The 57,671-nt window shown below is 42.5% G+C and carries 46 protein-coding genes and 1 pseudogene (2 of these 47 only partly in view); 34 read left to right on the top strand and 13 right to left on the bottom strand.

The window, feature by feature from the left end:
• Nucleotides 1-906, bottom strand: the 5' portion of a protein-coding gene (locus ACJAZP_RS02950) for a DUF4382 domain-containing protein (RefSeq protein WP_415229240.1). 66 nt of this gene lie to the left of the window's left edge; the window shows 906 of its 972 coding nt (coding positions 1-906); its start codon is at nucleotides 904-906; the stop codon falls past the left edge of the window.
• A gap of 358 nt (nucleotides 907-1,264) precedes the next feature.
• Between ACJAZP_RS02950 and ACJAZP_RS02945 the strand changes: the two genes are divergently transcribed.
• Nucleotides 1,265-2,173, top strand: a complete 909-nt coding sequence (locus ACJAZP_RS02945) for an ROK family protein (RefSeq protein WP_415229239.1) — start codon at nucleotides 1,265-1,267, stop codon at nucleotides 2,171-2,173.
• Between the two features lie 117 nt (nucleotides 2,174-2,290).
• Here the strand turns inward: ACJAZP_RS02945 and ACJAZP_RS02940 are convergent, their stop codons facing one another.
• The gene (locus ACJAZP_RS02940; RefSeq protein WP_415229238.1) at nucleotides 2,291-2,929 is read right to left on the bottom strand and encodes a LysE family translocator; all 639 of its coding nucleotides are present in this window, start codon (nucleotides 2,927-2,929) and stop codon (nucleotides 2,291-2,293) included.
• Nucleotides 2,930-3,182: 253 nt separating this feature from the next.
• On the opposite strand from ACJAZP_RS02940, the gene ACJAZP_RS02935 reads away from it, so the two are divergent.
• The 5 genes from ACJAZP_RS02935 to ACJAZP_RS02915 all read left to right on the top strand — a co-directional run bounded on the left by ACJAZP_RS02935 (nucleotide 3,183) and on the right by ACJAZP_RS02915 (nucleotide 10,202).
• Nucleotides 3,183-5,444 (top strand): patatin-like phospholipase family protein, encoded by a 2,262-nt coding sequence (locus ACJAZP_RS02935; RefSeq protein ID WP_415229237.1) that lies wholly within the window; start codon nucleotides 3,183-3,185, stop codon nucleotides 5,442-5,444.
• Nucleotides 5,445-5,676: 232 nt separating this feature from the next.
• Nucleotides 5,677-6,252: a D-sedoheptulose 7-phosphate isomerase gene (gene lpcA / locus ACJAZP_RS02930; RefSeq protein WP_415229236.1), complete on the top strand. Its 576-nt coding sequence runs from the start codon at nucleotides 5,677-5,679 to the stop codon at nucleotides 6,250-6,252.
• A gap of 23 nt (nucleotides 6,253-6,275) precedes the next feature.
• Nucleotides 6,276-7,043 carry a class II glutamine amidotransferase gene (locus tag ACJAZP_RS02925; RefSeq protein WP_415229235.1) on the top strand — a complete coding sequence of 256 codons (768 nt, stop codon included), beginning with the start codon at nucleotides 6,276-6,278 and terminating at the stop codon, nucleotides 7,041-7,043.
• Nucleotides 7,044-7,090: 47 nt separating this feature from the next.
• A complete protein-coding gene (locus ACJAZP_RS02920) occupies nucleotides 7,091-8,203 on the top strand; it encodes a DNA alkylation repair protein (protein ID WP_415229234.1) in 1,113 nt (370 codons plus the stop codon).
• Between the two features lie 661 nt (nucleotides 8,204-8,864).
• Nucleotides 8,865-10,202, top strand: a complete 1,338-nt coding sequence (locus ACJAZP_RS02915) for a dicarboxylate/amino acid:cation symporter (protein ID WP_415229233.1) — start codon at nucleotides 8,865-8,867, stop codon at nucleotides 10,200-10,202.
• 73 nt (nucleotides 10,203-10,275) lie between these two features.
• Here ACJAZP_RS02915 and cueR read toward each other — a convergent pair whose 3' ends face one another.
• On the bottom strand, nucleotides 10,276-10,668 hold the full coding sequence (gene cueR / locus ACJAZP_RS02910; RefSeq protein WP_415229232.1) for a Cu(I)-responsive transcriptional regulator: 393 nt from the start codon (nucleotides 10,666-10,668) through the stop codon (nucleotides 10,276-10,278).
• A 513-nt stretch (nucleotides 10,669-11,181) separates the two neighbouring features.
• Nucleotides 11,182-13,581 (bottom strand): heavy metal translocating P-type ATPase, encoded by a 2,400-nt coding sequence (locus ACJAZP_RS02905; protein ID WP_415229231.1) that lies wholly within the window; start codon nucleotides 13,579-13,581, stop codon nucleotides 11,182-11,184.
• A 1,118-nt stretch (nucleotides 13,582-14,699) separates the two neighbouring features.
• Between ACJAZP_RS02905 and ACJAZP_RS02900 the strand changes: the two genes are divergently transcribed.
• Nucleotides 14,700-14,915 (top strand): hypothetical protein, encoded by a 216-nt coding sequence (locus ACJAZP_RS02900; protein ID WP_415229230.1) that lies wholly within the window; start codon nucleotides 14,700-14,702, stop codon nucleotides 14,913-14,915.
• Between the two features lie 184 nt (nucleotides 14,916-15,099).
• On the top strand, nucleotides 15,100-16,200 hold the full coding sequence (dinB, locus tag ACJAZP_RS02895) for a DNA polymerase IV (RefSeq protein WP_415229229.1): 1,101 nt from the start codon (nucleotides 15,100-15,102) through the stop codon (nucleotides 16,198-16,200).
• A gap of 47 nt (nucleotides 16,201-16,247) precedes the next feature.
• On the opposite strand, the gene ACJAZP_RS02890 is transcribed toward dinB, so the two are convergent.
• The gene (locus ACJAZP_RS02890) at nucleotides 16,248-16,844 is read right to left on the bottom strand and encodes a MarC family protein (protein ID WP_415229228.1); all 597 of its coding nucleotides are present in this window, start codon (nucleotides 16,842-16,844) and stop codon (nucleotides 16,248-16,250) included.
• A 78-nt stretch (nucleotides 16,845-16,922) separates the two neighbouring features.
• Nucleotides 16,923-18,245, bottom strand: a complete 1,323-nt coding sequence (locus ACJAZP_RS02885) for a YjiH family protein (RefSeq protein ID WP_415229295.1) — start codon at nucleotides 18,243-18,245, stop codon at nucleotides 16,923-16,925.
• A gap of 916 nt (nucleotides 18,246-19,161) precedes the next feature.
• Between ACJAZP_RS02885 and cas6e the strand changes: the two genes are divergently transcribed.
• The 19 genes and pseudogenes from cas6e to ACJAZP_RS02790 all read left to right on the top strand — a co-directional run bounded on the left by cas6e (nucleotide 19,162) and on the right by ACJAZP_RS02790 (nucleotide 36,375).
• On the top strand, nucleotides 19,162-19,704 hold the full coding sequence (gene cas6e / locus ACJAZP_RS02880; RefSeq protein WP_415229227.1) for a type I-E CRISPR-associated protein Cas6/Cse3/CasE: 543 nt from the start codon (nucleotides 19,162-19,164) through the stop codon (nucleotides 19,702-19,704).
• A 9-nt stretch (nucleotides 19,705-19,713) separates the two neighbouring features.
• Complete coding sequence (locus tag ACJAZP_RS02875) at nucleotides 19,714-20,145, top strand: type I-E CRISPR-associated protein Cse2/CasB (protein WP_415229226.1); 432 nt, start codon at nucleotides 19,714-19,716, stop codon at nucleotides 20,143-20,145.
• Between the two features lie 32 nt (nucleotides 20,146-20,177).
• Nucleotides 20,178-21,191, top strand: coding sequence for a type I-E CRISPR-associated protein Cas7/Cse4/CasC (gene cas7e, locus ACJAZP_RS02870; RefSeq protein ID WP_415229225.1), 1,014 nt, complete (start codon nucleotides 20,178-20,180; stop codon nucleotides 21,189-21,191).
• Nucleotides 21,192-21,211: 20 nt separating this feature from the next.
• Entirely contained in the window at nucleotides 21,212-21,865 is a 654-nt protein-coding gene (gene cas5e / locus ACJAZP_RS02865; RefSeq protein WP_415229224.1) for a type I-E CRISPR-associated protein Cas5/CasD, read from the top strand.
• Nucleotides 21,852-23,351: a type I-E CRISPR-associated protein Cse1/CasA gene (gene casA / locus ACJAZP_RS02860; RefSeq protein WP_415229223.1), complete on the top strand. Its 1,500-nt coding sequence runs from the start codon at nucleotides 21,852-21,854 to the stop codon at nucleotides 23,349-23,351. Before cas5e ends, casA begins: the two co-directional genes overlap by 14 nt.
• A gap of 3 nt (nucleotides 23,352-23,354) precedes the next feature.
• On the top strand, nucleotides 23,355-23,618 hold the full coding sequence (locus tag ACJAZP_RS02855; RefSeq protein WP_415229222.1) for a hypothetical protein: 264 nt from the start codon (nucleotides 23,355-23,357) through the stop codon (nucleotides 23,616-23,618).
• Nucleotides 23,619-23,881: 263 nt separating this feature from the next.
• Nucleotides 23,882-24,073, top strand: a complete 192-nt coding sequence (locus tag ACJAZP_RS02850; RefSeq protein WP_415229221.1) for a hypothetical protein — start codon at nucleotides 23,882-23,884, stop codon at nucleotides 24,071-24,073.
• A gap of 180 nt (nucleotides 24,074-24,253) precedes the next feature.
• A pseudogene (gene cas2e, locus ACJAZP_RS02845) lies at nucleotides 24,254-24,544 on the top strand (type I-E CRISPR-associated endoribonuclease Cas2e).
• A gap of 446 nt (nucleotides 24,545-24,990) precedes the next feature.
• Nucleotides 24,991-25,563 (top strand): GNAT family acetyltransferase, encoded by a 573-nt coding sequence (locus tag ACJAZP_RS02840; RefSeq protein ID WP_415229220.1) that lies wholly within the window; start codon nucleotides 24,991-24,993, stop codon nucleotides 25,561-25,563.
• A gap of 102 nt (nucleotides 25,564-25,665) precedes the next feature.
• Nucleotides 25,666-26,283, top strand: coding sequence for a fumarylacetoacetate hydrolase family protein (locus ACJAZP_RS02835; RefSeq protein ID WP_415229219.1), 618 nt, complete (start codon nucleotides 25,666-25,668; stop codon nucleotides 26,281-26,283).
• 247 nt (nucleotides 26,284-26,530) lie between these two features.
• The gene (gene pheS / locus ACJAZP_RS02830; RefSeq protein WP_415229218.1) at nucleotides 26,531-27,511 is read left to right on the top strand and encodes a phenylalanine--tRNA ligase subunit alpha; all 981 of its coding nucleotides are present in this window, start codon (nucleotides 26,531-26,533) and stop codon (nucleotides 27,509-27,511) included.
• 11 nt (nucleotides 27,512-27,522) lie between these two features.
• Nucleotides 27,523-29,910, top strand: a complete 2,388-nt coding sequence (gene pheT, locus ACJAZP_RS02825; RefSeq protein ID WP_415229217.1) for a phenylalanine--tRNA ligase subunit beta — start codon at nucleotides 27,523-27,525, stop codon at nucleotides 29,908-29,910.
• 3 nt (nucleotides 29,911-29,913) lie between these two features.
• The gene (locus ACJAZP_RS02820; RefSeq protein ID WP_415229216.1) at nucleotides 29,914-30,216 is read left to right on the top strand and encodes an integration host factor subunit alpha; all 303 of its coding nucleotides are present in this window, start codon (nucleotides 29,914-29,916) and stop codon (nucleotides 30,214-30,216) included.
• Between the two features lie 528 nt (nucleotides 30,217-30,744).
• Nucleotides 30,745-31,470: a Sir2 family NAD+-dependent deacetylase gene (gene cobB, locus ACJAZP_RS02815; RefSeq protein WP_415229215.1), complete on the top strand. Its 726-nt coding sequence runs from the start codon at nucleotides 30,745-30,747 to the stop codon at nucleotides 31,468-31,470.
• Nucleotides 31,471-31,692: 222 nt separating this feature from the next.
• The gene (locus tag ACJAZP_RS02810) at nucleotides 31,693-32,466 is read left to right on the top strand and encodes a hypothetical protein (RefSeq protein ID WP_415229214.1); all 774 of its coding nucleotides are present in this window, start codon (nucleotides 31,693-31,695) and stop codon (nucleotides 32,464-32,466) included.
• 29 nt (nucleotides 32,467-32,495) lie between these two features.
• The gene (locus ACJAZP_RS02805; RefSeq protein WP_415229213.1) at nucleotides 32,496-33,149 is read left to right on the top strand and encodes a DUF2987 domain-containing protein; all 654 of its coding nucleotides are present in this window, start codon (nucleotides 32,496-32,498) and stop codon (nucleotides 33,147-33,149) included.
• Between the two features lie 4 nt (nucleotides 33,150-33,153).
• Entirely contained in the window at nucleotides 33,154-34,032 is an 879-nt protein-coding gene (locus ACJAZP_RS02800) for a phosphotransferase (protein ID WP_415229212.1), read from the top strand.
• A 137-nt stretch (nucleotides 34,033-34,169) separates the two neighbouring features.
• Nucleotides 34,170-34,847 (top strand): phosphoglycolate phosphatase, encoded by a 678-nt coding sequence (locus ACJAZP_RS02795; protein WP_415229211.1) that lies wholly within the window; start codon nucleotides 34,170-34,172, stop codon nucleotides 34,845-34,847.
• Between the two features lie 55 nt (nucleotides 34,848-34,902).
• On the top strand, nucleotides 34,903-36,375 hold the full coding sequence (locus tag ACJAZP_RS02790) for an FAD-dependent oxidoreductase (RefSeq protein WP_415229210.1): 1,473 nt from the start codon (nucleotides 34,903-34,905) through the stop codon (nucleotides 36,373-36,375).
• Between the two features lie 892 nt (nucleotides 36,376-37,267).
• On the opposite strand, the gene ACJAZP_RS02785 is transcribed toward ACJAZP_RS02790, so the two are convergent.
• On the bottom strand, nucleotides 37,268-38,662 hold the full coding sequence (locus ACJAZP_RS02785; RefSeq protein WP_415229209.1) for an anti-phage deoxyguanosine triphosphatase: 1,395 nt from the start codon (nucleotides 38,660-38,662) through the stop codon (nucleotides 37,268-37,270).
• Between the two features lie 231 nt (nucleotides 38,663-38,893).
• Here ACJAZP_RS02785 and ACJAZP_RS02780 point away from each other — a divergent pair, with 231 nt between their 5' ends.
• From ACJAZP_RS02780 to ACJAZP_RS02755, 6 genes are all read left to right on the top strand, one after another.
• Nucleotides 38,894-39,091: a DUF4250 domain-containing protein gene (locus ACJAZP_RS02780; RefSeq protein ID WP_415229208.1), complete on the top strand. Its 198-nt coding sequence runs from the start codon at nucleotides 38,894-38,896 to the stop codon at nucleotides 39,089-39,091.
• A 118-nt stretch (nucleotides 39,092-39,209) separates the two neighbouring features.
• A complete protein-coding gene (locus ACJAZP_RS02775) occupies nucleotides 39,210-39,689 on the top strand; it encodes a methylated-DNA--[protein]-cysteine S-methyltransferase (protein ID WP_415229207.1) in 480 nt (159 codons plus the stop codon).
• 420 nt (nucleotides 39,690-40,109) lie between these two features.
• Nucleotides 40,110-43,205, top strand: coding sequence for a beta-galactosidase (locus ACJAZP_RS02770; protein ID WP_415229206.1), 3,096 nt, complete (start codon nucleotides 40,110-40,112; stop codon nucleotides 43,203-43,205).
• Between the two features lie 1,188 nt (nucleotides 43,206-44,393).
• Nucleotides 44,394-44,630 (top strand): DUF3389 domain-containing protein, encoded by a 237-nt coding sequence (locus tag ACJAZP_RS02765; protein WP_415229205.1) that lies wholly within the window; start codon nucleotides 44,394-44,396, stop codon nucleotides 44,628-44,630.
• A gap of 240 nt (nucleotides 44,631-44,870) precedes the next feature.
• Nucleotides 44,871-46,049, top strand: coding sequence for a type III PLP-dependent enzyme (locus ACJAZP_RS02760; protein ID WP_415229204.1), 1,179 nt, complete (start codon nucleotides 44,871-44,873; stop codon nucleotides 46,047-46,049).
• A gap of 73 nt (nucleotides 46,050-46,122) precedes the next feature.
• On the top strand, nucleotides 46,123-47,646 hold the full coding sequence (locus tag ACJAZP_RS02755) for a GNAT family N-acetyltransferase (protein WP_415229203.1): 1,524 nt from the start codon (nucleotides 46,123-46,125) through the stop codon (nucleotides 47,644-47,646).
• 673 nt (nucleotides 47,647-48,319) lie between these two features.
• Here the strand turns inward: ACJAZP_RS02755 and ACJAZP_RS02750 are convergent.
• The 5 genes from ACJAZP_RS02750 to ACJAZP_RS02730 all read right to left on the bottom strand — a co-directional run bounded on the left by ACJAZP_RS02750 (nucleotide 48,320) and on the right by ACJAZP_RS02730 (nucleotide 56,224).
• Nucleotides 48,320-51,184, bottom strand: a complete 2,865-nt coding sequence (locus ACJAZP_RS02750; protein WP_415229202.1) for an FAD-binding and (Fe-S)-binding domain-containing protein — start codon at nucleotides 51,182-51,184, stop codon at nucleotides 48,320-48,322.
• Between the two features lie 272 nt (nucleotides 51,185-51,456).
• Nucleotides 51,457-52,107, bottom strand: coding sequence for a LutC/YkgG family protein (locus ACJAZP_RS02745; RefSeq protein WP_415229201.1), 651 nt, complete (start codon nucleotides 52,105-52,107; stop codon nucleotides 51,457-51,459).
• Nucleotides 52,104-53,564, bottom strand: a complete 1,461-nt coding sequence (locus ACJAZP_RS02740; RefSeq protein WP_415229200.1) for a LutB/LldF family L-lactate oxidation iron-sulfur protein — start codon at nucleotides 53,562-53,564, stop codon at nucleotides 52,104-52,106. The genes ACJAZP_RS02745 and ACJAZP_RS02740 overlap by 4 nt, the downstream gene beginning before the upstream one ends.
• A 107-nt stretch (nucleotides 53,565-53,671) precedes the next feature.
• Nucleotides 53,672-54,424 (bottom strand): (Fe-S)-binding protein, encoded by a 753-nt coding sequence (locus ACJAZP_RS02735; RefSeq protein WP_415229199.1) that lies wholly within the window; start codon nucleotides 54,422-54,424, stop codon nucleotides 53,672-53,674.
• Nucleotides 54,425-54,517: 93 nt separating this feature from the next.
• The gene (locus tag ACJAZP_RS02730; RefSeq protein WP_415229198.1) at nucleotides 54,518-56,224 is read right to left on the bottom strand and encodes an L-lactate permease; all 1,707 of its coding nucleotides are present in this window, start codon (nucleotides 56,222-56,224) and stop codon (nucleotides 54,518-54,520) included.
• Nucleotides 56,225-56,413: 189 nt separating this feature from the next.
• Here ACJAZP_RS02730 and ACJAZP_RS02725 point away from each other — a divergent pair, with 189 nt between their 5' ends.
• Nucleotides 56,414-57,316, top strand: coding sequence for a LysR family transcriptional regulator (locus tag ACJAZP_RS02725; protein WP_415229197.1), 903 nt, complete (start codon nucleotides 56,414-56,416; stop codon nucleotides 57,314-57,316).
• Between the two features lie 7 nt (nucleotides 57,317-57,323).
• Here ACJAZP_RS02725 and ACJAZP_RS02720 read toward each other — a convergent pair whose 3' ends face one another.
• Nucleotides 57,324-57,671 carry the 3' portion of a nitrous oxide reductase accessory protein NosL gene (locus ACJAZP_RS02720; protein ID WP_415229196.1) on the bottom strand. Its footprint extends 150 nt past the window's final position, so the window shows 348 of its 498 coding nt (coding positions 151-498); its start codon lies beyond the right edge, outside the window; its stop codon occupies nucleotides 57,324-57,326.

The following is a 57,671-nucleotide window of genomic DNA, read 5'->3' as shown; positions in this document are numbered from 1 at the left end:
GAAGAAAGTAGGGGCTGTTGTTGCGTCGTTAGCCAGTTCCGGATCATCATTCTGCGCTGTACAGGTATAACCTAAGCTATAGCTGCCGGCAACCACAAAACCGAACTCATAGCTATACCCGTTATTGGAATCGCCATCAATCGCATTGGCCCGAGCAGAAGCGATGGGTGCTATTGCTGGTTCGACTAGCGCATCATCTCTAAAATCAGACATGTTTTCCAACAATGTATCGCCTGGGTACAAATATACCGCGTGTCCAGAGTCTTCCCCACAGTTTATGCTCGTATCTATGCTGATTTCACCGGATATGCTGCCAACATCAGATAAGTTAATCAGTTCAATGCCCGTTGGTTTAAGAGTCCAATAATCTTTATTTCCTTTAGGACCCTGTAAGATTTTCAATAAATCAAATTCTGCTACAAAATTGTTACTGCCTGCCGCTATGGTGAATGTTTTGTTAATAAATAAGCGTCCTGTATCTGTTTCTTCAGCTCCAACGCCACCACAGGAACCATTGCTGACAGTTGTCAGTCCGGCAATACTTCCATCCATTGTCTGAACATATGAACTGCTATCATCTGCGGACTCATTTTTTTTGATGTAGATACACATCTGGTATTCACCCACCGGAATAGATTGCCCGCTGACTAATACGTCCATCTCTTTCCCTTGAAATTCGAGCAGGTCGACATTTTTTAATGCGCCGTCTTGTGAGACATCAAAAGAAATAGAGCCTTCACTGTTTTTAAGCACAACTTGTTTAAAAGCAATATTAACAACTTTTACGTCAGCCGGGTTATCAGATACGGCCAGATTGAATTCGCCCGTTTTTGTGTCTTCACTACTGCCGCATGCCGTCAGTAAAGTGCTTAAAGAGAGTGCGATTAGCGTTTTGTTGTATTTCATAATTCACCTTTTATTCAAATTACTTAGAAGTGACTGTAGGCTCTGTTTTAATTTATTAAAGTAAATGAAAACAGAAACAGTTAAAATATTAATAACAACGAATCTATTGATGGAGCAATTATATAACTCATGCAGGATACGGGGTAAAGTATAACCCGTTAACCTTAATGCGCCCAAAATACAGCTGCAAGCGCTTTAGAGAGAGATTAAGTTATCCGATCATTATGCTTAAATTGCATTCATTATATTGATTGTAGGATCATTTGTTTTATTCAGAATGAGTTGGCGGTTTAAATGAACAAAGCTCAGTCTGGCTACTTTTATGGACATAGACAACGGATACCGTTAAGGATTAAGCATGCGTTACGGCTTAGATATTGGAGGCACTAAGATTGAAATTGCGGTTTTTGACCGGGATTTTAAAGTGCTAGATGTTACTCGAATCAGCACTCCAAGTGAAAATTATCAGCGTTTTATGCAAAGCGTTTGCCGGCTGGTAAGGCAAAAAGATAAACAATATTCCTGTATCGGCAGTGTTGGTATCGGCCTGCCCGGCGTGCAGGAAACTCGGTCATCGAAGCAGATATCTTCAAATATACCCTGTTTAACCGGGCAGCATGTCGCCCGTGATTTAGCAACAGAGCTTAACAGAGCCGTGTATATTGATAATGACAGCCGCTGTCTTGCGCTTTGTGAGGCATTAACCGGCGCAGGTCAAGGTATGCCCAGAGTATTTGCCGCTGTGCTCGGAACCGGCGCGGGTGGCGGATTAGTGCTTGACGGTAAAGTCTACCGTGGTGCGAGCGGGGTTGCTGGCGAATGGGGGCATATGCCGATTGCAGCGCATTTAGTCAACCAATATGGGCTGTTTGTAAAACAGTGCAATTGCGGTCTTTATGGCTGTTTAGAGCATTACATTTCAGGTACCGGATTAAGCAATCTCTGCGAGCATTTTTTGAGGATACGGCTGCCTACCGAAGAATTTTTAAAACTGCTTGCAGAAAAAGATCCAAAAGCGTTGCATGTCTATCAAGTTTTTATTGATATTTTATGTAGCGGATTTGCAAGCCTGCAATTGACCTATGATGTTGATATTATTGTGCTTGGTGGCGGTTTATCAAATATAAAACGTCTCTACGCCGACCTTGATCAGCGCTTACCCGATTTTTTATTTAAAGGCATTCAGGCAGTGCCTATTGTCCCTGCGCGGTTTGGTGATAGCAGTGGTGTGCGCGGAGCGGCTTTATTGGGTGACAATTCATTTTAGATTAAACCGAATCATCCATTAATAATGTTATGCCCAGAAGAATCAGTACAGCGCCGGTTACACCTTTCATCCTGGTCATATAACAGATGTGCTTTTAATAAATTTTGGCAGAATTGATTAAACCACCGAATCATCCATTAATAATTTTATGCCTAGAAGGATCAGTACCGTGCCCGTGACACCCTCCATCCAGGACATAATAGAGGTGCTTTTTAATAAATTTTTGGCAGAGTTGATTGCCCCGGATAAGCTGCACTGCCAGACCATTGCAATTAAAAAATGAATACCCGCCAGGGTTAATGATTGCAGAAAAGGAGAGTAATCGGGTGAAATAAATTGTGGTAAAAAAGCCAGGTAAAAAATGGCTGTTTTGGGATTAAGTACGTTGGATAAAAAACCTTCACGAAGAGAGCGTTTAGGGTCAAAGGTAATACCCGCACTGCTGCTGATATTTAGTTTGCCTGTCCCTTTAAAGGTGGCTCTAAGGCTGCTTAAGCCCAGCCAGATTAAATATGCAGCTCCACACCACTTCATTATCTGAAACAGTTGTGCCGATTGTAGCAGAATAGCTGAAATACCCACGGCTGATAATGTCGCATGAACAAACAGCCCCAGGCAGATACCCAAGCTTGTAACACAACCGTCGATTCCCCCTGAGCGGCTAGCATTGCGAATAACCAGCGCAGTATCTAAACCCGGTGTTAAGGTGAGAATCGTGATGGCGATTAAAAAGGTTTCAAAATTTAATATATGCATGCGCTTGGCTCTTTAATTTTTAATCAACCTTTATACCAAGAATCTGTCCAGAATGTAAAGTTGTTAAATTTAAGTTCAGCAAAAAGCTGCTCCGATTAAGCGGCGCAATGACCCCTTTTTAATGGGGCATACTTGTAAAAGCAATTTGAGCGGAATGCTTTATACTAGGGAATTTATTTTTGTAATGTTGATAATTTTAGCTTATTAAGCGACTTTTCGGCATAGGTACATTTTACAATGGAACAAATATTCAATGCTTAAAAATCCGTCACAAGGACGCTTTGTCGTGCGTTATTTATTGCTGTTATCTTTTATTCTGCCCTTAACCGTTTTTGCACAGCCCGAGACTCAAACTCGGCCTAAAATAGGGCTGGTTTTAGGTGGAGGTGGTGCTAAGGGGGCCGCGCACATCGGTATTTTAAAAGTATTAGAGCGTAATAATGTGCCGATTGACTTTATTGCCGGCACCAGTATCGGCGCTTATATCGGGGGCCTGTATGCGCTGGGGTACAACGCCGATGAGATTGAAGAAATTATGCTCAATGTTGACTGGGACAGGGGGTTTTCAGATTTTATACCGCGCGAGAATTTGCAGTACGCAGACAAACAGTTACGTGATGAATATAATCTTACCCTGCGCCTGGGTTACAGCGATGGAACGCTTAAAACCGCCAGTGGTCTATTGCTCGGTCAATCCGCATTTCAACTGCTTAAGCTTTCAACCGGGGTGGTCAGCGAATTTGAAAGCTTTGATCAGTTACCTATCCCCTATCGCGCGGTAGCCACTGATATTGTCACGGCTGAGACAGTGGTGCTCAATCATGGCAGCCTTGTTCAGGCCATGAGGGCATCCTCAACGGTACCCGGTGTTGTTGAGCCGACCGTGATTGACGGGCGTTTACTGGTTGATGGTGCGATTGTTAATAATATGCCCGTTGATGTGGTTAAGTTAATGGGGGCTGATATTATTATTGCCGTTGATATCGGATCGCCTTTATTAAAGCAGGAAGATATTACCCTGCCTATTGATGTACTGGATCAGTTATCCAACATATTAACCATCAATACCACAACAAGACAAATAGACCTGCTCGATGACAAAGATCTGCTGATTCGACCAGCTATCGGCGAGTTAAGCACCAGCGATTTTTCGCAGATGTCCGCAGCCCTTAAATTAGGTGAACAATCCGCCCTTGAAAACATTAATAAAATACAATCCTTAAGCATAGATGATAAGCAATACGCGCAATACAAGCAGCAAAAACAAGCTAAAAAAGAGCAATGGATAAAAGCTGCATCACAGCCGATTGTTGATATTCAATATGAAAATGACTCTAATGTGGCAGTGGAGATTATTGAACGGCAGTTGGGCATCAGTGTGGGGGATGTGGTCAGTAAAGAAAAACTAGAAGATGCTATTTCTCGTGTATACGCATTGGATATCTTTAACGCGGTAAATGCGGAATTTATTGATACAACTGCCGGCCGTACTTTAGTGATAAAAACCAGAGCAAAGTCCTGGGGTCCTAATTATTTACACTTCGGTTTCAGCTGGCAGGGGGATTTTTCCAGTGATTCTCACGTGTCGATGGATCTCGCTTATATTCTGACCGATATAACCGACAACGGAGGGCAGTGGATAAATGAAGTTTCTTTAGGTTGGGAGTCAATGTTTGCGACTGAGTTTTATCAACCCTTAGACACCGAGCACGATTATTTTAGTCGTGCCCGAGTGCAATACCGGCAGGATAAATATGAAGAGAGCAGCAGTAGACCGGAATTAACCCATGATTACGGGCAGATTAAGCTTGGTTTGGGGAACTCTTATACGGATAACGGCATCTCGGAAATAGGGCTATTAGCTGAGATTGGAGAACTGACCTTTGAAAATAGTGACTATGATACGCTTGGTTACCATTCGCTGGGTGCTTACCTGTCATTTGGTTATGATAATCTCAACAGCATCAATTTCCCGACCCAGGGGAATAAGCTTTCGCTGGATTTTTATTTTCGTAACGATCAATATGCCGATCCATTTTTAGACAATACCGAAAATACCTCAGTGGAAATCAATTTTGATTGGCGTGGCGCGGTGGGAGTAGGAAAGCATACCTTCGTGGGGATAAGCTCTCTTGCCACGGTATTAAGTAAAGATGATTTTTCTATACGGGCTTCAGAGCTGGGAGGTTTTTTGAACCTTTCCGGTTATCATAAAGATGCATTTATTGGTGCGCATAAAGTATTCGCTGCGGCGGTTTATCAATATGATTTAGGACGGACAGTATTTGATAATGCAGGTTTACCGCTGTATCTGGGAGGGAGTTTGGAAATGGGGAATGTCTGGGGAGTAAATGAAAGCATTCAAATAGATGAGTTAATGACTTCCGGCAGTTTGTTTTTAGGGACAGATACGAGCTTTGGACCTGCCGTGTTTGGAGTGGGTTATGGTGTTGCTCTGGACAATGATGAGGGGAATGATCTTCGAGTGTTTTTCTCTTTAGGTAAAAACTGGTAAGTGACACTTAAATCAACCCGGATTGTAATCAGCGTAATCCGGTTTTTCACTTTATCTTGTATCTACTTAATTTTTGACCGTTTAATTTCACATTTACCCTATCAAGACGCTGTTATCACCGTGGCAACTGTGTGAAAATAAGCGTATTAGGTAAATTGACTTAGTTGCCAGTACACCCATTTTATATGACCCATTATTATTCCTAAATAAAAATAAAATAAGAAGAGAAATGATGAATCTATCAATTATCAAAGCCGAGCTGTTAGAAGCTGAAAAAGTATTACAGGCATTTTTAGCCGATCAGCAAAACTTAAAAAACATTGAAAAAGCGGCCAGCTTGCTCGCTGACTCCTTTAAAAATGACGGTAAAGTGCTTTCTTGTGGTAACGGTGGTTCACATTGTGACGCAATGCATTTTGCAGAAGAGTTGACCGGCCGATATCGTGAACATAGACCTGCCTATCCCGCTATTGCTATTTCCGATCCGAGTCATATCTCCTGCGTTGGCAATGATTACGGTTATGATGCAATTTTTGCACGTTATCTGGAGGGCGTCGGGCGTAAGGGTGATGTGTTGTTCTGCTTGTCAACCAGTGGCAATTCTAAAAACATATTAAACGCAATCGCAACGGCAAAATCCAAAGGTATTTCTGTTATTGCGCTAACCGGTAAAGATGGCGGCCAAATGGCGGGGCTGGCAGATGTTGAGATCCGTGTTCCTCATTTTGGATATGCTGATCGTATCCAAGAGGTGCATATCAAGATTATCCATATTTTGATTTATTTAATAGAAAAGAAAATGGCTTAAATAATAAAAAGTAGGATTTATAAATGTGTGAATTGTTAGGAATGAGCGCAAATGTGCCCACTGATATCTGTTTCAGTTTTAGCGGATTGATCAAGCGCGGTGGCGAAACGGGCCCGCATAAGGATGGTTGGGGAATCACTTTTTACGAAGGTAAAGGTTGCCGTAGTTTTAAAGATCCCAGTCCCAGTTGTAATTCTCCCGTGGCAAAATTAGTTAAAGAGTATCCGATCAAGAGCAAATCTGTGATCAGTCACATTCGTCAGGCGAACAGAGGCAGTGTCAGTTTAGAAAATACCCATCCTTTTATTCGTGAATTGTGGGGAAAAAACTGGACCTATGCCCATAATGGTCAGCTGACCGGTTATGAAGCGTTGCCGTTGGGACAGGATATGCCCGTTGGACAAACCGACAGTGAGCGTGTTTTTTGCTGGATTTTGGGTCAATTACGCCAGAGTTATTCCAGTGAGCCCGATGATATGCTGGAGATGTTCAAAAAAGTGGCGGGTTATGCCGATACCCTGCGTGAAATGGGCGTTTTTAATATGTTATTAAGTGACGGCGAATATGTGATGAGTTACTGCACCAATAACCTTTCCTGGATAACACGCCGTGCACCCTTTGGCAAAGCCCGTCTGATTGATGAAGATATGGTTGTCGACTTCAATGAAGAAACGTCAGCGACAGATGTGGTGACTGTCATTGCGACCCGTCCATTAACCAATAATGAGCAATGGACGAAAATGCAGGAAGGTGAATTCTGCGTATTCTATTATGGCGAACGTGTGCTTTGATGGTGACTGTTACTTTTTATTAACCATTAAAGAGATAAGGAAAAAAGATGGCTGAGCTGTTAAAAGATGTCTATAGCAAGGCCTTTATTATTGATCTTGCCGAGCAGGTTTTATACGTTTATCCAGAATTTTGCAGTACTGCTTTTCAAAAACTCATCTTTGATGCAGAGTGGAATGATAAAGCCTTGAAGGCACGGATGAGCACTATTACCCGCGCCCTGCATCGCTTTCTTCCCGCGTCTTTTGAGCAAAGCATTGTCATTTTGAAAAAAGTTGCTCCCCGGTTTAGCGGTTATGAAGCGCTGTTCTTTCCTGATTTTGTTGAAAAATATGGCCTGGAAGATTACCAAACATCGCTCCAGGCGCTGGAATATTTTACCCGCTACTCAAGCGCAGAATTTGCCGTCCGGCCCTTTCTTATTAAATACCCCGAAGCGATGATGGCACAGATGTTTATCTGGAGCCAATCAGGCAATGAACATGTGCGGCGCCTTGCATCCGAAGGCTGCCGGCCACGTTTGCCCTGGGCCTTTGCGTTATTCGAATTTAAAAAAGACCCGCAGCCGCTGTTAATCATTCTTGAACAATTAAAAGATGATGATAGCGAATATGTGCGTCGCAGTGTGGCCAACAACCTAAATGATATCAGTAAGGATCATCCGGACGTTGTCATAAAGGTTGCGCAAAACTGGTTACAGGAAAAAGCAGACGGTCTTAATAACAGTATTAACAACAGTATTTATAACAACAGACGGCGACTGGTTAAGCATGCCTGCCGGGGATTATTAAAGCAGGCGGATCCTACCGTCTTATCCTTATTTGGATTCCACCGGCCTGAAAATATAAAAATTATCGCTTTTAATGTCGATGATGTGGTCCTGATGGGAGAAAAATTAGGCTTTTCCTTCACCCTAAGCAGTCCACAAGTCTTAGGTAAACTACGTGTTGAATTTGCCATTGATTTCATCAAAAAAAATGGCAGCTCAGCAGCTAAAATTTTCCAAATATCAGAATCAACTATCACCACAAATTGTAAAAACATCGCTAAACAGTTTGATTTCAAAAAAATATCAACACGCAAATACTACCCCGGTTTACATCACCTGTCGGTTATTGTTAATGGCCAGCTAATATCCAAAAAGACCTTTTCTTTAAAATAAGATCGTCAGATTTATTTTTCAATCAACTTTTTCTTAGGTTATTCTCGATTTTATGAGTGATTTTCATACAATAATGGCGGTTGATTACGCTTTTTCACGACTTATTATGATCTGACCCCTTATATAGCCCTGTATTGCGGCCTCCTAAACTGCTATATTGCGTTCACTTAATTTGACCGTGAGGGTCACATTGTCTATCCCGGTACTTCTGGTGATCAAGGCTCCCCTCATACTAAGGGTGATTTTAAGTACACTAAAAAACGGCATACTTCTCTAAACTGAGCATATTTTTACCTTACTGTTTTTTTTATAAGTAAAAACCGCTTCAATTTTAATTTTGCAAGCAACCTTTTTTATCCGCTATCCCTAAAATATTCGCTGCTTTTTTATTGCTAATCTCCTGTTACGGATTATTAACAAATGAAAAATAAGCATAAAAAAGGGGGATGACGCGATTAATATCAGTAAAAGTTCCAATCACTGGACAATAGTTTTATTAACGGCTTTAAAGCTATTTTATAGCGCTAAATAAATGCGGTTATTACAATAATCTTATTTTCTGACACTTTGTAATGCGAGGGAATTAACATCTAATTCAGGCTTTAGTTTATAACACGGCGTACTTTTGTCGACCATAATAATTAATCTCAAAGGAGTTAACATGACACAAAAAAAACAAAAAATGTCGCTCACTAAACGTGTTCTACTGGGTATGTTTATTGGTATTATGACGGGATTTTTAATCCGTACATTTTTACATGACAACGCATTTTTTAATGAATATATTGTTAATGGTTTTTTTGAAGTGGGTGGGAAAATATTCATCGCTAGCTTGAAAATGTTAGTAGTACCGCTTATTTTTGTATCATTAGTTTGCGGAACCAGTTCCTTAAAAGATATTTCAACCCTGGGGCGTTTAGGCGGAAAAACCGTCGCTTTTTACCTGATGACCACCGCGATTGCTATTACTTTTGCAATTATTATGGGCAACATTTTTCAGCCCGGTGTGGGGATTGATCTTTCTTCCGCCACTAGCTTCGCATCATCAGAAGCGCCTTCATTAGGTTCGGTTATTGTTGGCATGTTTCCTAGCAACCCCATTAATGCAATGGCAGAAGGTAACACTTTACAAATTATTGTTTTTGCTATTTTGTTTGGTATCGCAGTCAGCGCTTCCGGTAAATCGGGTGCGCGTATTGCCGACTTTTTTGTTGATCTTAATGAAGTGATCATGAAGCTGGTTGTGATGTTAATGAATATTGCACCCTACGGTGTATTTTTCTTGATGGCGAAATTATTTACGGAAATCGGATTAGATTCGATTAGCAATTTATTAAGCTACTTTTTAGTGCTTTCTGCGACATTAATACTGCATGGTTTAATCACCTACGGCGTTTGTTTTAAAGTGTTTACCGGTCTTAATCCAATTCTCTTTTTAAAGAAAATGGAAACCGCCATTACCTTTGCTTTTTCAACGGCTTCATCAAATGCAACCATTCCGGTAACACTTGAAACTGCCACTAAGCGTTTAGGTATTTCCAATAAAATCGCATCATTTACCGTACCGCTGGGCGCCACCATTAACATGGATGGTACTGCAATCATGCAGGGGGTTGCGACGGTATTTATCGCACAAGCCTTTAACATTGATTTATCCTTAGCGGATTATGCTGCGGTGATCTTAACTGCCACACTAGCATCCGTTGGCACAGCCGGTGTACCCGGTGTTGGACTGATCATGCTGGCGATGGTACTTAATCAAGTGGGTCTGCCGGTTGAAGGTATTGCCATTATTATGGGTGTCGACAGATTGTTAGATATGATCCGTACCGCGGTTAATATCACCGGCGACTGTGTTGTTACCTGTATTGTCGCAAAATCTGAAGGGGAAATGGATGTTGATGTATTCAATGATCCTAATGCGGGCGATAAAGACGAAGAGTTGCGTCTCCATAAATTAGGACTAGAAGTAGAAGCCGAAAGAATAAAGAACGCATAAATTTTTTGCAAATAGCAGCCCCTTTAGCTATATAGCTAAAGGGGCTTTTTTTTGAGAATTTATTCTTTAACCTTTATTCATTAACAAAAGCATCAATGATCGCACATTGCGCGTTTTCATCACCATGACACTGCTTGGCAATGTCTTTTAGGCTATTTAATAAAAGTTGTTGCTGATCGATGCGGTGCTGTAACTCTTCTATTTTTTGCTCTGTGATTGCTTTTACATCTGCACTGTTGCGGCTTTTATTTTCAGATAACAGCAATAATGCTTTGCTCTCTTTTAAGTTAAAACCTGCTTCTTTGGTTTTTTTAATAAAATGTAAGCGTTTAATTAACGATTCCGAATAACAGCGGTAATCGTTTTCACTGCGTGGCGGCGGCGGGATCAATCCTATCTGTTCATAATGACGGATTGATTTGACCGATAATCCCGTTGCTTTTGCTGCCTGACCGATAGATAACATATTAAGTGTCCGCTACTGATTGAATATAGGTGATGTTTTTAATCATCCAGCCTGTCGATTGATTTGTTCGGTCATCCCGTTGCTTTTGCTGCCTGACCGATAGATAACATATTAAGTGCCCGCTATTGATTGAATATAGGTGATGTTTTTAATCATCCAGCCTGTCGATTGATTTGTTCGGTCAACCCGTTGCTTTTGCTGCTTGACCGATAGGTAACATATTAAGTGCCCGCTACTGATTGAATATAGGTGATGTTTTTAATCATCCAGCCTGTCGATTGATTTGTTCGGTCATCCCGTTGCTTTTGCTGCCTGACCGATAGATAACATATTAAGTGTCCGCTACTGATTGAATATAGATGATGTTTTTAATCATCCAGCCTGTCGATTGATTTGTTCGGTCAACCCGTTGCTTTTACTGCCTGACCGATAGATAACATATTAAGTGTCCGCTACTGATTGAATATAGGTGAAATTTTAATAATCCATCTGCTTTTCTGTTTAAGCGCTAGATTACTTAACTTGATGACTTTTAAAACGTTTTAACAGCAAAGAGTTGCTTAAAACGGTAATACTAGATAAAGCCATTGCACCGCCCGCGATAGCGGGATTTAAATAACCCAGCGCAGCTGCCGGAATAGCAACAGTGTTAAAAATAAATGCCCAAAATAGATTTTGCTGTATTTTACCCCAGGTGGCCTTTGAAATATCTATTGCTAAAGCCACTAAACGTGGATCATTGCGCATCAGAGTAATAGAAGCACTCTCTTTGGCCACATCACTGCCAGTACCCATCGCGATACTGACATCGGCCTGCGCCAGCGCCGGTGCGTCATTTACGCCGTCTCCCACCATAGCGACCTGTTTACTATTTTGTAAAAGGGTTAATTTTTCAAGTTTTTGCTCAGGTTTTAATTCGCCAAAACTTTTGTTCATTCGCAGTTGTTGACTGATATGCTCAACCACACTTTGTTTATCTCCACTTAACATTATCGTCTCTAGGCCGCGGCCCTGCAACTGTTGAATCGCTTCGGAGCTTTCCGGGCGAAGCGCATCTTCGACACTGACATAACCTAAAAATACACCATCGGCTGCGACATAAACGATACTGCCCGTGGTTGTTTTTTGTTTATCTAATAACCCCTCCGGTATTTTAACCGCAAAGTGATTCATCAAACTAATATTACCCGCGACTAAACCTTTTCCTGAAACGATTCCCTGAATACCCTGGCCACTGATTGCTTGTACCTCACTCGCCTCTAAAGGGCTGATAGCATTTTTCTCACAGTAGTTTTTAATGGCGTGTGCAATAGGGTGCTTACTGCCCGTTTGCAGGGCGCTTAGCATACTCAGCAGCGTAGTATTATTCTGAGTTGTGCTGTAAATGTCATTTATTACCCCTTTCCCCTGGGTTAATGTGCCGGTTTTATCAAAGATAATAGTTTGTAATTTATGGGCTTTTTGCAGCGTATCAATATCTTTAATTAAGATCCCTTTTTGTGCCGCAACGCCGGTACCTACAACCATGGCTGTTGGCGTCGCTAGCCCGAGTGCACAGGGACAGGCGATAACTAAGACGGCGACGGCGCTGATTAAGGCCTGTTGAAAATCACCCGTTAACAGATACCAAGCTAAAAATGTGATGGTCGCAATAAGTAGCACAACGGGCACAAAAATAGCGCTGATTTTATCAACCAGTTGCATAATAGGGGCCTTACTCATTTGTGCATTTTCAACTAAGGAAATAATTTTACTGAGACTGGTAGATTCTCCCACGGCTGTTGTTTTGATTAATAAAACCCCGTCACCGTTAATACTGCCCGCAATGACCGAATCATTATGCTGTTTTATAACGGGTTTGCTCTCACCGGTTAATAAAGATTCATCCAGGTAGCTTTGGCCTTCGATCACCAAACCATCAACGGCGACTTTTTCGCCTATCGCTATCTGCACTAAATCACCCAGTTGTACTTGATCAATATTCACATCAACAAAAATATTGCCTTTTTTGACCTTGGCTGTGTCGGGGCGTAATGCCATCAAAGCATTAATGGCACTGGTGGTACTTTGCTTAGCGCGATGCTCTAAATATTTACCCAGAGTAACCAGGGTGATGACCATGGCACTGGATTCAAAATAGAGAGGCTGATTTAAGCCGCCGAACAAAAGAAACAAACTGTAAAAATAGGCGGAACTGGTTCCCAGTACCACTAATACATCCATATTGGTGCTGTAGTTTTTGACACTTAACCAGGCTCCTTTATAAAAACGGGCGCCGATAATAAATTGCACCGGGGTCGCTAAAGCAAATTCTAACCACGGAGATAATAGGGAGATATGGTTGTTAAAAAACATCATTACCATGTTCACTAAAAATGGCAGGCTAAGCAAAATTGAGATGGTGATCGTTAGCAGCGCTTTTTTATCCGCAGCTTTTTGTTTGGCTATCTTTAATGCGTTTTCAGCTTTAAAGTTTTGTTTGCTTGAGATGCTCAAACTATAGGGGATTAATGATGAAAAAGTGTCAATATCAGCTTTTTTTAAGGCGCCCTTAATGGTTTGCACCTGCACTTTTTCAGTGGCCAAGTTAGCTTGTGCATTTAACACTAAGGTTTGCGCATTAAGCATCTTACTGGTTGTATTAGCGCAATTTGCGCAGTTCCAACCCTCTGCCGTTAAAAGAATAGTTTCAGTATCTGTTTGATAACCTTTCTGATCTAACACGCTCATAATTAAATTGAGGGTATTTTTATGGTCTATCTCGGGGTCAAAGCTTATCTGTGCAACTTCTAATGCAAAGTTGACTTCAGCTTGGATACCTTCTAGCGCATTTAATGCAGATCGCAATCCCGTTGCACAACCCGCACAGGTCATACCGTAAACGGGCAGTTTTAAGGTGGATGAATTGGTCATGACAGATCCTTGAGTTACCGATAAGATACACACAGTATAAGTATTACCCTAAGGGTAAGGTCAATGTTAATGATCAGTTTTTATTTCTTTTTCAAATATCAGAGCAGCTTGTTGATTGCGAGCCGATCAATAAGCAGAGGGATTCAAAAAATATCTGTTAATTTTATACCAAGATCAAAGGGCAGAGACCTATAAGCCAAATATTTTTATCATCCAAATCATAATTATGTAATACAAAACCCAGTACTTTTATGTTTATTTGTGCAGCTTAGAAAACATATAAAAGCATCTTTTAGGCTTTGAATTTATTTTACCTGTTACTCACTATTTTTGTTTTTTGGACAGTTAAAGCGTTATTAAAATAACATCTTACTTTTGTAACTAATTGTAACAATTTGTTACTTAACAAATACTTTCCTTTTCTGGGTTTTTTCGTGCTCAATAAAGCACACTCATGCCAGTGTTGTTACAGCCAGAACAACTAATTTCTTGTCTGAACCTTTTTCTATGTTGAAAAATATTAAATTAAGCGCTAATATCAGCTTGTATTATGCTTTTGTATGACTATTTAGTTGGTCGTAACGGTGACTAAAAACATAATAAATATTTTTTTTCTGGTTAATTATGGGAGAAGAGTTGATAAAAAATAGCATTTGCATGAAATTAAAGTCAAATATTTGGCATATGAAACTAATGTTTTTCAGCAGAAAAACATAAAAATATTTTAACATCGGCTGGAACGTGATCTATGTCACAATTAATAAGTTGCTTTAAAAACAGTGTGATAGGATTTTTAGAGGGAAAATATTGCTTTTAAGTTTAAATTGTGATTGGCGTAATTGACTAAATCATCTTGAAATTTAGCGTCTTCCAATCGCTTAATGACTAGTGTAATTTACTTAATATTATCGATGGAAGCGGTAAATTTATAAAAATTGACATGATGTCAGCTTAGTAAAAGCGAGTAATTGCAAACCTTTGCAATTTTGTTATATCAGCCACAGGAAGGTAATCTTCTCTGTAACGATCTTTTATTTTTTGAAGATACGTATGACGTAATCTTTATAAAGATGAGCAAGATTTGAATGTAACAAATATTATTAAATTAGGATAAAAAAATGCAAAATAATACAATAGAAGAGATTCAACTGTCTGCACATCACTTAGGTGATCCGCAAATTATCGAAACGCTAACTTCATTTGCTATTAAAAATACGTTAGAAGAGCATGAGTTAGAAGTAAGATCCTGCTTGAATGCGATACTTGAAGAGCGTCACGGTTCATCTGAGTTTAAACATATTGAATCGTTAATCGAAAAGAGAATAGTTGCTTAATAATCGTTGTTAGCAATCATCATTAAGCAGGGAGATGTTTTTTATATTTTGTAAAAAACAACTCCCTGCTTGTTCTTACTCTGAAACTTCTTTTCCCTGTTGCTGCTAACCCTTTCAATAAATAGCAGTTGCATTATAACTAAAAAAGTTCAAAATAAGCTGTCTATAAAAACAGGTGTTTATTTTGTCTGATACTCTCCTCCTTAAGCAACGCAAAATTATCCATATCGATATGGACTGTTTTTATGCGGCCGTGGAAATGCGTGATAATCCTCAATACCAAAATATTCCCTTAGCCATTGGCGGCAACAGTGAGCGTCGTGGTGTGCTGTCTACCTGTAACTATATCGCACGTGAGTTTGGCATTCATTCTGCCATGCCCAGTTTTAAGGCCAAAGAGTTGTGTCCTGAATTGGTTATTATTCCCGGCCGAATGTCCGTTTATGTCGATATCTCCAAACATATTAGATCCATCTTTTTTCGTTATACCGACCTGGTTGAGCCCCTTTCATTAGATGAAGCTTTTTTAGATGTCAGCGATTGCCGTTTATTTAAAGGCTCTGCGACCTATATTGCACAGGATATCCGCCGCGCTATTTTTGAAGAGTTAAATTTAACGGCCTCTGCCGGTATCGCGCCCTGCAAGTTTTTAGCAAAAATTGCTTCCGATGAAAACAAACCCAACGGGCAGTGTGTCATTACTCCCGATGAGGTACCTGAATTTGTTAAAGCCTTAACCCTTAAAAAAATACCCGGCGTGGGCAAGGTTGCCCAGCAAAAACTGGCGTTAAAGGGACTGTTCACTTGCCGGGATGTCCAGCAGTATCGGCCCGAGCAACTGCTCGGCGAATTCGGCAAGCTCGGGGAGTCCTTAATTAATTTTAGCCGGGGCATAGATAACCGCGCGGTTGAGCCTAATCGCGCGCGAAAATCATTGGCGGTTGAGCATACCTTTGAAAAAGATCTGCTTAATGAAGCGCAGTGTCTTGAAAAGTTAGCGTTATTTTATGATGAGCTGAACAGACGTCTGGAAAAAGTACTCAAAGAAAAAAAGATCAATAAAGTGGGGGTTAAAATTAAGTTTGGCGATTTCACCCAAAAAAGTGCGGAACGAAAGTCGGCTGAATTATCTTTGCCCATGTTAAAAATACTAATGCAGCATCTGTTAGCCCATCATCCCGAGAAAAGCGTGCGTTTATTAGGGATTTCAGTGGGGCTGGAAGCGCGCGGGGCAGATCATCAAAACAGTCTGCAACTGCGTTTTATTGAAGAGGGCTTTACTTAACTGAAAAGCTTTAAGGCTGGAATGCTCGAAAGCTCGAAGCATCTAGATTAAAAGCCGATATTCTTGATACCATCGTAAATAAACTGAATAGCAAGCGCTGCAAGGATGATTCCAAAAAACCGCTTTAAAATTTCATCCCCGGTCTTACCGATAATCTTCTTCAGATATTTAGACACCAGCATACAAAAAAGGGTGAGTGCTAGAATACTGATAATCGCAGATGAGACCGCAAGTTTGCCGGTTAATTCTGTGGTGTGCGAAAACAGCAGAATCGACAGCGTTAACGTACCTGGCCCGGAAATCATCGGAATAGACATAGGATAGACTGAAATATCATCACTGTTGCTAGCAGACATAATGCCCGTTGCTTTGGTCACCATATTAAAAGCCGTGTAAAAGAGCAGCAATCCACCCGATATGCGCAGTGAATTAATATTGATGCCCAATTGTGAAAAAAGGGCTTCCCCGTAATTACCAAACAGGATCAGGGTGACTCCGCTAATAAGCACCGCTTTGACCGCCATCACGGTGCGGTGTTTTTTCTCACAATCCCCCGTTAAGGAGTTAAAAATAAGGGCCGCTCCGATCGGATCGATAATCACAAAGAGTGCTGTTAATGCATGCAGATAAGCTGAACTATCCATTCTATTTTAATTTCCTGTACAGGTGACATACCCAAACTGCTTGCTGATGTTTGTATCTTTAAGCAATTTGGGAATAAGTTAAAAAATCAGGTGGGCAATGCCGGCGATCACGGGCAAAGTCACTAAGGTTCTTAAAATGAAAACCACAAACAGCTCAGCGACATTGATCGGAATCTTACTGCCCAGCATTAATGCACCAATTTCACTCATATAGATAAGCTGAGTAACGGACATGGCCGCAATAACAAAACGGGTCATATCAGATTTAATTGAAGCGGCAAGAATAGAGGGGATAAACATATCCGCAAAACCCACCACAATGGTTTTTGAGGCTTCGGCGGCTTCCGGAATATGCAGCAATTCCAGAAAAGGAATAAATGGATAACCTAAGTACTCAAAAATAGGCGTGTATTCAACAACCACCAGCGCCATTGTGCCAATTGCCATGATCACCGGAATAACACCAAATACCATATCAATGACATTTTTTAGGCCGTCGCTACAAGTTGCCTTAAAACCTGGCGTGTTTGCCGCTCGGTTTAAAGCATGCTCCAACGCCCATGAGAAAACATGATGGTTGGCAGGTGTTAACTCATTATCAGCACATAACTCGCTGCCATCGATATATCTGTCTTTCTTCCAGGAAAGCGGGGGTAATTTCGGCACAACAATCGCAGCAACTACACCGGCAGCACAAACAGCCAGATAAAAAGGCACAAACAGATGTTCAAGTCTGACCTGGGAAAGAACCACCAGAGAGAAGGTAATGGAAACCGCCGAGAAGGTTGTCCCGATAACCGCCGCTTCACGCTGAGTGTAAAAACGCGACTCATATTGTTTGCTGGTCAGTAAAATACCAACACTGCCATCACCCAACCACGATGCCATGCAATCAATTGCACTGCGGCCCGGAAGATTAAATACCGGACGCATTACTTTGGTTAACAACGTGCCAAACAGCTCAAGCAGCCCAAAGTTTAATAAAAGCGGCAGTAACATTCCGGCAAAAATAAACACACAAAATAGAATCGGCAGCAGATCGTTTAAAACCAGTGCACCGGTATTGCCGGAATGAATGGCTTCAGGGCCGACAGTAAAAAAAGTCATCACAATAAAGATGGCACCGAGTAGGCGGATCACCAGCCAGACGGGTGAAACATTCAATAAGCCTTTTAAAAAATCACTGTCTTGAATGAATTGAATCTTGAAAAATTTACTGAGCAGCGTCATAAAAGCGGTAAATAACACAACCCCTGTTACCAACGCTGTGATTGAATCACCGAGCAGACTCAGCAGTCCCTTAGCTACAATTGCAATGGGGATAGTAATATCACCCTGATAAGAAACTGGCGTCATAAACAATAAAAGGCCGATTAATGAAGGCACAATAAAAGTTAACATTGTCGACAGACTATGGGTTTTTCTGGCCGTTATTTCGGTCGTTACTTCTGGGATTACTTTGGTCGTCACATTTACCGCCCTAAAAATGTATATTAAATCTGAGTCGCTACAGGAATGAGAATATTCAGATAACAGGAAACGCGCAAGAGTACTTACTTTTAGTGGGGATGTATACCCAAATCACTTGCAGATGCTGGAATCAGCAATACCATGAATAAAAACCTATTAACCTTCTATTAACCACAAAGAACATCGGTTAGTGCCTTGCCCTTGAGAGATTTGTCCGAAAGCGCTCATTGCCTTGTAACACGGGTAACTTGTTCCAGGATCAGAGCAAAATGCTGAATCTGCACCTTAAAATACTTTGATTAACGGTTATTGAATATTTTCCTCTCTTTATTTAAGGCTTAGAACATCCTTTTTCAGGCAGCCTATCAATAAAAAAGCACAGACGATCTGCAGATTTATAGACTGAAGCACTAAAACCAATGGATTTTAAATGCTTAGTTAAAAAGAGATTTATTGATACTTTGTTGATTATTTGTTATTTTATTTTTCACTTTAACGTAGGTGTAAAATAATGGTGAAGTAATGGCGGCCCAAGAAAAAAACATTTCAAATAATTGTGCGTGCAAGCGATTCCAAGGCGCTGTTATTCCTCAGTTAAACAGCAGCACAAAAGAGTATTAAGGCTTATCGGCAAACAGACTTTGTGCGGAAAAAATTTTCTCAGCGATTTCTTTTGTGCATCTTATTGGCAGCCTTTCTGATCACCCTTTTATTGAGTAACAAACAGCAGCTATTAAATTACTGCCGTATTTTCAAAACACTTTAACGTGAGCAACAATAGCAATCAAACGCATCTTTTTAGGCCCAATGGCGATCGCACGTAACTATTAACAGCAGGGAGTTAACTATGTATTTATCACAGGTGATGCTCAACACGCATGACATTTATGAGCAGCATCAAGCTATTTGGAGTTTGTTTGCGAATGTAGCGGATCGTAAGCGTGATCATTTATTTCGAGTTGAAGTGGCGGATCGCAAGTCGTGTAAAGTTTTGCTGCAATCAAGCACCGAGCCTAAAAGCAGCGAACAAGCCAAGGTGTTAGCCAGTAAATCATTTTTAGCTGAGATTAAGCAAGCTGCATTTTATAAATTCAAACTGCTGGCTTACCCGACAAAGTGCTTGAGCCAGGGTAAAAAAGTAATAGAGATAAAAGATCCCAATGAACAGGTAGAGTGGTTACAGCGAAAGCTCAGCGGAGCTAATGTGACCGTGACGGCCATGGATAACGTTATGGTGTGCAGTAAAAAATCATACAATAGTCGCTTTGTCTGCTTTGAAGGCATTTTACAGGTAACCGATAGTGAGCAAATACAGCGTGCATTAGTGATGGGAATTGGCCGTAAAAAACATGCGGGAGCAGGTTTGTTATCACTTGCCCGCACACAATAAGGACAGAGTATGTATCAAATAATATATACAGCTTATCAGTTACTAAGTGATGGTGATAAGGCAGATTTAAAACGCTGTAATTTAAAAAAACTGGCCGACTCCCCAGCCTATTTTCGAGTATTAAAATTCAGCGGTGCGAAAGATACACTGCAAACACAGCGTATTTTGTATTTATTGGTTGGCCTTAAAATAAGTGATGATCAGCCAGGCGTGAATGTTGCCAATGCATTATTAAATGCGGGCGTAAAAGAAGCGCAAATCATTCAAATCACCCGTAGTGGTGATAACGGCATTGATTATTTGAAACGCCAGCTAGTACGCTGCGACAATATTAAGCTGGAAAGTATCGGCAAGTTAGCTCAATTTTGGGATGACAATACTCGCCGTAATCTATTAAAAAACTTCATTTTATCAGCCAACGATACACAAGCCGCCAGCTAACCATTATCAAATTAATTAAAAGGATATTTTCCATGACAACGTTTATTAATATTCATACTCTTATCTCCCATCCATCATCGATGATGAATAGAGATGACTCTGGCATGCAAAAAACCGCCGTTTTTGGTGGTAGTGTACGCAGCCGTATTTCCAGCCAATGTTTAAAGCGTGCTATTCGTCAAAGTGATATTTATAGTGAAGCCGTTGCGGAAAAGTCTATTCGTACCAATAAGTTTGATGAATTGTTAGCCCTATGCAAAGAAGCAATGCCTGAAACTGATGTCAAATTAATTGAAGATGTGTTGTTAAACATGGGTTCAAAAGTAACTAAAGATAAGAAAACCGGACTACGAAATTTCGATGCGGTACAACCTTTTGTAATTGGAGCCATTCGCGAAGCCATAAATATGGTGAATGAAGGAACTAAATTAAAAGATCTTAAAAAAATCGTGCAAATCCCGACCAGCGATGTGGCGTTGTCAGGTCGGATGGATGCCAGCTGTCCACAGCGAAATGTTGAAGCATCAATGAGTGTCGCGCACAGTTTAACCACGCACAGCGCGGATATTGAAGTGGATTGGTTTACCGCCTGTGATGATTTAGCAGAGCAAGGCTCCGGACATATAGGGACAATGGAATTCAGCTCGGGTGTGTTTTATCGTTATGCTTCAATCAATGTTAATTTATTGGCAAAAAATGTTAAATCCACCGTGAGTGAAGTGACGCCCATTATTAATACCATGATCCGTTGTTTTGCTCAGGTATCACCTAGCGCCAAGCAAAAAGTATTTGCAGCCTACAATCAGGCTGATTTTGTGATGGCCACACATTCCAATCAGCCGATTTCCCTTGCCAACGCCTTTAGAAAACCAATTGAAAATAATGGTGATGTGATGGAAAACTCCATAGCAGCATTAGTGAAACATTATGAAAGGCTAACCAATGCTTATGAGCTTGACTCACAGGCGATAGCACTTGATTTAACCGATAGTGCGCAAAGTAAACAGATCAATTTGGTTAACAAAATCAGTGAGATTCGTTTTTAAGTTTGCAAAGGATACGTGTGATGAAAACCTTGATATTAAAAACCGTAGGAATGTCGGCCTACGGCCTGCAAACTTTTGATGTGCAGCGCAGAGCAAATCACTTTCCAACGCGCTCGGCCGTTATGGGTATGCTAGGCGCTGCCATGGGGATAACCCGTGAAAATTTCAATCAGCTTTATACGCTCTCAAAGCAGCTGAAAATTGCGGTGCAGGTTAACCTAAGTGGTGAAAAAATGGTGGATTACCATACGGTGCAATATTTTCGCAGTCCACAGGGGAAAATTCAAAAGGGAGTGAAACCAACCTACCGGGAATACTGGTGCGACAGTGAGCACACCTTTGCCATCAGTGCGGAGAATAGCATCATTGCAACACTCACAAGTAAAGTAAAAGCGCCTGAATTTACTCTGTTTCAGGGGCGTAAATCTTGTCCGTTAACCCGGCCCTTGTTTGAAGCTGTGAGTGATCATGATAACCCCGCTAATGCGTTGAAACATTATGGCGGACAGGGGCAAATATTTAGTGATGTTGGTGGTGATAATCAAGTGGCTATCGTGCAGGTGCGCGACCTGATCACCGCAATACCACGCAAATACGCCATGCGGACAGTCTATGTTTGCGGCCAAATAGCAAAAGTACAAAATAATAAGGAGGAAATGAATGAACCTGCTTAAAGACGATTTCATTTCCACCACGCAAGGCAAAGTCTCCTTAAAAACAATTTTAACCGGAGAGCAGAACTACCAACTGCAATACTATTTTGATGAAATTCAGCTGGCAATGTTGCAACTGTTAAGTTCGCTCAGCACTGTCCTGCTACGGCCAACAATTGCAGATCTTAAAGGTTATCTAAAAAATGGATTAACACCTGAGCAATATGAATCGGCTCTGGACAAAGTGGAAAGTCAGTGGTTTGAAAATGATTGTTTTATGCAATCTAAACCACCCGCTAATGCCAAATGGCCTAGTGCGCCAATCACTAAGTTATTATCAGGCATTGAATGCGGAACATCAGCTAACGCGATGGGGCTTTTCTCGGAAATTGAAAAAACAGAAATAAGCTGTACTGATTGTGTTCATGTTCTGAATTATAACCTGCACATGAATATCAAAGGTGAATGCTTTGGCCCTTCTGGTGCGACTGGCATTCGAGGTGGCGGGGCAATTAGTACCTTAATTGCAGGTGAAAATTTAAAACAAACACTTTTGAACAATACAATTGCTAAAGATTACTTTAATGATTATGCACAACTTGACAGCAATGCCGAATCGAGACCGATGTGGGTAGCACCCTTATCAGGGATCGTTTATCAGGCATCAAAAATAGGTCTTGATCGTGGGTTATTTGCTTTGGCCTATCACATCGCTTTTAACGTTGAAAATAAACCTTGTCTTTGCGATATTTGCGGTACTGAATCGCTGCAATCGGTCAAAACCTTTAATCGAGAAAAATATAAAGGTAATTATGGTTCAACTAAAAATGGACGGGAGTCGGGGGCTAGCTGGTGGCCCCATCCTTATACACCGCGAACCATAAAAGAAGATGGAGCTTTTGCCGTGTGTGCCCGTGATCAAAACTGGCAAAGTTGGCAAGAACTGGGCAGTTATATCGTGGGTAAAGAAACCGATAAAGCGACGGTAGAGCCTGCTTATATTATTAAACAATTTCAATATATGAAAACCCCGCGTCAAAGCAATTTATTAGTTGGCGGTAATATTGCCGATCAAGGCGGGATTACGGGTCGCGTATATGATTTGTATTCCATGCCCTCATCGTTAAATAAACACTTGAGCAAAGTGACTCAAGTGCTGGATTCTGGGCTTGATCAAAAAAACCGCTTATCGCAGGCATTTAACAAAATGTTTGGGGCTGGCTATGACAAACATTTTGTCGGGGGAATTAAAGAAAATGCAATGTACCGCTTTAGCGCAAATGCGCAGCAAATTATTCAACGAACCCTGCTTGATGTTGAACGCAAAGAGGCCTCTGAATTAAGAAAAACAGCCGTCAGTGAACTTAAGCAAGAAGCGCAACGGATCTTTATGGGCGTTCAAAGAAAATATCAGCATGATCTTCCGCTCTTTAAAGCCCTAGTGAAAGGAGAGAGTACGTTATATAAGAAACAAGAATCTGATTTTCTATTGAAAGAAGAAGGCTGAAAGGTGACATTTATTCTCCTTAAACCCATTCCAATAAAAGCACGAACGTCGATCAGCTTTGTGGGAATGAGACAAATTGATGTAAAAGACGGCGCATTTGTGGTTATTGATAAAAATGGCGAGCGAATGCATATCACAGTCGGCACTATCGCATGCATTATGCTTGAGTCGGGTACTCGGGTTAGCCATGCCGCCATTAAACTTGCCAGTATTTGCGGCGGCGAAACGGGTATTAGGCTTTATTCAGCCGGGCAGTGCACGCAGTGATAAATTACTTTATCAGGCCAATTAGCATTAGATGCTGAATTGCGTTTAAAGATTGTTCGTAAAATGTTTGAACTGCGTTGTGGTGACCAACACCGCAACGCCGCAGTGTCGAACAATTACGGGGAATTGAGGGGCTAGGGTAAAAAAACCTACCAGTTACTCGCTAAGCAGTATGGGATTGAATGGCATGGGCGGCGCTATGATCGAAAAGACTGGGGTAAAGGGATACTATTAATCAATGTATCAGTGCCGCGATCTCTTATTTGAATGGCATTACGAAGGCGGCAATTTTAGCGGCAGGTTATGCCCCGGCGATTGGATTTTCACATACGGGTAAAGCCTTGAGTTTTGTCTATGATATTTCCGATATTATAAAATTTGAAACGGTTGTGCAGGTCGCCTTTCAGGTTGAAGCTAAAAAAACATACTCTCCGGATCGGAATGCACGCATTTGATGCAGGAAATCCTTTAGAAAAACCAAGATCTTAAAAAGGCTGATTCCATTGATAGAAGAAGTGTTAGACGCTAGAGAAATAAAACCGCCAGAGCCTTACGAGGATGCTCAGCCGTTAGGTATTCCTATGCCTGAGACGATAGGTGATGACGGTCATCGCACTTCTTAACCAGCAATAAATATGTCAATGGTCACAGTGGTAACAGAAACTGTTCGACCTCGTTTGCGGGGGAGATTAGCGGTTTGGTTGTTAGAAGTGTGAGCAGGTGTCTATGTGGGTGATGTTTCAGGGTGAGTGAGAAAAATAATCTGGTATCAGATTAATGAGCTTGCTGAAAATAGAAATATTGTCGTGGCATGGTCAATCAATACCGAATCAGGATTTTATTTTGTCACTTACGGTGAAAATTGCCGTATGTCAGTTGAGTTGGATGGGCTAAGATTGGTTAAATTCAAACCTGAAATCAAATAAATTAAAAAATTTGTTCTTTAAAAATCAGTGGTTATTGAAGTTCTCTATTCATCTTTACAAAACAATGATATATATAGCGTTCCCCGTGCTCACGGGGATGAACCGATATATCGATAGAGTTTATGGCTATTAAGCGTGTCTTCTCCGTGTCCACGGGGATGAACCGGTAAGATTGACGACCTTGTTGAAAATCGTGGAGTGTTCCCCGTGTCCACGGGGATGAACCGCTTTGTTGATAGCAGTATCATGGTTGATATTGGAGTTCCCCGTGCCCGCGGGGATGAACCGTGGAAATAGTAAAAGTGAATGAGCTCCACAAAGTGTTCCCCGTATTCACGGGGATAAATTGGGTTATTGTTTGAATTAAGGGCTTTTTAATCTGTTTTGGTTGAAAAGTATTTTTAGTATTATTTTCTGTACTTAATAATCAATTAAAGGTTTTAAAAATGGAATTTAAAATTGCAGAGTTAAGCGATATTCCGGGGATATTGGCACTGCATGCAAAATATCAGGTTGATACTATTAACGAACAGGATAAAAAAGACGGTTTTGTGACCACCGCGTTTACCCAACAGCAGTTAACGGATTTGATTAATCAAGAGCAGGGTTTATTTATCGCCAAAGAGGGGCAGCCCGTTGTTGCCTACGTGATGGCCGCTTCCTGGCAATTTTGGTCAAGATGGCCAATGTTTGCGCATATGATCAAAGATTTACCCAATTTAACCTATTTAGGGCAAACCTTAAGTGTGGATAATTCTTATCAATACGGCCCGGTTTGCATTGATAAAAGTTATCGCGGATCGGGCATGCTGGAGGATATTTTTGATTTTTCCCGTGTTGAAATGGCCAAACGTTATCCGATTTTAGTGACTTTTATTAATAAAATTAATCCGCGCTCTTTTGCGGCCCATACTAAAAAATTAAAACTTTCTGTGATTCAAGAGTTTGAGTATAACAATAATCACTATTATGAACTTGTCTACGATACCGCTAAACCGGTAAAAGCCCGTAGTTTCTAATCAGCAGCGGATCTTAATGCTCGGTTGTGCTGATTTAATCTTGTGAATATGACGTTGCGGGACTTAACCGCGGAATGATTTAACCTAAAAACAGGTGCTGGTATGAAACAAATAAAGATCGATGGTAAATTATGTTGCCCTTCTAAAGTGGTCTGTATTGGCCGTAATTATGTTGAGCATATTAAAGAGTTAAATAATGAGCTACCGACACAAGCGGTTATTTTTGTTAAGCCCAATTCTGCCATCTCTGAGCAAATAATCTGTAATGACCTTGAACCTATCCATTATGAAGCTGAAATTTCATTTATTATCAATGCCGGGAAAATAAGCGCCGTGGGTTTTGGCTTAGATCTGACTAAACGCGCTTTGCAGTCAACCTTAAAAACTCAGGGGCTACCCTGGGAACGCGCCAAAGCTTTTGATAATTCAGCGGTGTTTAGCGAATTTGTCAGTTTTAGCGACGCGCTGGAGACATTGTCGCTGCAGTTATTTATCAATGATAAATTAATCCAGTATGCAAATGTTGCTTTAATGATTCATAAACCCGAAGATATCATCACCGAAGTAAGTCGTTTTATGAGTTTTGAAGAGGGCGATGTATTGATGACCGGCACGCCTAAAGGTGTTGGCCAACTGTTTGAAAATGATCATTTTACCGGACGTGTTTTTCAGGGTGATACGCTGTTGATTGAACAGCATTGGACAGTCTGTGCTAAGTAAAAAACTTCAAAATCCCGGTGCCAGCTGTTAAAGTGCTTTAACTATAAGCAGCCTGGTTTTACCTGCACTCTCTTTTCTGCGCGAATCATGAGGAGTTGATTTATTTAGGTTAATTCCTATTTTACGGCTTTTCATTTGGTCTATGTACTAGCCAAATCTCTCTGATTTTAGTAAAGTCGACTGCTATTTTTCTTAACCTCCAATCAATACGATGGTTATTGCTTGCTTCACAGATGAGATTAAACGAATGCAACACCTTGATGAAATCGTTGCGAATGCGCAACAACAGATAGAGAAAGCCGCCGACGGCAACGAATTAGAACAAATTCGTCTACAGTATTTGGGTAAAAAAGGCTTAATGACTGAGCAGATGAAAGGCTTGGGTAAACTGCCTCCTGCAGAGAAACCCGCTGCCGGTCAAATGATTAATAAAGCAAAACAAGCTATTCAAGCTGTTTTGGTTGCACGCAAGCAGGCGATGGAAGCTGCGGTTTTAAATGCCCGGCTCGCGGAAGAAACTATTGATGTGACCTTACCCGGACGTGGTGCATTGTTGGGCACTGTTCACCCGGTGACACGCACCGTTGATCGTATTACTGAGTTTTTTGCTGAATTAGGTTTTGAAGTTAAAACCGGACCGGAAGTTGAAGATGCTTACCATAACTTTGATGCCTTAAACATTCCTGCACATCATCCTGCGCGGGCTGAACACGATACCTTCTATTTTAATCCTGAGCTGGTATTGCGCACGCAAACCTCTGGTGTGCAGATTCGCACCATGGAAAAAGAAAATCCACCTATTCGTATTATCTCTCCGGGACGTGTTTATCGTAACGATTACGACCAGACTCATACACCTATGTTCCATCAGGTTGAAGGTTTGATGATTGCCGAGAAGGTCAGCTTTACTCAGCTTAAAGGTATTCTGCATGCCTTCCTGCATAACTTTTTTGAACAGGATTTAGAGGTGCGTTTCCGTCCTTCTTATTTCCCCTTCACTGAACCTTCAGCTGAAGTGGATGTGTTAGGTAAAAATGGCTGGTTAGAAGTATTAGGCTGCGGCATGGTTCACCCGACGGTATTACGTTCAATGGGCGTGGATCCTGAAAAATATTCCGGTTTTGCATTCGGTATGGGGGTTGAGCGATTAACGATGTTACGTTACGGCGTAAATGATTTACGTTCTTTCTTTGAAAACGATCTTCGTTTCCTCAAGCAATTTAAGTAAGGGTTAGAATAATGAAATTTAGTGAAGCTTGGTTACGAGAATGGGTTAACCCTGAAATTACACGCGATGAATTAGTTCATCAAATTACCATGGCAGGGCTTGAAGTTGATGAAGTACTACCCGTTTCCGGTAAATTTACAAAAGTGCTGGTGGGTGAAGTGGTTGAATGCGGTCCACACCCCGATGCAGATAAATTACAAGTTACCAAAATCAATATCGGTGCAGAGCAGCTAATTGATATCGTTTGTGGTGCTAAAAATTGCCGTTTAGGATTAAAAGTCGCCGTTGCTGTTGTTGGCGCTGTATTACCCGGTGATTTTGAAATAAAACAAGCAGAACTGCGCGGCCAGCCATCAGCCGGCATGTTATGCAGTGAATCCGAACTGGGTATGGCAGAAAATTCAGAAGGTATTTTAGAATTACCTCAGGCTGCACCGGTAGGCACTTGTGTTCGTAAATTATTACATTTAGATGATATTACTATCGATGTTGATTTAACGGCTAACCGCGCAGATTGTTTAGGTATTGCAGGTCTTGCCCGCGAAGTTGGCGTGTTGAACAGTGTTAAAGTAAATGAGCCGACTTGGGAGAATGCTGCCGTCACGCTGACCGAGCAAGTGGCCATTAATTTACAAGCCCCCGAAGCATGCCCGCGTTATTTAGGACGGGTTATTCGCGGTATTAATCAACAGGCTAAAACCCCATTATGGATGGTTGAAAAACTACGCCGTTGTGGTGTGCGCAGTGTTGATGCCGTGGTTGATATTACCCAGTATGTATTACTTGAATTGGGTCATCCGATGCACGCCTTTGATTTAGATAAATTAGAAGGTGGCATTGAAGTACGTCTTGCACAGCAAAATGAAAAACTGACTTTGTTAGACGGTAAAGAAGTTAAACTCAATGCCAATACATTAGTGGTTGCCGATAGCCAAAAAGCGCTGGCAATAGCGGGTATTTTTGGCGGTTTAGATTCAGGTGTTTCCGAAGGTACAACCAATGTTTTTTTAGAAAGTGCTTTCTTTGCGCCGCTTGCAATTGCCGGACGCGCACGTTCTTATGGTCTGCATACCGATGCATCGCACCGTTACGAGCGTGGTGTTGATCCTATGCTGCAAACCAAAGCGATAGAGCGGGCAACACAACTGTTGGTGTCTATTTGTGGTGGTGAAGTGGGGCCTGTTACCGAGGCATTCAGTGAACAGCATATTCCTACTCAGGCCACGATCACTTTACGTGCTAATAAGTTGAACAGCTTGATCGGTATCTCTATTGAGCGCAATCGTGTTACCACCATTTTGACTCAGTTAGGTTGTGACGTTAAGGTCACTACTGAAGGTTGGGAAATTGTTGCACCAACCTACCGTTTTGATATGGAGATTGAAGAAGATCTTATCGAAGAGGTTGCACGGGTTTACGGTTACGATAATATTCCCAATGTCGCACCCTTAGCGCCCTTAACCATGACCACTCATAACGAAGCAAGATTAAAACTTTCTAAAGTCCGTGATGTATTAGTGGGCCGTGAATACCATGAAGCTATCACTTACAGCTTTGTTGACCCGGATAAACAGCTGAAACTGCATCCCGAAGCAGATGCATTAATTTTACCCAATCCAATTTCTAAAGATATGTCCGCCATGCGCGTGAGTTTATGGACGGGGTTATTAGAAAGTGTTTCTAAAAACCAGAAACGCCAACAAAATCGTGTGCGTTTATTTGAGACCGGTTTACGTTTCACAAAAGATGAAAATGCTGAAAATGGCATTCGTCAGGAAGAAATGTTATCAGCTGTCATTGTGGGTAATTTAAATGATGAACACTGGGATATATCAACCCGTCCGGTTGACTTTTTTGACCTGAAAGCGGACCTGCAGGCGTTATTTGATTTATGTGCTGACGCGCACAGTTTTGAGTTTAAAGCAGAGCAACATAGTGCGCTGCATCCCGGCCAGTCAGCCGGAATCTACCGTAATGGTAAAAATATTGGTTATATTGGTACTTTACATCCAAGCCTGACTAAACCCTTTGCACTCAACGGCACCCCGATTGTCTTTGAAATTGAACTGGCGCAGATTACTACCCGTAATTTGCCGTCTGCGGGTGATATTTCTAAGTTTCCGGCTAATAACCGTGACTTGGCATTTGTCGTAGATGAGCAATTAAGTGCAGGTAACGTACTAAAATTTATAGAAAAAATTGGCGGAACCCAATTAGTTGGCATAAACTTATTTGACGTATACCAAGGACAAGGCGTTGAAGAGGGTAAGAAAAGTTTAGCAATAGGCTTGATCTTACAAGATACAACACGCACCTTGGAAGAACAGGAGATTGCTGACAATGTAACAAAAATTGTTGAAGCGGTTTCTAAACAGTTTAATGCATCATTGAGAGATTAATTTATGGCACTGACTAAAGCTGAAATAGCGGCACATTTATCGGAAAACATAGGTTTAAGCAAACGCGAAGCAAAAGAGTTTGTTGAATCTTTTTTTGAAGAAATTAAAGAAACACTGGAAAACGGAGAAGCGGTAAAAATTTCGGGTTTTGGTGGCTTTGAATTAAAAGATAAAAGTGAGCGGCCAGGTCGTAATCCTAAAACTGGCGAAGATATTCCCATTGCTGCCCGTCGCGTTGTTACATTTCGAGCAGGACAAAAACTAAAAGAATTGGTAGAAGAAAATATGCCTCATACCGAGGAATAACTTTAGTCAGCTAAGGATAAAAAAGCCGCTTTGTGGCTTTTTTATCCTTGTTTCGACCTGAAATAAAACCCGTAAATTTTATATTTATTTTTGCCGGGTCAAAAAAGTCCTGCGTGCGGGTAAACTGCTTATTGATTTTATTGATCTGATTCTGTTATTCATCTCTTCCTCGTTATTTTTTGAATTAAAGCATAGGGTTAACGCTTGCTTTAATTTTTCATGACTTTAAATAGACCTTCTCATTGAATGAGTTCAAAATTATGAACTATCCTACAATTTGGTTTTCTCATTCAGGTACAATTGTTAATCGTTATTGAGTCCAGTTACGTTGAAAATTGTTCAATCATATTAACCCGTTTAATAATAAAATCTGTTTTAACGTGCAAGTTCAGTCGCACCTTTGCTATCACGTGCTATCAAGGTGTTAGTGGTGCACTGGCAAATATAAAAACAGATCTGTTGGTCTAAATATTAAAGGTCGGGTTGAGTTTTTCTAAATGAGCGGATAGCAAGCTAGTGAGGTGTTTTTTGTCATTCCATCAATATAAAAAAATAGTCGTGTTAACCGGTGCCGGCGTATCAGCTGAATCTGGTATTCAAACCTTTCGCGATACCAATGGTCTGTGGGAGAACCATAATTTAGAGGATGTCGCCACAGTAGAGGGTTATAAAAGAAATCCGCAACTGGTGCTCGAGTTTTATAATCAACGTCGTCGCGATTTCTGTTTAGGGCATAAAAAACCTAATGCTGCTCATTTTGCCTTGGCAGAATTAGAAGAAAAGTTTGCTGGTGAATTCTTACTGGTAACACAAAATATTGATAACTTGCATGAGCAGGCTGGATCTAAAAATGTTATTCATATGCACGGCGAGCTACTCAAGGCCCGTTGCCCTAAAACCAATCAACTTGTTGAATGTGTTGATGATATTGTAAGCGGTGATTTATGCCACTGTTGTCAGTACCCATCGGAATTACGGCCGCATATTGTTTGGTTTGGTGAAATGCCGCTAGGTTTAGATATTATTTATCATCATTTATCACAGGCGGATCTGTTTATCGCTATTGGCACCTCGGGCACGGTTTATCCTGCTGCAGGATTTGTGGAAGAAGCTAAAAGTGTCGGTGCATTTTCCATTGAGTTAAATTTAGAAGCGAGTGAAATTCATAGCCACTTCGATAAGGTTATGCAGGGAAAAGCCACAAAATTAGTCCCCGATTTGGTTAACACTATATTAGCTGCCCAAACTACTTAAGATGTAGATTCGAAGTTTTGCTGATTGGCGCATTTTCAAGTAATTTACTGACGACAAGTTGATTAATCAATTTGGCGTAAGCCATCAATAAACTTGAAAAGTTAACGGAACTCCCTACAATAGCCCTGCATTTATAGTTTATAGCACAACCGTGACAGCGCTTTCTTCGCGCCGGGTAATAATCAAAAACAAACTTTATTTTATTTAGGGTAATTAGCTTGTATGAGTGAAAAACATTTTATTTTAGGCGGGGATATTAAAAAATCACTCACCGAAGGTCATCGCTTCGATCTTAAGTCTCTTTTTAAAGACGCTTTTGTTATCACCAGAAAAAATTATCTGCCGTTGGCTGTTGCATGTTTTGTGACGATCGGTCTGTTAGGCCTGGCATACGTTTATATTTTTAATAGCTTGGGCGACTCCGATCAGACCATGCAAATGATACTTAATTATATTGTCACTTTGTTACTTGCACCGCCGCTATTAACGGCTTTACAAATGATGGGTATTCATCACTCTGTTGGTTTGAAAACTAAATCGAATGATCTTTTTAAATACTTTAATATCATTTTGAAACTGTCACTGGCAACCATGATTATCAGTTTAATCTCCAACGCTGTGACACTGCTCTTCACTCAACTATTTGGCAGTATTGGTTTCCAACTTTCTATTGTTGCACTGTTATATTTCAACATGGCTTTTTGTCTGGTGAGCCCTCTGGTTGCAGAAAAAAAATTAACCCCGATCCTGGCAGTGACCTTATCTTTTAAACTAGTGAATAAAAACTTGCTGCAATTTTCTTTCATCTTTCTGTTATTGATGGTGCTGTTCTTTATCGCCATAATTCCTTCCGGTTTAGGTCTATTGTTCTTTGTCCCTTTCTATTTTAATTTAATGGGCATTGTTTACCGTCAAGTTTGTGGTGTGAGTGTTGTTGCAGTAGAAAGCAGCTCGGCAACAGATGGTGATGATCGCAGCTCCGGCTTTGATGCTTAGAATTAATGAACACAGAAAGGAAGATAATAATGCGCTTGGGATTTTTTTTGGTTTTATTGCTAACCACTAACAGTGTTTTAGCTTCCCCCTTAAAATTAAATTATTCACTTTTTTTTGGTTACATGAAAACCATTTATAAGCTTGATTATGAGTATGTCACCACGGCTTTTTATTTACAGGATAAAGATTCCAAGCAGGCATGTTTAATCAAAGATGCAAAGATAGTTGTTGATCAAAAACGTGAGCAGATAACCTTTACAAGACAAGGGCAGTTATTACCCTTTTATTCAGATCAGCATCGTAAAGATGGCGCCATGATTGAGGTTGAATTGTTACCCGGGCAGGAAAACTATCAATGTGATTTACAAGTGACCATCATGGCTAAGGCATTTGATTCAGTGCAATTAGCGGATCCTAAACTTGCACTGATAAGTACACAACTTGAAGGTATTCTAAAAAAGAATGCCGGTATGATAGGAAAATATTTTTTACCCGCGTTTTCAGGTATTCGCCTGAAACTCAGTGAGCCGCTCAGTGAACAACAACTGTCTGCCTTACCCAAGCAAGTGAGTTTTTCTAAAAACGGGGATTTGTTGATCTCAAATGCGCTGTTGCATTCAGGTTTGGCGGACAGTCATGTCACGCTGAAGATTAAGCGCATTACTCCCTGGATAACCCAATAATATTTTGTCCCTATTAACCTACAAAGAATTTATCGGCAAAGAGTTAACAGACGAAGAATTAGCCTGCAATGGGTCAACCGGCAAAGCGTTAACCGATAAAGAATTAATTTGGATTGGCGCACAGCAAAGTGAGCCAATAGTGGTCATCGAGCCGCTTGAACAGGCACTCACTAATGCGGTTTTTTTGTTAACCTTAGCTAATAATGAAAAAATTATTTTCAAACGGCTGAACCTGAGTGCGAGAAATGAAAGTGATAGAAGACGCGAATTCAAGGTTGATCAACTTGCCATTTTTGTAGGATTAACCCCTAAAGCGATTGCCTGTTGCGGGTCTTATAAATTGCAGGAATATTTTACGGGGAAGGAATTAAGCCGTTTATCCGTCAATAAAGAAATCATTAATCTGCTCGCTGTACAGTTAAAAAAAATTCATCACTTGCCTGCACTGCATGCCCAACCTCAAAGCTTGACCTCGACCCTAACGCAGCTAAAAAAAACAATAACGTCTGCCATCGATGAGCAGCAGTTTTCTGTTATTTTAAAGCGCGCCATCATCTTGGATAATTCCAGTGCTAAAAATGTCTTATGTCATGGTGATCTGTCGTTACATAATCTGTTGATAAATAACAAACAGCAGGTGATGATTTTGGATTGGGAATATGCAACACTGGCTTGCCCCGCTTATGATTTAGCGTCCTGCATTTGTATAAACCGATTAGATAACCTGCAGCAGGAAAGCTTAATAGCAAGCTATTATTCTTTAAATAAAGCTCAGCTGACAATCTCTTTATCAGCCCTGCGCAGAGAATGCCAATTGTATTTTTCTGTTTTCAGTTATCTTAACGGGTTGTGGATGAGCTGCTTTGCGGTCAATAATAAATAGATAAAGCAGCTGGCTTTCAACTATTTTCCCGCCTATAAAGTTGTGCTTGAATAATGTAACGATAATTATTATCTTTTTGTGACTGAGATGGCATAATAAATTCCTTTCCACCAATAAATTATCTAAAGGCCTTAAAATTGAAATTTACTAATAAAGAAGTTATTTTATTTGATTTAGACGGTACCCTTATTGACAGCGCGCCAGACTTGTCATTAGCCATTAACCACATGTTAAGTGCACTGCAACGTCCTACCTTTGATCAAGAACTGATTCGCTCATGGGTTGGTAATGGCGCGCAAACCCTGGTTCAAAGAGGGTTGTCAGGTCAATCTGAGATTGATCAAAGTATTGCTCCTGAGTTGTTTGAAAAATCATTACAACTGTTCTTAAACTTTTATAAAAATAACTTATGCATTGAAACCAAACTTTACCCGAGCGTGCGCGCCTGTTTAAAAGTATTAAAAGCCAAAGGTTACCGCTTGGTGATTGTGACCAATAAACCCTTTGAGTTTATAGAGCCAATTTTAGAAGGGTTGCAACTGACCGGATTGTTTGAAATGTTATTAGGGGGTGATAGTTTGGAAAAACGTAAACCCGATGCGCTGCCTTTATTGCATGTGTGTGAAAAACTTTCGGTCACCGTTGAACAGTGTCTGATGGTCGGAGATTCAAAAAACGATATTCTGGCGGCTAAGGCAGCTAAGATGGAATCTATCGGTTTAACTTATGGTTACAATTATGGCGAAGATATTGGTCTGCATAAGCCTGAAGCCGTTTTTGATGATTTCTCTGATATTGTAGCAACCCTCAGCTAATATTTTTACAGCTGTTATTTTATAAACAATAATAATAAATTTACACGGGTTTAAAGTGGTAAGTCAAAATAAACAAACAGATAAGATCAGTACGTTTAATGTTGCCATCGTTGGTGGTGGTATTGCAGGTGCAAGTATCGCTCTATATTTAAGTGAATTAGGGATAAATGTCACTTTGCTTGAAAAAGGAGCCAGTCTAGTTAACGGACCTCCTATTTGCCATCTGCATGCCGGAGGTAATTTATACCGGGAAATTTCCGAACAGCAATGTTTGACGCTGCTTGCACAATCCATTGATCTGCTGCGTTTATATCCCTTTGCCGCAGACTATCGCCCGACGGTGTTGGCGGTGCCCAAGCATGACGAAGGTACACCACTAGAGCTGCTACCGCGTCTGCATAAACTGCAGTCAGAGTACCAACGTTTGATTGATGCTGACCCTGAAAATAAGGTGCTCGGTGAAAGCCGCGATTACTTCCGTTTATTTGAGCGCGAGGAGCTGGAAGCGCTGGCATTGCAAACGCCCAGTCGCGATCCTCAGAGCCTAGAGCAGTGGATGGTTCCCGTGGCTAAATATGTTGATTTGGATAAGCTTAAATTTCCGCTTATTCTGGTTCAAGAATTCGGTTTGAACATCTTTCGTTTAGGGGCCGGTTGCACTCTCTCTTTGCATAAAAATCCGCATTGTCAATTACTTACCAACTGCGCCGTCAGCGATATAACCCCCAGCGACAGCGGTCAATCCTGGTTGGTAGACTACCAACAGCAAGGACTAAATAAACAGGCTGAATTTGATTATCTAATTAATGCGGCGGGCTTTAGAAGCGGTAAGATTGATGACATGTTAGGCTTTAAACGTCAGCGACTGGTAGAGTTTAAGGCAGCTTACGTTGCCCGCTGGACAGAGACTGAGTGTCTCTGGCCGGAACTTATTTTTCATGGTCAACGCGGTACGCCTAACGGCATGGCACAATTTACGCCTTATCCCGGCGGTTACTTTCAGCTGCACGGTATGACCGATGATATTACCCTGTTCGAGCAGGGGTTAGTCACCAGCAGTGAGCAAAGTGCGCAACCAAAATTAGGCGAAAAATTTCTTCACAAAATCGACTACCGATGGTCAGAGCAGGAAATAGCGACGCGTACCAACCGTTCGATACAACATCTTGCCGCTTATATTCCAAGTTTTAAGTCTGCAAAAATAGGGGCTAAACCATTATTCGGCGCACAGCAAATACCGGGCGGCGATCCGACATTAAGAGCGGCCGACGTGTCTTTTGTCAGTGACCGATACGCACGTTGCGAAACAGTCAAAGCCTCATCGGTTTTAACCTGTGCAGATGCGATTGTTGAGCAGATGAAATCTAATCATTTAATAGCTGCGAGTATCAAACCGACCCGTTCTTTTCCGGTCACCCAGGGCATCAGCGAGCAGGATATCAATGCGCAGGCGGAAAAATTAGCGGCACAACGTGATTATCCCTTGTACCTGGCGCACCTTAATATCGCAAAACTTCAGTTGGCCTAAAATTCCAACTTGGAATCCCGCCTTCAGGCGGGCTTGGATAATAGAGCCTAGGCATTTCCAACTAACAACACCGTCATTCCCGTAATCTTTTAATCGGGAATCTCAATGAATCTGGCGAGATCCCCGATTAAAACACCTCGAGGATGACAGAAAAAATTTTCACTTGGAATCCCGCCTTTAGGCGGGCGGTTTTGAGCAATTGATAAAAACCCAGACCTCCGATTAAAAAACTTCGGAGGTGTGAATAATAGGACAGACATACCTCACAGAAACGTCGTTCAATTCATACCTACACACTAGAATACCAGGCCAATGCGGTTATGGAGATTCCCGTACGTTTTTCTTGGGGTGAACAACTCCTTTAGCAAATGAAATCCTGGACGATTTCATTAGGCTCGGCTCTGCACAAGGATGTGCTGTCCGAGCTGGTGCGTTAAAAAGGAGTTGGGCAGAACAAGAATAAAAAAAACGGCTAGGCGAATTAAACGACAGTTTAGGTTCATGAGCGGGACAGGCTCTGCCGTCCCTGTATCGGCTTTTCTCTAGGCGAGTTATGCATCAGCATATTGTCACGAGCGGGCTAAGCTCTGCGTGACCTGTTCTCTTTGGCCGTTCAAAGAACATGACTCTCTCGAACTGCGAAACTGCGTTTCGGTTTCTCATCGTCTAGTCGCCGTCAAGGGCGGAATTCCAATAATAAAAGTTAAACCAAACGCTCACAGGCGAAAGCCTACGAATAACCAGTGCGGTATTTACATTACCACGCAGAGCGTGGAAACGAGAAAAAGCTTAAATAAACCGCCGAGCCTGAAGGCTCAGTTCCAAGAACAAGGCTGCTGTGCGAAGCAATCTCCAACTTGTAATCCCACCTTTAGACGGGCAGGTCTAAAGATTAAAAACTGTGCTGGCCGATCATTGCCGGGCTTTGGTGACTGCTGAATAAACGTGAGTGCAGGCGCAGGGCATGATTGTCCGTAAGGCTCGAGATATAGTCCGCTATAATGCGTTTTTCGCGAGAAATATCCCCCTGCTGTGCTTTCCATAATGCTTTTACCTGTTCAGGTAAAAAACGTAACGGACCGGCATTAAAGGCTTCAAATAATTCCATTACAATCTGTTGCCCGCGATATTCCATGATCTGTAAATCAGGGCTTTTAATCACATAGTTTAAAACAAATCCTTTCAGTATTTTTAATACCTCAAACATTGCCGGCGCTAAATAAGCGTTATAGGCGAGCAGCGGATCGTCAAAATCAGCCGTTACTTTTTTAATCTCAATGGAGGTGATTAGTGCATTAACCAGCGCGCCAATCGCATCTTTACGTTTAAAGTTCTGCAGAGAAAAGAGGTTGTCAGTTATCTCTGGAAGATTATCCAGCAGACAAAAATTAGTTATTTTGGCAAGCTCTGTTGCCACTTTCTCCTGCCATAAGGATTTACTGATAAAACCCATCGCAATAGCATCCTCTAAATCATGTACGCCGTAGGCAATATCATCGGCAATCTCCATGATCGAGCAATCTAAAGATTTGTAGCGTGATTTTTTATGGGACTGGAGATTAGCGTTTTGTGGGCGAACGGCTTTAAATAATTTTTGATCATTTTCTGATAAGGGTTCAAGGACCGCATTTAAGAAATTCAGATCATGGTCGTAAATACCTTTTGCCGGCATCCACTCTTCGGTTTTTAATTCTCGAAAACTGCGACTGGTATCCGTTGGATAGGGCGCACTGATCTGGCTCAGGCAGACCGGATATTTTAATAAACCCAATAACGTTCTGCGGGTCAAGTTCATACCATTAAACTCGGTGTAGGGTTCAAGCTGGGTTAAAATTCGAAATGTTTGTCCGTTGCCTTCAAATCCACCGTGCTCAATCATCATATAATTTAAGGCAGTTTCCCCTCCATGACCAAAAGGAGGGTGGCCAATATCATGACTTAAACAAATGGCTTCAATCAGGTTGTTACCGGGTAATAAGATTAAGAAATCAGGCTGAGTCAATTTTAAATGTTCGACAATGCCCGCACCAATTTGGGCCACTTCAAGGGAGTGAGTCAGGCGGGTGCGATAGAAATCACTCAAACCGTTATTGTGAATTTGCGTTTTAGATTGTAAACGGCGGAAAGCTGCAGAGTGCAGCACGCGTGCTTTATCACGTTGGAAAGGGGTGCGTTGATCAAATAGACGTTTTTTACCCGGTTCATCAGCCAATCGGGTCAGCCATTGCTTAGATATTATTAATTTAGGCACCGATTGCGGCTTAAGGTTATTATTTTCTAAATTCATATTGACGCCATTAACAGTTAATGATGTTAAAAAGTGTAACGTGTTTAAATCACAATACATACCAAAATAAGTAAAAAAGCAAGGGATAGATAATTCTGCAATAGAGAGGGCCGTTGCAGGCAAAAAGAGCTCACTATCTCTTATTTTTAAATCTATCGGCCAATATAGCTCTGCTAATTTATGGAAAAGTTGCTAATATTATATTTACTTTGCTAATTTGAGGGCTCTCTTATGATGGAAATTAAACACTTATTAAGCATGGACGGTGAAATTGTTTTTGGTATTATCAATGAACGGTTACGATTAGAGTGCGACAGTTTAGATAAATTATCGCACCGTTATAACCTCGATACCGAGGCAATAATTGCAAAGTTAAAATCGGTCGGTTATCACTACGATCCTGTGACTAATCAATTTAAAGCTGATTAGCGGATCATTTCCCGGTACAGGGCCTTTGATTTAGAATATCATCTTGCCGATGCCTGCCTCTTCAAGTAATTTGGCTGTAGATAAGTGACACTCAATTTTACTGCTGGAATTCAATATTATGAATCATTACGCCTATTTTAAAAGTCCAATCGGCATGCTGACCCTGCAGGCAAATGCGCAGGGGTTACTGGGGGTGTGGTTTGAAACCCAGAATAGCCAACCTGAAAATCTCGGGCGGTTAGACAAACAGCAGCCAATATTGCTGCAGACTATCGTGCAGTTGGAGGAATATTTCAGCGGGACACGGGAGTATTTTACGCTGCCAACAGCTTTGACCGGAACCGCATTTCAGCTGCGAGTGTGGGCTGCCCTTGCAACTATCCCCTTTGGTAAAACATGGTGCTATCAGGAACTTGCCAATGCGATAGGTAACCCTAAAGCGGTGCGCGCCGTTGGCCTTGCAAACAGTAAAAACCCAATTTCTATTATTATTCCCTGCCATCGTGTGATTGGAAAAAATGGCAAACTGACTGGATATGCAGGCGGTATTGAACGTAAACAAGCTTTGTTAAAACACGAAGGAGTCATATTGAGCTAATGGTGCTTTCCTGAATCTGCGCTGAGTTGCTGTTATTCCATTAGCATCAAATTTAAAAGTGCACTGCCAGCATGACAATCTTATAGATCTTACAAAAATGTTAACCAGGTCAACTTATGATTTTTTGTAAGACGATACACTTAGTCTTTTAGTGTAAACGTTTCCACCTGTTCTTCCAGTTAACATTTATTAACGGCTGTATCTCAAAAGGTGGTGTTTATTTCCGTAGTACATTCTCTTGAAATGCATTAATTGGCGGCTTGAATCGGCATCATAAATTTATTTTTCTGAGCTTGTTTTATGATGAAAATATTCTTGCTGCTAACTCCTTTTAAATGAACTACTGTTAACAAAATAATCATAAAAATAACCATAAAAAATTTACAAAAACACTTATAAACAGTGTTCTTAAGGAATTAAATGAAAACATTCAATGAAATTATCAATGCGCGTGATTGGGAAAACCAGCATGTGACCCATCAAAATGTGGCTGAAGCACATGCTCCGACATTCGCCTACCCCTCACGGGATGCCGCGCTTAACGGACAACCTTCCGAGTACACTCAATCTTTAAACGGACAATGGGATTTTGCATTATTTGACAAGCCTGAAAGTGTGCCTGCCGAGTGCATTGATATTGAATTTACGAATCCTGCTTGGTCGGAAATCACCGTACCGAGTAACTGGCAATTACAGGGGCACGATAAGCCCATTTACACTAATGTGAAGTATCCCTTTGCAGATACCCCGCCTTTTGTCCCACACGAGAACCCCACGGGTGTTTACCGTTTAAGCTTTGATTTGCCGGCGAGCTGGTCGGGACGCAATCAGGCGATTATTTTTGATGGTGTGAATTCCGCCTTTCATCTGTGGTGCAATGGTATCTGGGTGGGGTATTCTCAAGATAGCCGTCTGCCGGCTGAATTTGATTTAACTAAACACCTGAGCTCAGGCAAAAATCAATTAACCGTGATGGTCCTGCGCTGGTCCGACGGTTCCTACCTTGAAGATCAGGATATGTGGTGGTTGAGCGGTATTTTTCGGGATGTGACCCTACGCAGTAAAGCCACAATATCAATTCGTGATGTGGCGATTAGAACCGATCTGGATGCCTGTTTTAATCATGGGATATTGCATGTTTCAACCTATTTAAATCATCTCTACAACGATCATAGCGTGCAGGTGCAACTCTTTGATGCAAATTTAAAACCGGTCACAGAGGCGCTTTCAGTGGCATTTGGTCAACGCCTTATTGATGAAAAAGGAGCCTGGGCAGAATTGGCTGAACACCATATTCCTATTCAATCACCGCAAAAATGGAGCGCCGAATCTCCCTATTTGTATCGTGTTGTTGTGTCTTTGCTGAACAATCAAGGGGAACTGGTGGATTGTGAAGCTTACCAAGTCGGTTTCCGAGTCGTTGAAATCAGTGACGGGCAGCTTAAAGTTAATGGTCAGCCGCTGTTAATTCGTGGTGTTAACCGTCACGAACATCATCCGGAAAAAGGCCATGCTGTGTCCCGTGCCGATATGCTTGAAGATATCAAACTGCTCAAGCAAAATAACTTCAATGCGGTACGCACCGCGCATTATCCGAATCATCCGCTTTGGTATGAGCTTTGTGATCAGTACGGATTATACGTGGTTGATGAAGCAAATATTGAAACTCACGGTCAGTTTCCGATGTGCCGTTTATCCAACGATCCAAGCTGGTTAAATGCTTATATGCGCCGTATGACGCGCATGGTTGACCGTGATAAAAACCATCCGTCGATCATCATTTGGTCTTTAGGTAACGAATCCGGTATTGGTAATAACCACCATGCCATGTATCAGTGGACTAAACTAAAAGATCCAACGCGTCCGGTGCAGTATGAAGGAGGCGGCTCGAACACTGCTGCGACAGATATTATTGTGCCCATGTATGCCCGTGTTGAGAAAGATTTAACCGATCCGCGCGACCCGAGTGTTACGCCAAAATTGGGCATTAAAAAATGGATTGGCATGCCCAATGAAACGCGTCCTTTGATCCTCTGTGAATATGCCCATGCAATGGGTAACAGCCTGGGTGGTTTTTCTAAATATTGGGATGCATTCCGTCAGTATCCGCGTTTACAGGGTGGTTTTATCTGGGACTGGGTTGACCAGGGTTTAACTAAGACCGATGAAAAAGGCGTTAAATATTGGGCATATGGCGGCGATTTTGGCGATCAAATTAACGACCGTCAGTTTTGTATCAATGGCCTGCTTTTCCCCGACAGAAGTTTACACCCTGCGGTACTAGAAGCTAAAAAAGCACAACAGTTTTACCAGTTTAGTTTAGCGGATAATCATGCCTTAGCCGTTAACGTAAGCAGTGAAAATTTATTTACCGCCAGTGAGCAGGAGACCTTAAGCTGGACATTAACAGAAGATGGTTTTGTTATTTTAGCGGGTGAAACACAATTAAATGTGGCGGCGCAAAGTACGCAGTTAATCACCTTAGCTGAGGAAATTCCCGAGCAGAAAATAGGCTGTGATTATTTTCTCAATATTGAGGTAATATTAAGCGCCGATAAACCCTGGGCAGAAAAAGGTTTTGTGGTGGCTACCGAGCAGTTTGAACTGGCAACCATTATGCAGTTAAAAACGCCTGACTTTTCAACCCAGGCAGCGCCTAATTTATCTGAAACAGAAACGGCTTTTAATGTGATCGGTGATGATTTTAAAATAGTCATCAATAAGCACACCGGGGTTATCGACAATTGGTCAATTAAGGGCGAAGAAAAAATATTACAGGGACCCAAAGATAACTTTTATCGAGCACCTTTAGATAATGATATTGGTGTCAGCGAAGTGGACCGTGTTGATCCCGCTTCCTGGATGGCCCGCTGGCAGTCCTCTGGCCTTGACAGTTTAACAAGTCAATGTGCAATGATTCAGGGGCATCGATTAAGCAATCAGGTATTAATTGAATCGCAGTTTAATCATTATCATCAAGATAACGCGGTTATTGTCACGCATTGGAAATATGTTATCAATGGGCAGGGAGAGATGACGATTAGCGTTGATGTTAACTGTGCTAAGTCGCTGCCTTCATTAGCGCGCGTGGGCATGGAGCTGGTATTACCCGATAGTCATAAAAAGGTCGATTGGTTTGGCCGCGGCCCCCATGAAAACTATCCGGACCGTCTTTTATCAGCCCATATTAATCGCCACTCATGCTCGATAGAGGAGATGCATACGCCTTATATCTTCCCCTCTGAAAGTGGCTTACGTTGTGATGTTAAGGAAGCTAAAGTCGGCGACTTAAGCGTGTCGGGAGATTTCCATCTGGGTGTCAGCCGTTATAGTCAGGAAAACCTTGCCAGCGCGAAACACACCAACGAACTGCAGGCCGAGCAACAGCTTTATCTGCGTTTAGATGGATTTCACATGGGCGTGGGCGGAGATGATTCCTGGAGTCCCAGTGTTCATGATGAATTTAAATTAAACAAACAACATTACCACTACCAGTTAATGCTCTCTTTTGATTAAGCATTAATAATAAACTGCTTAGCGATATCCGCTAAGCAGTCTTCGCTAGTCCGTTTTTTCTATACAAGTTCAGTTATATAAGCTCAGCCCAGTCAATCCATCTACTTAATCATAATCACTTAACCAGACCTCCGATTAAAACACCTCGGAGGTGACGGGTAGGGAGCGTAAAAGCTGTGAATAACAGTGTGTTTCTACCATCCCAAATAACATCACACCGTCATTCCCGTGGTCTTTTAATCGGGAAGTGACAAATTTGTCAGGAACAAATTTGAACGTTGGAATTTATGACAACGACCTGAAAGGCGTAGGGCAGGACGCCCAGAGTCATTTACGGCAGTTCAGTGTCATGAACGGGCATAAGCTCTGCGTGCCCTTTCCAGTGCACATTGCACAAAAGCCAATCGGCTAGTTAATCGCCGAGCCTGAAGGCTCAGTTCCAAAAACACACCTGTATCTCACTATTAAATGGTACTCCCTTTGGAATCCCGCCTTTAGGCGGGCTCGGATAAATGATAGTCCTCCGATTAAAACACCTCGAAGGTGACGAATAGGAAGCTATGAATAACGATGTGTTTTTACCATCCCAAATAACATCACTCCGTCATTCCCGTGGTCTTTTAATCGAAAATTCAATACATTAGCATACCAAGCCAATGTGGCTATGGAAATTTCCGTACGTTTTTCTAATCTGAACTATGACTTTAGCAAGCGGAAACAGGAAGTTTCCACTAGGCTCGGCTCTGCACAGGGATGTGCTGTCCGAGCTGGTGCGTTAAGAAGTCATTGCTCGGGTTAGAATAAAAAAACGTCTCGGAACGGCACTCTTTTGGTTACTTTGCTCTTGCTGTTGAGAGAAAAGTAACACGCCGTCAAGCGCGGAACTCCAACAATAAAAGTTAAACCAGACGCCTCAAGCGAAAGCTTACAAACAATCCGTGTGGTATTTACATTACCACGTAGGAACGAGGAAAAAGCTTATAAACAAATCCAATCGGCTAGTTAACCGCAAATAAACCGCCGAGCTTAAAGGCTCAGTTCCAAAGACAGGGCTGTCTTGATAAATGTATTTGGTATGAAATCCCAGCCATATTTCATGGTTAACAACATCGACTACCATCACAGTGATGGTCAAATCAATCAATGTTATTTAAACTGCTCGAACAATCATTAAATCAGGGAAATAAGATGCTAATTCAATTCAATCAGGGCCGAATAGTGGCCAATAATCGGGACATTATGATCAAGCTTGAAGGTGATGCAAAAGTGACACTGCAGGCTCAAGTTGATGAAGTTGCACTGATCGGTGGTGCAAATGTGATCACCGCCTTAGGCAGCGGACTCAGTTGGTCTGTACGCCTCGACAATCGCGATCAACTCGACAGCCTTGCCGCTGCGATAGGTATCGCAATTCAGGAAGCTTAATTTATTTAACGTAAGCAGCAATCAGTGTTTGCGATAAATCATCGGGTGTGATACATAATGTTTTTAGAAAAATAGCCAGAAAAAACAAAGCCTTTTTCAATTTTTATCGCCCTTTGGTCATTATATGGGGCTATTTCTGTGGTTAAATAAATTGTTTTGCTTGACCTCAGAGTAAAAAATTAATGGATTTGGCTTACATGCCGAATCATAAACTATTATATATTTACACTGGAGCAAGTCATGCTGGCACAACCACTAAAATATTATTCAAAATCTACTTTTGAGCGCATCTGCACAAAGGCAAAAGAGCTAGAAACCCCCTTTGTGATCATAGACAGCGCAACTGTTGAAGAGCATTTTGATGCCTTGAGGGATAATTTCCCCTGGGCGGAAATCTATTATGCTTTAAAGGCAAATCCCGCCCATGAGATTATTGATATTGTTAATCACAAAGAGGGTGGATTTGATCTTGCCTCCGTCTATGAGCTTGACAAAGTGCTTTCCCATGGCACTAATCCTGCGTTTATCAGTTATGGCAATACCATCAAAAAACGTGCAGATATTAAATATTTTTATGATGCCGGTATAAGAATGTTTGTCACGGATTCAGACGCGGATCTGGAGAATATTGCAACCATGGCACCCGGCTCTAAAGTTTACGTTCGTATTCTTACGGACGGTACATTGACCGCAGACTGGCCGCTGTCGCGTAAATTTGGCTGCCAACCTGATATGGCGATGGATCTTTTAGTCAAAGCTCAAAAACTGGGTTTAGAGCCCTATGGTGTATCATTTCATGTGGGCTCCCAGCAACGTGATATTGGCGCCTGGGATGGTGCTATTGCGACGGTCAAAGTGATTTTTGAACGTCTCAAAGCAGAAAATAATATTGAATTGCAGATGGTGAATATGGGCGGTGGTTTCCCTGCTCATTATATTAATCAGGCTAATGCTCTGGAAGTTTATGCGGCGGAAATACATCGTTTTCTGGTCGAGGATTTTGGTCTAAAACTGCCGCGTATTATTCTTGAGCCGGGTCGCTCCTTAGTGGCTAATGCGGGAATTTTGGTGACCGAAGTGGTGCAGGTTTCACGTAAAAGTAAGACTGCGTTATATCGGTGGGTATATACCGATGTCGGGCTGTTCTCCGGAATGATAGAAACCCTTGGCGAGGCGATTAAATATCCTCTGTACTTTGAATGCTCTTCACCGGCAATGGATTCTGAATCTGAAGAAGTGGTGATAGCAGGCCCTACCTGTGATAGTGCGGATATTTTGTATGAAGATTATAAATACAGATTACCGCATAGTTTGAAAGAGGGAGACCGGCTTTTTTGGTTTTCAACGGGGGCCTATACAACCTCCTACAGTGCAGTTGAATTTAACGGCTTTCCGCCCTTAAAATCCTATTTCGTATAATCAAGACCCTGCCGGCATAAAATGGCTGGTGGGGGATATCTGTTGCGTTTTTACATTATTTTAGGGACAAATTATGGAAGCCAATCACGTTGAAGTCAGGCATTTAACCAAAAAAGATATGCAGGAACTGCAAAATGCTTGTGCAGATGTATACCAGATAGACCAGCTTAATACCTGGGATGATCAGACTATAGATGCGTTGTTAACCCGTTTCCCCGATGGCCAGATCTGTGTTTGTGTGGACGGTAAAGTGGTCGGCTGTGCTTTTTCGTTAATCATTGATTATGCAAAATTTGGCGATGAGCATACCTACGATGAAATCACCTCAAAAATGACCTTTGCTAACCACGATCCCGACGGTGATGTTTTGTATGGCATTGAAGTCTTTATTCATCCTGACTATCGCGGCCTGAGACTTGCGCGTCGTTTGTATGCGGTGCGCAAAGAATTATGTGAAAACCTTAATTTACGCTCTATCATGGCCGGTGGTCGTATGCCCAACTATTCAAAATACGCGGAGCAATTAAGCGCAAAACAATATATTGAGAAAGTAAAAGAGAAAGAAATTTACGATCCGGTATTAAGCTTTCAACTGGCGAACGATTTTTTTGTGCGTAAACTGCTTAAAAATTACCTTTCCGGTGATGTTGAGTCAATGGAATATGCGACCTTATTAGAATGGCCAAATATTTATTATACCCGTTCAGTGAAACTGATTAATGCTCCTAAATCCGAAGTGCGTATCGGTTTGGTGCAATGGCAAATGCGCAGCATGGCCGGTCTTGAAGATCTCTATGAGCAAATTGAATTTTTTGTGGATGCGGTATCGGATTATAAAAGTGACTTTATACTCTTTCCGGAACTTTTTAATGCGCCCCTAATGGCGCAATTCCATCATTTAAATATTCCAGAAACGATCCGTAAATTAGCTGATTATACTATTCCTATTCGCGATAAATTTATCGAGTTTGCCATTACCTACAATATCAATATTATCACCGGCAGCATGCCCTATGTGGTTGATGATAAACTCTATAACTCAGGATTTTTATGCCGCCGGGATGGGTCCTGGGAGCGTTATGATAAAATCCATGTCACCCCTTCCGAAAAACGAAATTGGATAATGACCGGGGGAGATAACATCAAGGTCTTTGATACCGACTGTGGCAAAGTGGGCATTATGATCTGTTACGATGTTGAATTTCCAGAGTATGCGCGTTTATTGGCCGATCAGGGCATGAATATTCTATTTGTGCCTTTTTTAACCGACACCCAAAACGGCTATACCCGAGTGCGTCATTGTGCCATGGCGCGCGCCATCGAAAATGAGTGTTATGTGGCCATCGCCGGTGCGGTTGGTAACCTCGCCCGGGTTAATAATATGGATATTCAGTATGCACAATCTGCACTGTTTACACCGTCAGATTTTGCATTCCCAACCACGGGTATTAAAGCAGAAGCCACCCCTAACTCGGAAATGAGCTTAATTGTGGACGTCAATTTAGATCTTCTAAAAGCATTACATAATCACGGCAGTGTGCATGCGCTGAAAGATCGCCGCCATGATCTTTATTCACTGAAAATTATTGAAAAATAGTTAGCACATACAATTAAGCTGCACTTTTTTGGTTATCAAAAACCGCCCGCCTAAAGGCGGGATTCCAAATGAAGTGCCACTTAGCTGCTATATACCGGTGTCTTTCGGAACTGAGCCTGTAGGCTTGGTTGTTTATTTGTATTAACTAGGCAATTGGTTTTTATGAGTGGGAAGTGGGACGTCCACTTTTATTTCATAAAAAATTCAATGTATTAGATTATCAACCCAATGCGGCTACGAAAATTCCCATCCATTTTTCTTGTACTGAACAAACGCTTTAGCAAGTGGAAACATGGAGCGAGTTGAACGCCAGTTCAGGCTTATGAGCGGGCTAAGCTCTGCGTGCCCTTGTTGTTTCCACTAGGCTCGGCTCTGCACAAGGATGTGCTGTCCGAGCCGGTGCGTTAAAAAGCGGTTGGGCAGTGCAAGATCCAAAAAATGGCAGGGCGGCTTTTCTCTTGCTTACTTCTCTTTGGCCGTTCAAAGAGAAGTCAAGTCGCCGTCAGGGGCGAAACTCCAACAAAGAAAGTTAAACTAAACGCTCAAAGCGAAAGCATACAAACAAAGCAAATCGGCTGTTTATTTATATTAATCAACCGATTAGATTTTATGCACTATACTCCTCGTCACCTCCGAGGTATTTTAATCGGAGGTATGGGGTGCCTTTTATGTGCTAAGCACTCACTTCATCTACCAGATACAAAATAGACTGATAAGGAATCCCGCTGTGGTGCGATAAACCTATCTCACAGGTTCGGCTGTTGCTGAATCCGCGCGTACAGTTATCCGGTACCTGTTGTTTTAGTGTCTGCAGCGCTGCTGCATTAAGTTCCGGCGTAGTAAAACCTTTATCACCGGCCCAGCCACAGCACTGAATATGTTCAGGTATGATGACATCGGAAGCGCAGGCATTGGCAAGTTTTAACATGCTGTTTGCAAGGCCCATGCGCCGTGAACTGCAGGTAATATGCAGCATGACCGTTTCTTTAAGCGGTGAAAGGGTTAAATGCTCAAGCAGGTGATTGAGCACAAAAGCCGTGGGCTCGAGAATCTCCATTGGCCGGGTAAACTGCTCAATACTGTGTTTTGCACAGGGACTGGTATCCATTAAAACTGGCCATTTTCCCTGTTCGCTGGCCTTCCACAATGCCTCTTCCAGCTGCAGTGACTTTTGCTTCGCAATATCATTCATGCCCTTACTGTCATAGGGCATACCGCAGCATTGATCGCTCAGGGAGTCAGGAATAATGATTTCAAAGCCGGCTTTGTCGAGCAGCGAGGTGGTGACCTGCGTGAGCGGGCGGGAATCACTGTTGTCCGCTTGCTGTCCCATGGTACGGCTGGCGCAGGAAGGCAGATAAACGACCTTTTTGTCATCTCCCATATTATGTTTTTTGGCAGTATTGTGATTGAAGACAGTGTGATTGGAGACAGTGCTTTTGGGGCGATGCGGATTAGAGTTCGGTATTTCCGGAATCCACATCGGCGTTTTACCGCCGCTTAGCTTGCGCATGCCGTTGGTGACTTTGCCCACGACTTTGTCGCCGAGGGTTTTCTGGGCAATATTATTAACTTTAAGTCCGATATTCACCATTTTGGTGGTGGCCGTGAAATGCTCGGCTGTCCAACGGGCGATAGAGTTGTATTTCTTGTACTTACTAGTACGCAGTTTTTTCACCAGATCACCGGTATTAATACCAACCGGGCAGCGTTCGGCGCATAGGCCGGTGGCCGCGCAGGTATCTAAGCCCTGATATTCAAAGACCTTACGGAACTCCTCCAAATTTTCTGTTTCACCGGCAGCTTCGCGGCGTTGCAGCTCGCGATATAACACAATACGCTGGCGCGGTGACAGGGAAAGAGTGCGGGAAGGGCAGACCGGTTCACAGAAACCACATTCAATACAACGGTCAATCAGATCGTCAGCTTTGGGCATAGGTTTAAGGTTTTTAAGGTGTGAATGCGGATCCTCATTAATAATCACCCCCGGGTTTAATATGCTGCGCGGATCAAATAACGCTTTAATCTGCTGCATCAGGGCATAACCATCTTTACCCCATTCAAGCTCCACATAGGGGGCCATGTTACGGCCTGTGCCGTGTTCCGCTTTTAATGAGCCCTGATATTTCACCGCGACTAAGTCCGCGACGTCATCCATAAAGTCGCCATAGCGTTTGATTTCAGCGGGTAAGTCAAAACTCTGAGTGAAGACAAAGTGCAGGTTGCCCTCTAATGCGTGGCCAAAAATGATTGCTTCGTCGTAGTGGAACTTATCAAAAAGCTGCTGTAAATCACGCACGCCGGCGGCTAAATGTTCAACCGGAAAAGCCACGTCTTCAATGATTACGCTGGTACCGACTTCTCGCACCGCGCCAACGGCCGGGAACATGCCCTTACGAATGCCCCACAGGGTGGCGACGGTCTGTGCATCGCTGGTAAAAGCGATGGATTCAATGACCTTAAACTGCGCGACTGTGTCCATGATGGTGGCGCACTGTTGATCTAATGTTGCCTGATCACCGGAATGGGATTCAATCAACAGCGTACCGGCTTCTAAATCTAAGCCCTTGATGAAATCAGGCATACCGGGTGCATTCGCCACCGAAGACATCGCCCGTCCATCCATCATTTCAACCGCCGAAACGGGATCTTTTGCTAACGCGGTGACGGCCTGACTGGCTTGTTCAATGTCCTTAAAGACGATTAAAGCAGAGGCTTTGTGCGGGTGTTCAATAACGGTGTTGTAGGTTATCTCGGCAATAAAACCCAGAGTACCTTCAGAGCCTATCATCAGGTGCTTGATTACTTCGATCGGATCAGAGTAATCAACCAGCGCATTGATTGAATAGCCGGTGGTATTTTTAAGACGATATTTATGACGAATACGCTGGGTCAATTGCTCATTATTCTGCACATCGCTACAGAGTTTTTTAATACCGGAAATTAACGGCTGCTGGTTAATTTCAAAAGCTTTAATACTTTCTTTGTCGGAAGTATCAAGCAAACTGCCGTCGGCAAAAACCAGCTTCATGCTGTCAACAGTACGGTAAGAGTTTTGTGCTGTACCACAGCACATGCCGCTGGCATTATTGGCCGCAATACCGCCAATTTTACAGGTATTGATAGAGGCCGGATCCGGGCCTATTTTACGCCCGAAGGATGCCAGGTATTGATTGGCATCGGCGCCAATAACCCCGGGTTGCAGGGTGATTTTGTGGCCGTCGTTGTGAATACTGTGGCCGCGCCAATCATCGGTGAGCATGATTAAAACGGAATCTGAAACCGCCTGACCGGATAAGCTCGTACCTGCTGCTCGAAAAGTGCAGGGAATGTTGAACTTAGCGCAGGATTGAATGGTAAAAATGACTTCATCAAGATCTTTTAAACACACCACCATTTTCGGCAGTAAACGGTAAAAACTGGCATCTGTTCCGTAGGCAAGCATCTGCGCTTCTTCGGTGAAAATACGCTGCTGATTAACTCGAGTCGTCAGCAAGTCCTGCAGTTGTTGGTAGTTATGTTGCTCGTTATGTTCCATTACATATCCTCAATTAAAATCACGACCAATTAGCTTGGTCCGTGGGCACCGTAAGTCAGTTTTTGATCGTTATATTGGTCGTTTGTTTTTATTACATATTCTCAATTAAAATCACCATTAACTGGCTTGGTCCATGGGCACCGTAAGCCCGTTTTTGGTCGTTATATTGGTTGTTTTCCATTACATATTCTCAATTAAAATCACAATTAACTGGCTTGGTCGCTAGGCACCGTAAGCCAGTTTTTGGTCGTTATAATGATCGTTGTATTTCATTACATATTCTCGATTAAAATCACAATTAACTGGCTTGGTCCATGGGCACCGTAAGCCAATGTTTGCTGTATATCTGCGGTTTTAGACGGGCCGGAAACTAAAACGATATTAGTCGGCATGTTGTTCTGCCATGCCTGCTCTATCATCAGCTCTGCAAAGTTGCTGACAATTGTGGATTTTTTGATCAAGGCAATGTGGCAGGGTGGTATCAGTGAAAGGGTTCTTGGCTCGGCAATATCCGGCCACAACACTAATGTCCCGGTGTCTGCTATACCGGCTTGGCAATGGGTAATGCCCGCATCGATATCATTAAACAGTGCCGATTTCCAATCCTTAATATCCTTGTCAAAAAAGTGTGTTTTTAAAAGCGCTGTTGCCTGGACAATCTGTTCATGAAATTCACCGCTGCTGCCCAGGGCAATCTGCTTAAGCGCTTTAGTGACTACGATTTTTTCTATTGTACTGCTCAACGCTGCAACATCCGTTGAAATCACCTCGGCATGGCTGGCCGATAAACTGGCAATAAAACGTTCCGTTAAAAGTTGCTGATCCTGACTTATCCATGGCTGGTAAGTGATGGTTTCCATTACTTTTGCTTCGGGCTTTGCATCACGAAGACGAGCTAGAATTGCATTTCTTGCATGACTCATGATTTTTCTCCCTGTTTCCGTGCTTTGATTAATTGGTGTAAGGTTTTTCCGGCGGGTTTGGGCGCTGTTCGGCATTGGGTCCATGCGCCTAAATTGCCGGGCATCAGGGCTTTTACCTTGGTGGCTGACCAGGTACCGAGATGATAAACAGTCGGGTGAGTTGCGGCAAAGGCAAATCCTTTCATGGCCAGTGACTCTATTTTGCTGGCTGCGGCCGCTTGCCCTTTTATGGCCGGCATGTCCGCTGTGGGCGGGTTTTTAGCTTCCTGGCGTAAGCGCTGCAGCATTTCGGGAATGGGGATCCGCACCGGACACACTTCACCGCAGGCACCACATAAGCTGGAAGCTGTTACTAAATCTTGGGTTTTATCAAGTCCCATCATATGCGGGGAAATAATCTGGCCGATAGGACCGGGATAAGTTGTACCGTAAGCATGACCGCCAATGCGCGTATAAACCGGACAGTGGTTCATGCACGCGCCGCAACGAATGCATTGCAGTGTTTTACGCATCTCTTCGTCGGCAAACGCCTGCGAACGGCCGTTATCCAACAGTACCAAATGGACTTCTTCTGGGCCGTCTAATTCACCTGCGCGGCGCGGTGAACTTATCATATTAAAGTAAGTAGTAATTGCCTGTCCCGTAGCCGATCGAGTAAGGGCGCTGTACAGCGGTGGTACATCGCTTAAAAACTCCACCACCTTTTCGATACCGGTAATGGCAATATGCACATTGGGCACGGTCGTACACATACGTCCGTTGCCTTCGTTTTCAACCAGACAGAGGGTGCCGGTTTCAGCTACCGCAAAGTTAACCCCGGATAAACCGATATCCGCGTCGTGAAATTTTTTGCGTAAACGAGTTCGTCCGGTTTGAATAAGCTCATCCACGTCTATGGTCGGCGTGAAATCATCGAGGTATTTTTCAAAGGTATCGCTGACCTCCTGCTTGTTTTTATGAATGGCAGGCATAATGATGTGCGAGGGTTTATCGCCATCGAGCTGCACAATGTATTCGCCCATGTCACTTTCTAAACATTCAATGCCAAGCTTGGCCATTTCATGGTTGAGTTCAATTTCTTCACTCACCATGGATTTGCCTTTAATAATGCTCTTGGCATGATGCTTTTTCGAAATGCCGGCAATAATGCTGTTGGCCTGCTCGGTCGTTTCTGCCCAATGCACCTCAATACCGTTGGCTTTACAGTTGCTTTCCAGCTGTTCCAGTAATTCGGGTAGTTTGCTCAGGCTGCGCTGACGAATCGCCTCGGATAAATCGCGAATTCGTTTTTCTTCTGCCGGATCGGCAAAGGCAGTTTTACGCTTGTCTTTTAAGTAGTCCATGGCGCCGCGGAAATTCTGTCGTAGCTGCGGATCGCCAAGGGCCGCTTTGGCCTGCTTATGAAAATGCTCCGGTGCCAGCTCTTGAATGTGTACGCCGTTTTTTACGTTGTCCATTCTATTTGCCTCCCGTGCGTGTTAATAAGAAACTTGCAAGGTGACGACCACGCATCGGGTTGCCCTGATATTTTTCAAGGTGGTCGATATTATTTGCTTTATCCATTCTATTTGCCTCCCGTGCGTGCTAATAAGAAACTTGCAAGGTGACGACCGCGCATCGGGTTGCCCTGATATTCCAGCGCACCGTTAATATTCAGCAGGCAGCCCCAATCGGCACTGACAAAATCTTCGGCTTTAGTATCTGACAAATGTTGCGTCTTATCTTCCACCATGGACTGGCTGATGTCAGGATGACGGACTGCAAAAGTACCACCGAATCCGCAGCATTCACTTTCGTATGCCTGTTCGCGAATCTCGACATTATCCAGCTGGCTTAGCAGTTGTGTGGCTGTTACGTGGACGTTCATTTCCCGGCGCGCCGCACAGGAGGTGTGCATTACCACCGAGGTACTTTCTCCTCGGTCTTGAAGTTGTACTCGGCAGACGCTGACTAAAAATTCTGTCAGCTCAAAAACGCGATCGCAAAAACTATCAACCTCGGGAAGGTTTTGATCGTCTTTGAATAAACGCCGATAATGATGATGCATCATGCCACCGCAGGAGCCCGATAAAACAATCACCGGCCAGTTTTCCGTGAACAAATCCATCTGGCTTTGCGCTATTTGCTTTGCCTGTTGATTATAACCCGAGCTGTAAGCCGGCTGACCGCAGCAAGTTTGTTTTTCGATGAAGTGCACCTCGACACCTTGCTGCTCTAACAGGGTGATAGCATCAAGACCGGCTTGTGGATCAAAAAGATCAACCAGACAAGTCGCATAGAAGTATACTTGGTCTGGTTTTGCAGGATAAATTCGCATTGGTTTTTCCTTTTGCTGCCATTGTATCTGTGGTTACGATTTCAGAATGGGCCGAGTAGCCCATCCTGAAACTTTGTCATAGCGGTGAGACTCTTATTGAAGCTGTTGAGCGCTCATTAGGGAATCGCTGATATTAAAACCATAGATGACTATTAAACCAATCACACCCGTCGCAACAATATAATAGAAGGTCGGAATAGCTGTTTTACGCAGTATCAAACCTTCGCGGCCTAACAGACCTACCGTTGCCGAGGCTGCCACAACGTTGTGAATGGCAATCATATTACCCGCCGCTGCGCCTACCGCCTGCAGGGAAACAACAGCCGCAGTGGAAACAGATAATGTTTGCGCTACTTCAAATTGGAACTGGCTGAACATCATATTGGAAACCGTATTGGAGCCCGCAATAAATGCGCCCATTGCACCAATGGTGGCACTGAGCGCCGGAAAGAAGTCACCCACTAAGTTTGACGCAAAATGTGCTGTTGTTACCGGCATGCTGGCTAAATCTGCGGCGTTCACACCGGAGTTAATAAAGATACGCACCATAGGAATAGTAAAGACCAGCACAAAACCTGCACCGAGCAGTATTTTACTTGATTCACCAAAGGCACTGACCAGAGGTTTGACGCTGCGTGATTGTAAGAGAACCGCAAGCAATGCCACGAAGACCAGAATACCACCCGGCAGATAGAGCGGTTGAATGGCTGCACTGATACCCGTTTCGCCTAAAATGTTGCTGAAGGATAAACTGATACCCGTTAAGAAACCTTTAAAATCAGCATTCACACGACTTGCAACAAGAACCACGGCTAACAATACGTAGGGTGCCCAGGCAAGCGTCAAGCTCATTGGTTTATTGTTTTTCTCTTTTAATTCTATTTTCAGTGAACCTAGCCATTCTTTCGGCCAATTATTTTCGCTTTCAAAATCCCACTTAGTTTTCGGAACAAGGAAACCTTTTTTAGCTGCGGTGACCACAATCGCCAGGCTGACTAAGCCGCCCATTAATGATGGAAATTCAGCGCCGAGGAAAACACCAGTAAGAGCATAAGGGACGGTGAACGCCAAACCTGCAAAAATAGCAAATGGCAGAATATCTAAGCCTTCTGTCCAGCTTTTATTTTTACCAAAGAAACGCGTTAACATCATCGCCATCAACACCGGAATAAAGGTACCCACGACGGCATGCATAATGGCCACATTAGAGGTAATTTCCTGCAGATAAACATCCCAGGTTGATCCACCGGCAACCAGAGTTTCGCTGATATTGTGTGTATCAAGTCCCTTATTGACACCGACAATGATTGGCGTACCGACCGCGCCAAATGAAACCGGAGTAGATTGAATCATCATGCCCATTAACACCGCGGCTAATGCGGGGAAACCGATAGCCACTAAAAGCGGCGCGGCAATCGCTGCCGGTGTACCAAAACCGGAAGCACCTTCAATAAAGGATCCGAAACACCAGGCAATGATAATCGCCTGAACGCGGCGGTCGGCGGAAATATCCGTGAAGCCGTTGCGAATAACGGTAATAGCCCCCGTATGTTTCAGAGTATTAAGCAGAAAAATGGCGCCGAACACAATCCACAGAACGGCAACGGTGATCATTAAACCCTGCAGGGATGATGCAATAACACGGGTGACCGACATGTCCCACACAAACAGTGCTATCAGAGCGGTTAATACAAAGGCTATCGGCATGGCGCGTTTAGCCGGCCAGTTTAAACCGACCAGCAATACCCCCGAGATGAGTATTGGCGAAAAGGCGATTAACGCGAGTAGGGTTTCATTCATTATGGTGTATCCTTCCATTGCTGTTGTGTTGTAATGGTCTGCATATAAACAGAGTAAAATGCTGTCTTTTGTTGTTCAATTTTGTATGCGGCTTGTGAACCGTTTGTTAATTTGATGTTAAGATACGCCTATCTTTTTTATGGATATATGTAGATAATGAATTACATTATTTCCATAAGTTGCATAATCATGGCTAAAACAGATGACCTTATCCTCTTTGCTCAGGTGGTTGAAGAGGGCTCTTTTAGTAAAGTTGCAGAGCTAAATTCCCTTACAAATTCAGTGGTTAGCAAACGAATTAAACGATTGGAAGCGGATCTCGGAGTGCAGCTTTTGTATCGCACCACGCGAAAACTTACCGTCAGTGAAGCAGGTAAAGTGCTTTATCAGGGTGCCAAAAATGTGAAGCAGGCAGCATTAGATGCCATTGACGCGGTGTGCGGATACGGTGAAAGTGTTACCGGTCATGTCAAAATGTCGGTGCCGTGCATTTCCGGTGATTTAGTATTAGCCGCTGCAGTTGCTGAATTTTGCGGTATGCATCCCGGATTAACCGTTGACATGTCGCTGGAAAATGCCTTTGTTGATATCATCAGAGACGGTTATGATCTGGTGATACGGACCGGATATTTAGCCGACTCGGGTCTAATCGCCCGGCATCTTGTGGACTCTCAATGGGTTATCTGCGCAGCGCCTGCTTATATCAAACGTTTTGGCAAACCTATGACGCCGGAAGATCTGGTTAATCACAATTGCCTGCAATACGCCTATCAAACAACCGGGGCTTCGGAATGGGAATTCAAAGGGATTAACGGCAACTATATTGTCAAAGTGGCGGGTAATTTCTCAACAGACAATGTAGGGGCACTGAGAAAAGCGACTTTAGGCGGCCATGGTCTCGCCTATGTGCCAAGATGTCTGGTCTATCAGGATTTTTTAAAAGGCGATTTATTGGATATATTTCCTGACCGGGTAGGTAAAAAACTGGGCATTTACGCCGTTTATCCCTTTACCCGTCAGCCGCCGCTAAAAATCCGTATGCTTATCGAACATATCAGAGAAAGCTATGTATTGATTGCCGATAGTCTTTAAGCCGCGATTAAAGCATGTCTATGGTGATATCATCAAAGGCATAAACGTTGCCACCATACTCGCGGCTGAAAGCCCGAGCATCTTCCTGCAGGCCAAAACTTGCCAGGGTTTTACCCATCGCGCCTTTCTTTGAAGAATCAACAACGAACCAGGCGGATCGAGCATCAATAAAATATTGATCGTCCGGTTTTCCCCAGGGCGTTTTACTCATATCATGTACAAATACCTGCTTTACTTGACGTTTATTTTCCGGCTGTAATAAATAGCCGAACAGATCCCGTGTTGAGCAGAACTTAGCAACATCTTCCGATGTTTTTTGGTAAAGCTCACCTTTAGGCCCGGGGAATCGAGAAAT

Source organism: Psychromonas sp. (assembly GCF_047632955.1).
Taxonomy (GTDB): domain Bacteria; phylum Pseudomonadota; class Gammaproteobacteria; order Enterobacterales; family Psychromonadaceae; genus Psychromonas.
This window is presented reverse-complemented; position numbering and strand designations above follow the sequence as displayed.

Bases quoted from the DNA above. Each gene is read 5' to 3' on its own strand.
- ACJAZP_RS02805 (WP_415229213.1), top strand. From the start codon at position 32,496: ATGCGCTTGGGATTTTTTTTGGTTTTATTGCTAACCACTAACAGTGTT.
- ACJAZP_RS02840 (WP_415229220.1), top strand. From the start codon at position 24,991: ATGGAATTTAAAATTGCAGAGTTAAGCGATATTCCGGGGATATTGGCA.
- ACJAZP_RS02875 (WP_415229226.1), top strand. From the start codon at position 19,714: ATGTATCAAATAATATATACAGCTTATCAGTTACTAAGTGATGGTGAT.
- ACJAZP_RS02945 (WP_415229239.1), top strand. From the start codon at position 1,265: ATGCGTTACGGCTTAGATATTGGAGGCACTAAGATTGAAATTGCGGTT.
- ACJAZP_RS02940 (WP_415229238.1), bottom strand. From the start codon at position 2,929: ATGCATATATTAAATTTTGAAACCTTTTTAATCGCCATCACGATTCTC.
- ACJAZP_RS02765 (WP_415229205.1), top strand. From the start codon at position 44,394: ATGCTAATTCAATTCAATCAGGGCCGAATAGTGGCCAATAATCGGGAC.
- ACJAZP_RS02725 (WP_415229197.1), top strand. From the start codon at position 56,414: ATGGCTAAAACAGATGACCTTATCCTCTTTGCTCAGGTGGTTGAAGAG.
- ACJAZP_RS02925 (WP_415229235.1), top strand. From the start codon at position 6,276: ATGTGTGAATTGTTAGGAATGAGCGCAAATGTGCCCACTGATATCTGT.
- ACJAZP_RS02820 (WP_415229216.1), top strand. From the start codon at position 29,914: ATGGCACTGACTAAAGCTGAAATAGCGGCACATTTATCGGAAAACATA.
- ACJAZP_RS02775 (WP_415229207.1), top strand. From the start codon at position 39,210: ATGAATCATTACGCCTATTTTAAAAGTCCAATCGGCATGCTGACCCTG.
- ACJAZP_RS02835 (WP_415229219.1), top strand. From the start codon at position 25,666: ATGAAACAAATAAAGATCGATGGTAAATTATGTTGCCCTTCTAAAGTG.
- cas7e (WP_415229225.1), top strand. From the start codon at position 20,178: ATGACAACGTTTATTAATATTCATACTCTTATCTCCCATCCATCATCG.
- ACJAZP_RS02935 (WP_415229237.1), top strand. From the start codon at position 3,183: ATGCTTAAAAATCCGTCACAAGGACGCTTTGTCGTGCGTTATTTATTG.
- pheT (WP_415229217.1), top strand. From the start codon at position 27,523: ATGAAATTTAGTGAAGCTTGGTTACGAGAATGGGTTAACCCTGAAATT.
- ACJAZP_RS02900 (WP_415229230.1), top strand. From the start codon at position 14,700: ATGCAAAATAATACAATAGAAGAGATTCAACTGTCTGCACATCACTTA.
- ACJAZP_RS02780 (WP_415229208.1), top strand. From the start codon at position 38,894: ATGATGGAAATTAAACACTTATTAAGCATGGACGGTGAAATTGTTTTT.
- ACJAZP_RS02730 (WP_415229198.1), bottom strand. From the start codon at position 56,224: ATGAATGAAACCCTACTCGCGTTAATCGCCTTTTCGCCAATACTCATC.
- ACJAZP_RS02785 (WP_415229209.1), bottom strand. From the start codon at position 38,662: ATGAATTTAGAAAATAATAACCTTAAGCCGCAATCGGTGCCTAAATTA.
- ACJAZP_RS02770 (WP_415229206.1), top strand. From the start codon at position 40,110: ATGAAAACATTCAATGAAATTATCAATGCGCGTGATTGGGAAAACCAG.
- ACJAZP_RS02750 (WP_415229202.1), bottom strand. From the start codon at position 51,184: ATGGAACATAACGAGCAACATAACTACCAACAACTGCAGGACTTGCTG.
- ACJAZP_RS02760 (WP_415229204.1), top strand. From the start codon at position 44,871: ATGCTGGCACAACCACTAAAATATTATTCAAAATCTACTTTTGAGCGC.
- ACJAZP_RS02905 (WP_415229231.1), bottom strand. From the start codon at position 13,581: ATGACCAATTCATCCACCTTAAAACTGCCCGTTTACGGTATGACCTGT.
- ACJAZP_RS02920 (WP_415229234.1), top strand. From the start codon at position 7,091: ATGGCTGAGCTGTTAAAAGATGTCTATAGCAAGGCCTTTATTATTGAT.
- lpcA (WP_415229236.1), top strand. From the start codon at position 5,677: ATGAATCTATCAATTATCAAAGCCGAGCTGTTAGAAGCTGAAAAAGTA.
- ACJAZP_RS02890 (WP_415229228.1), bottom strand. From the start codon at position 16,844: ATGGATAGTTCAGCTTATCTGCATGCATTAACAGCACTCTTTGTGATT.
- ACJAZP_RS02885 (WP_415229295.1), bottom strand. From the start codon at position 18,245: ATGTTAACTTTTATTGTGCCTTCATTAATCGGCCTTTTATTGTTTATG.
- cas6e (WP_415229227.1), top strand. From the start codon at position 19,162: ATGTATTTATCACAGGTGATGCTCAACACGCATGACATTTATGAGCAG.
- casA (WP_415229223.1), top strand. From the start codon at position 21,852: ATGAACCTGCTTAAAGACGATTTCATTTCCACCACGCAAGGCAAAGTC.
- ACJAZP_RS02740 (WP_415229200.1), bottom strand. From the start codon at position 53,564: ATGGACAACGTAAAAAACGGCGTACACATTCAAGAGCTGGCACCGGAG.
- ACJAZP_RS02745 (WP_415229201.1), bottom strand. From the start codon at position 52,107: ATGAGTCATGCAAGAAATGCAATTCTAGCTCGTCTTCGTGATGCAAAG.
- ACJAZP_RS02755 (WP_415229203.1), top strand. From the start codon at position 46,123: ATGGAAGCCAATCACGTTGAAGTCAGGCATTTAACCAAAAAAGATATG.
- cueR (WP_415229232.1), bottom strand. From the start codon at position 10,668: ATGTTATCTATCGGTCAGGCAGCAAAAGCAACGGGATTATCGGTCAAA.
- cas5e (WP_415229224.1), top strand. From the start codon at position 21,212: ATGAAAACCTTGATATTAAAAACCGTAGGAATGTCGGCCTACGGCCTG.
- ACJAZP_RS02810 (WP_415229214.1), top strand. From the start codon at position 31,693: ATGAGTGAAAAACATTTTATTTTAGGCGGGGATATTAAAAAATCACTC.
- ACJAZP_RS02915 (WP_415229233.1), top strand. From the start codon at position 8,865: ATGACACAAAAAAAACAAAAAATGTCGCTCACTAAACGTGTTCTACTG.
- pheS (WP_415229218.1), top strand. From the start codon at position 26,531: ATGCAACACCTTGATGAAATCGTTGCGAATGCGCAACAACAGATAGAG.
- ACJAZP_RS02735 (WP_415229199.1), bottom strand. From the start codon at position 54,424: ATGCGAATTTATCCTGCAAAACCAGACCAAGTATACTTCTATGCGACT.